53 protein-coding genes (2 of these 53 only partly in view) are annotated in these 56511 nt (G+C 68.9%); 28 read left to right on the top strand and 25 right to left on the bottom strand.

The window, feature by feature from the left end; translation table 11 throughout:
• Together KHC28_RS27715 and KHC28_RS09475 are read right to left on the bottom strand one after the other, a co-directional pair.
• Positions 1-1049, bottom strand: partial view of a M23 family metallopeptidase gene (locus KHC28_RS27715; protein WP_214008068.1) — the 5' portion only. It extends 163 nt beyond the left edge of the window; 1049 of the gene's 1212 nt are visible here — the first part of the coding sequence; the start codon lies at positions 1047-1049; the stop codon falls past the left edge of the window.
• A gap of 70 nt (positions 1050-1119) precedes the next feature.
• Positions 1120-1989, bottom strand: a complete 870-nt coding sequence (locus tag KHC28_RS09475; protein WP_312893148.1) for a ChbG/HpnK family deacetylase — start codon at positions 1987-1989, stop codon at positions 1120-1122.
• A gap of 106 nt (positions 1990-2095) precedes the next feature.
• On the opposite strand from KHC28_RS09475, the gene KHC28_RS09480 reads away from it, so the two are divergent.
• Genes KHC28_RS09480 through KHC28_RS09490 form a run of 3 tightly spaced genes read left to right on the top strand, consistent with a single transcriptional unit; the run spans position 2096 to position 5269 of the window.
• A complete protein-coding gene (locus KHC28_RS09480) occupies positions 2096-3133 on the top strand; it encodes a glycosyltransferase family 2 protein (protein WP_214008069.1) in 1038 nt (345 codons plus the stop codon).
• The gene (locus tag KHC28_RS09485; protein WP_246564538.1) at positions 3130-4857 is read left to right on the top strand and encodes an ArnT family glycosyltransferase; all 1728 of its coding nucleotides are present in this window, start codon (positions 3130-3132) and stop codon (positions 4855-4857) included. Before KHC28_RS09480 ends, KHC28_RS09485 begins: the two co-directional genes overlap by 4 nt.
• 1 nt (position 4858) lies before the next feature.
• Complete coding sequence (locus KHC28_RS09490; RefSeq protein ID WP_214008070.1) at positions 4859-5269, top strand: GtrA family protein; 411 nt, start codon at positions 4859-4861, stop codon at positions 5267-5269.
• A gap of 36 nt (positions 5270-5305) precedes the next feature.
• Here KHC28_RS09490 and KHC28_RS09495 read toward each other — a convergent pair whose 3' ends face one another.
• Both KHC28_RS09495 and KHC28_RS09500 read right to left on the bottom strand, forming a co-directional pair.
• Positions 5306-7297 (bottom strand): primary-amine oxidase, encoded by a 1992-nt coding sequence (locus KHC28_RS09495; protein WP_214008071.1) that lies wholly within the window; start codon positions 7295-7297, stop codon positions 5306-5308.
• 35 nt (positions 7298-7332) lie between these two features.
• Positions 7333-7533 (bottom strand): hypothetical protein, encoded by a 201-nt coding sequence (locus tag KHC28_RS09500; protein ID WP_214008072.1) that lies wholly within the window; start codon positions 7531-7533, stop codon positions 7333-7335.
• A gap of 136 nt (positions 7534-7669) precedes the next feature.
• On the opposite strand from KHC28_RS09500, the gene KHC28_RS09505 reads away from it, so the two are divergent.
• Both KHC28_RS09505 and mgrA read left to right on the top strand, forming a co-directional pair.
• The gene (locus tag KHC28_RS09505; RefSeq protein ID WP_214008073.1) at positions 7670-8674 is read left to right on the top strand and encodes an AraC family transcriptional regulator; all 1005 of its coding nucleotides are present in this window, start codon (positions 7670-7672) and stop codon (positions 8672-8674) included.
• Between the two features lie 109 nt (positions 8675-8783).
• Entirely contained in the window at positions 8784-9815 is a 1032-nt protein-coding gene (mgrA, locus tag KHC28_RS09510; RefSeq protein WP_214008074.1) for an L-glyceraldehyde 3-phosphate reductase, read from the top strand.
• A gap of 14 nt (positions 9816-9829) precedes the next feature.
• On the opposite strand, the gene KHC28_RS09515 is transcribed toward mgrA, so the two are convergent.
• The 3 genes from KHC28_RS09515 to KHC28_RS09525 form a co-directional block, all read right to left on the bottom strand.
• Positions 9830-11263 (bottom strand): amidase, encoded by a 1434-nt coding sequence (locus tag KHC28_RS09515; protein ID WP_214008075.1) that lies wholly within the window; start codon positions 11261-11263, stop codon positions 9830-9832.
• Between the two features lie 110 nt (positions 11264-11373).
• Positions 11374-12579 carry an MFS transporter gene (locus tag KHC28_RS09520; RefSeq protein ID WP_214008076.1) on the bottom strand — a complete coding sequence of 402 codons (1206 nt, stop codon included), beginning with the start codon at positions 12577-12579 and terminating at the stop codon, positions 11374-11376.
• A 30-nt stretch (positions 12580-12609) separates the two neighbouring features.
• Positions 12610-13434: an aldo/keto reductase gene (locus tag KHC28_RS09525; protein ID WP_214008077.1), complete on the bottom strand. Its 825-nt coding sequence runs from the start codon at positions 13432-13434 to the stop codon at positions 12610-12612.
• Between the two features lie 364 nt (positions 13435-13798).
• Between KHC28_RS09525 and KHC28_RS09530 the strand changes: the two genes are divergently transcribed.
• The 21 genes from KHC28_RS09530 to KHC28_RS09630 all read left to right on the top strand — a co-directional run bounded on the left by KHC28_RS09530 (position 13799) and on the right by KHC28_RS09630 (position 37255).
• Positions 13799-15349: an acyl CoA:acetate/3-ketoacid CoA transferase gene (locus KHC28_RS09530; RefSeq protein ID WP_214008078.1), complete on the top strand. Its 1551-nt coding sequence runs from the start codon at positions 13799-13801 to the stop codon at positions 15347-15349.
• On the top strand, positions 15346-16146 hold the full coding sequence (locus KHC28_RS09535; protein WP_214008079.1) for an SDR family NAD(P)-dependent oxidoreductase: 801 nt from the start codon (positions 15346-15348) through the stop codon (positions 16144-16146). Before KHC28_RS09530 ends, KHC28_RS09535 begins: the two co-directional genes overlap by 4 nt.
• Positions 16147-16148: 2 nt before the next feature.
• Positions 16149-17018, top strand: coding sequence for a MaoC family dehydratase (locus tag KHC28_RS09540; protein ID WP_214008080.1), 870 nt, complete (start codon positions 16149-16151; stop codon positions 17016-17018).
• Positions 17015-17776: a histidine utilization transcriptional repressor HutC gene (gene hutC, locus KHC28_RS09545; RefSeq protein ID WP_214008081.1), complete on the top strand. Its 762-nt coding sequence runs from the start codon at positions 17015-17017 to the stop codon at positions 17774-17776. The genes KHC28_RS09540 and hutC overlap by 4 nt, the downstream gene beginning before the upstream one ends.
• Positions 17773-19275, top strand: a complete 1503-nt coding sequence (locus KHC28_RS09550; protein ID WP_214008082.1) for an HAL/PAL/TAL family ammonia-lyase — start codon at positions 17773-17775, stop codon at positions 19273-19275. Before hutC ends, KHC28_RS09550 begins: the two co-directional genes overlap by 4 nt.
• A gap of 44 nt (positions 19276-19319) precedes the next feature.
• Positions 19320-20216 carry a glycine betaine ABC transporter substrate-binding protein gene (locus tag KHC28_RS09555; RefSeq protein ID WP_214008083.1) on the top strand — a complete coding sequence of 299 codons (897 nt, stop codon included), beginning with the start codon at positions 19320-19322 and terminating at the stop codon, positions 20214-20216.
• Between the two features lie 94 nt (positions 20217-20310).
• Positions 20311-21315 (top strand): ornithine cyclodeaminase family protein, encoded by a 1005-nt coding sequence (locus tag KHC28_RS09560; protein ID WP_214008084.1) that lies wholly within the window; start codon positions 20311-20313, stop codon positions 21313-21315.
• Positions 21316-21320: 5 nt separating this feature from the next.
• Entirely contained in the window at positions 21321-22139 is an 819-nt protein-coding gene (locus KHC28_RS09565; protein ID WP_246564541.1) for a phosphate/phosphite/phosphonate ABC transporter substrate-binding protein, read from the top strand.
• Between the two features lie 43 nt (positions 22140-22182).
• Positions 22183-22815: an ABC transporter permease gene (locus tag KHC28_RS09570; protein ID WP_214008085.1), complete on the top strand. Its 633-nt coding sequence runs from the start codon at positions 22183-22185 to the stop codon at positions 22813-22815.
• Positions 22812-23447: an ABC transporter permease gene (locus KHC28_RS09575; protein WP_214008086.1), complete on the top strand. Its 636-nt coding sequence runs from the start codon at positions 22812-22814 to the stop codon at positions 23445-23447. Before KHC28_RS09570 ends, KHC28_RS09575 begins: the two co-directional genes overlap by 4 nt.
• Before the next feature lie 19 nt (positions 23448-23466).
• Complete coding sequence (locus KHC28_RS09580) at positions 23467-24405, top strand: ABC transporter ATP-binding protein (RefSeq protein WP_214008087.1); 939 nt, start codon at positions 23467-23469, stop codon at positions 24403-24405.
• A 479-nt stretch (positions 24406-24884) separates the two neighbouring features.
• A complete protein-coding gene (locus KHC28_RS09585; protein WP_214008088.1) occupies positions 24885-25577 on the top strand; it encodes a TetR/AcrR family transcriptional regulator in 693 nt (230 codons plus the stop codon).
• Positions 25578-25920: 343 nt separating this feature from the next.
• Entirely contained in the window at positions 25921-27234 is a 1314-nt protein-coding gene (locus tag KHC28_RS09590; RefSeq protein ID WP_214008089.1) for an LLM class flavin-dependent oxidoreductase, read from the top strand.
• Between the two features lie 110 nt (positions 27235-27344).
• Positions 27345-28424, top strand: coding sequence for an ABC transporter substrate-binding protein (locus KHC28_RS09595; protein WP_214008090.1), 1080 nt, complete (start codon positions 27345-27347; stop codon positions 28422-28424).
• Positions 28425-28435: 11 nt separating this feature from the next.
• Positions 28436-29326: an ABC transporter permease gene (locus KHC28_RS09600; protein ID WP_214008091.1), complete on the top strand. Its 891-nt coding sequence runs from the start codon at positions 28436-28438 to the stop codon at positions 29324-29326.
• Positions 29323-30162: an ABC transporter permease gene (locus KHC28_RS09605; RefSeq protein WP_214008092.1), complete on the top strand. Its 840-nt coding sequence runs from the start codon at positions 29323-29325 to the stop codon at positions 30160-30162. The genes KHC28_RS09600 and KHC28_RS09605 overlap by 4 nt, the downstream gene beginning before the upstream one ends.
• Positions 30159-31304: an ABC transporter ATP-binding protein gene (locus KHC28_RS09610; RefSeq protein WP_214008093.1), complete on the top strand. Its 1146-nt coding sequence runs from the start codon at positions 30159-30161 to the stop codon at positions 31302-31304. The genes KHC28_RS09605 and KHC28_RS09610 overlap by 4 nt, the downstream gene beginning before the upstream one ends.
• A gap of 30 nt (positions 31305-31334) precedes the next feature.
• Positions 31335-31877 carry a flavin reductase gene (locus KHC28_RS09615; RefSeq protein WP_214008094.1) on the top strand — a complete coding sequence of 181 codons (543 nt, stop codon included), beginning with the start codon at positions 31335-31337 and terminating at the stop codon, positions 31875-31877.
• Between the two features lie 47 nt (positions 31878-31924).
• Positions 31925-32878, top strand: a complete 954-nt coding sequence (locus tag KHC28_RS09620; protein WP_246564642.1) for an aminotransferase class IV — start codon at positions 31925-31927, stop codon at positions 32876-32878.
• Positions 32879-32980: 102 nt separating this feature from the next.
• Entirely contained in the window at positions 32981-34120 is a 1140-nt protein-coding gene (locus KHC28_RS09625; RefSeq protein WP_214008096.1) for an efflux RND transporter periplasmic adaptor subunit, read from the top strand.
• A 3-nt stretch (positions 34121-34123) separates the two neighbouring features.
• On the top strand, positions 34124-37255 hold the full coding sequence (locus KHC28_RS09630; protein WP_214008097.1) for an efflux RND transporter permease subunit: 3132 nt from the start codon (positions 34124-34126) through the stop codon (positions 37253-37255).
• A gap of 69 nt (positions 37256-37324) precedes the next feature.
• Here the strand turns inward: KHC28_RS09630 and pcaDC are convergent, their stop codons facing one another.
• From pcaDC to KHC28_RS09685, 11 genes are all read right to left on the bottom strand, one after another.
• Positions 37325-38506 carry a bifunctional 3-oxoadipate enol-lactonase/4-carboxymuconolactone decarboxylase PcaDC gene (gene pcaDC / locus KHC28_RS27850; RefSeq protein WP_214008098.1) on the bottom strand — a complete coding sequence of 394 codons (1182 nt, stop codon included), beginning with the start codon at positions 38504-38506 and terminating at the stop codon, positions 37325-37327.
• Between the two features lie 4 nt (positions 38507-38510).
• Entirely contained in the window at positions 38511-39656 is a 1146-nt protein-coding gene (locus tag KHC28_RS09640) for a lyase family protein (RefSeq protein WP_214008099.1), read from the bottom strand.
• Positions 39653-40348, bottom strand: a complete 696-nt coding sequence (gene pcaG, locus KHC28_RS09645; RefSeq protein ID WP_214008100.1) for a protocatechuate 3,4-dioxygenase subunit alpha — start codon at positions 40346-40348, stop codon at positions 39653-39655. The genes KHC28_RS09640 and pcaG overlap by 4 nt, the downstream gene beginning before the upstream one ends.
• Complete coding sequence (pcaH, locus tag KHC28_RS09650) at positions 40338-41081, bottom strand: protocatechuate 3,4-dioxygenase subunit beta (RefSeq protein WP_214008101.1); 744 nt, start codon at positions 41079-41081, stop codon at positions 40338-40340. The genes pcaG and pcaH overlap by 11 nt, the downstream gene beginning before the upstream one ends.
• Positions 41082-41129: 48 nt before the next feature.
• Entirely contained in the window at positions 41130-43034 is a 1905-nt protein-coding gene (locus tag KHC28_RS09655; RefSeq protein WP_214008102.1) for a bifunctional sugar phosphate isomerase/epimerase/4-hydroxyphenylpyruvate dioxygenase family protein, read from the bottom strand.
• A 12-nt stretch (positions 43035-43046) separates the two neighbouring features.
• Positions 43047-43877, bottom strand: coding sequence for a shikimate dehydrogenase family protein (locus KHC28_RS09660; protein ID WP_214008103.1), 831 nt, complete (start codon positions 43875-43877; stop codon positions 43047-43049).
• 18 nt (positions 43878-43895) lie between these two features.
• Positions 43896-44933: a Gfo/Idh/MocA family protein gene (locus KHC28_RS09665; protein WP_214008104.1), complete on the bottom strand. Its 1038-nt coding sequence runs from the start codon at positions 44931-44933 to the stop codon at positions 43896-43898.
• A 21-nt stretch (positions 44934-44954) separates the two neighbouring features.
• The gene (locus KHC28_RS09670; protein WP_214008202.1) at positions 44955-45686 is read right to left on the bottom strand and encodes an amino acid ABC transporter ATP-binding protein; all 732 of its coding nucleotides are present in this window, start codon (positions 45684-45686) and stop codon (positions 44955-44957) included.
• 70 nt (positions 45687-45756) lie between these two features.
• Entirely contained in the window at positions 45757-46590 is an 834-nt protein-coding gene (locus KHC28_RS09675) for a transporter substrate-binding domain-containing protein (protein ID WP_214008105.1), read from the bottom strand.
• A 101-nt stretch (positions 46591-46691) separates the two neighbouring features.
• A complete protein-coding gene (locus KHC28_RS09680; protein WP_214008106.1) occupies positions 46692-47333 on the bottom strand; it encodes an amino acid ABC transporter permease in 642 nt (213 codons plus the stop codon).
• Between the two features lie 7 nt (positions 47334-47340).
• Positions 47341-48009: an amino acid ABC transporter permease gene (locus KHC28_RS09685; RefSeq protein ID WP_214008107.1), complete on the bottom strand. Its 669-nt coding sequence runs from the start codon at positions 48007-48009 to the stop codon at positions 47341-47343.
• Positions 48010-48225: 216 nt separating this feature from the next.
• Here KHC28_RS09685 and KHC28_RS09690 point away from each other — a divergent pair, with 216 nt between their 5' ends.
• Complete coding sequence (locus KHC28_RS09690; RefSeq protein WP_214008108.1) at positions 48226-48906, top strand: TetR/AcrR family transcriptional regulator; 681 nt, start codon at positions 48226-48228, stop codon at positions 48904-48906.
• A gap of 31 nt (positions 48907-48937) precedes the next feature.
• Here KHC28_RS09690 and aroQ read toward each other — a convergent pair whose 3' ends face one another.
• The 4 genes from aroQ to KHC28_RS09710 form a co-directional block, all read right to left on the bottom strand.
• Complete coding sequence (aroQ, locus tag KHC28_RS09695) at positions 48938-49381, bottom strand: type II 3-dehydroquinate dehydratase (RefSeq protein ID WP_214008109.1); 444 nt, start codon at positions 49379-49381, stop codon at positions 48938-48940.
• Between the two features lie 139 nt (positions 49382-49520).
• On the bottom strand, positions 49521-50723 hold the full coding sequence (gene pcaF, locus KHC28_RS09700; protein WP_214008110.1) for a 3-oxoadipyl-CoA thiolase: 1203 nt from the start codon (positions 50721-50723) through the stop codon (positions 49521-49523).
• A gap of 10 nt (positions 50724-50733) precedes the next feature.
• Positions 50734-51423 carry a 3-oxoacid CoA-transferase subunit B gene (locus KHC28_RS09705; RefSeq protein ID WP_214008111.1) on the bottom strand — a complete coding sequence of 230 codons (690 nt, stop codon included), beginning with the start codon at positions 51421-51423 and terminating at the stop codon, positions 50734-50736.
• The gene (locus KHC28_RS09710; protein WP_214008112.1) at positions 51420-52127 is read right to left on the bottom strand and encodes a 3-oxoacid CoA-transferase subunit A; all 708 of its coding nucleotides are present in this window, start codon (positions 52125-52127) and stop codon (positions 51420-51422) included. Before KHC28_RS09710 ends, KHC28_RS09705 begins: the two co-directional genes overlap by 4 nt.
• 164 nt (positions 52128-52291) lie before the next feature.
• Between KHC28_RS09710 and KHC28_RS09715 the strand changes: the two genes are divergently transcribed.
• Positions 52292-53047: an IclR family transcriptional regulator gene (locus KHC28_RS09715; RefSeq protein WP_214008203.1), complete on the top strand. Its 756-nt coding sequence runs from the start codon at positions 52292-52294 to the stop codon at positions 53045-53047.
• An 80-nt stretch (positions 53048-53127) separates the two neighbouring features.
• Here the strand turns inward: KHC28_RS09715 and KHC28_RS09720 are convergent, their stop codons facing one another.
• The 3 genes from KHC28_RS09720 to KHC28_RS09730 form a co-directional block, all read right to left on the bottom strand.
• The gene (locus tag KHC28_RS09720; RefSeq protein ID WP_214008113.1) at positions 53128-53547 is read right to left on the bottom strand and encodes an Rrf2 family transcriptional regulator; all 420 of its coding nucleotides are present in this window, start codon (positions 53545-53547) and stop codon (positions 53128-53130) included.
• Between the two features lie 59 nt (positions 53548-53606).
• On the bottom strand, positions 53607-54668 hold the full coding sequence (locus KHC28_RS09725; RefSeq protein WP_214008114.1) for an HPP family protein: 1062 nt from the start codon (positions 54666-54668) through the stop codon (positions 53607-53609).
• A gap of 338 nt (positions 54669-55006) precedes the next feature.
• Positions 55007-56511: the 3' portion of an autotransporter outer membrane beta-barrel domain-containing protein gene (locus tag KHC28_RS09730; RefSeq protein WP_214008115.1), read on the bottom strand. The gene runs 4951 nt beyond the window's last position; only the last 1505 of its 6456 coding nucleotides appear in the window; its start codon lies beyond the right edge, outside the window; the stop codon is at positions 55007-55009.

Genomic DNA, 56511 nt, shown 5'->3' on the forward strand with positions numbered 1-56511 from the left:
AGGCCGTTGGCGTCGAGCGGCGAGGAGCTGTCCATCACGTGGAAATGCAGGTGCGGCGCGCTTGAATTGCCGGTGTTGCCCAGCAGGCCGATGACGTCGCCTGCCTTCACCTCGTCGCCGAGCTTCAGCTTGCTGCCATTGCGCTGCAGGCTGCCGCGCTGCAGATGCGCGTAGAAGGCGAAATTGCCGCCGCCGATGTCGACCACCAGCATGTTGCCGCCGACATTGGCGGTGGTGATGCCCTTGGCGGGCTGTCCGGGCACCTGCTCCTCGGCCTCGTCATAAAGATTGACCACCGTGCCATCGGCTACCGCATGGATCGGAACGCCGTAGAAAGCGTAGCTTGCCAGCGTGCCTTGCTGGCCGGTGAACAGGCGGCCGGCATCGTCGAGCTTCACGAAGTCGATGGCGAAGCGCTCGGGCACCCGCAGCAGGCCGTTCACCGCCATCACCGCCCCGCGATGCGAGGTGATGGCGTCGCAGCAGCCATTCACCGCCACCCAACCCTTCCCCCGCAGCGGCGCCTCGACCGCCACCGCCGACTTGCCGACGGCGGCGGACGCAGTGGTGAAAACATAGTCCGACGGGAATGGCGCATCGGCCGGCATCGGCACCGGCTTGCCGTCCTTGTCGGCCGCCTGACGGGTGGCGGTGACGCGGGTCGCGATCCCCTTCGGAATCGCGGCGTCGCCCGGTAGCGCGACATCCATGAACAGCGTCGCGACCATGCCGGGTGCCAGCATGGCCCCCTCGCCGCCGAAGCGCTGCAACATCGCCGCGAGGCGATCGCCTTCCAGCGTGGCCAGCACGGCGCCATCCGGTGCCACTGCCTCGACCCTATGCAGGGTGACGAAGAGTCGGCTCGGATTGGCGACGGACAGTTCGTAGGCGAGATGGGTGTGTCCGTCGGCGCCACGCACCGGATGTGGCGGCGCGAGCGGCGTGACGGCGATCGAGCTCAACGTCTCGCCGTCGCGCAGCGATTGGGCCGTGGCCGGCATAAGAAAGGCGGCGAGAGCGAGGACGACAGCGGCAGCGGCGCGGAACATGACGGTACCTCCGGACAAGGCCGGCAGGCTCGCCCAGTCTTCGCCAGACGGCAAGCGGCGGCGTGTCGCGCTAGGCCGCGGTCAGCTCGGAGAAACGGGCCGGCCGCACGCCGGCGCGGGCGAGATCCTCGCCGCACGCGGCGGAGGCGAGATAGGCGAGCTCGCCCTCGCGCGGCGTGGTCAGCGGATCCAGCGCGACCAGTTCGGCATCGACCCGGCCGGGATGGCAGTGCACCAGCACCCGGCCGCTGCCGGCGGCGTCGACGATGCTGCCACGGAACACCTGCGCGTAGGGCACCCGGTCGGAGAAATCGTAGAAGCCCCGGAAACTGTCATTGGTCGTGAGGCCGGACCGGGCCGCCCGCGCGCGCAGCCCGGTGTTGAAGGCGTCGATCACCGCCGCCTTGGCGAAGCCGGTGCGACGCGCGGCGCGCTGCAGCTTTTCGCCGCAGGAACGCAGCCAGGGCGACGTGCCATAGCGGCCGGACAGTTCCTCGATCACCACCCGGCGTATGCCCGGCAGGATGTGGCAATGCTGGTGTCCGTCGAGAAAATCCGGTGGCGCGCCCCAGACATCCTCGAAGGCGTCGAGCTGCGCCTTTACTTCGGCGCGTACCGCCTCAAGCGGCAGGGTGCGGGTGAGCGCGGCACGCGTGAGCGTGCCGATGGAAGGCAATCGTTCATTTGCAGCAAGATCTTGCGCGCGCGAAATCGGCCGCTGGCCGGTCAGCGTAAGGTGCAGTCCGACGTCGGCGGGCGCATGCCGCACAAGGCGCGCGAGCTCGTCGCCGTGTCGGCGCCAGCCCGGTAGGCCGGTCATCGCGCCGGTGGCCGACAGACGCCGCAAGGTAATCAATTCGATGATGCCTGCGGAAACGCCACTGCTTAAACCGAAGTCATCGGCACAGATTACTATGGGTGAAGTCGCGGATCCCGTCACTTCTTGGAGCCCTAAAAATATCGCAATTGATTTATACTTAACCTTGGAATAAGCAGCAAATAAGACCGCTGCCGACTATTAGACGTTCGAGCCGGAAAGTTCCGCAATGATTCACAGTACGCCCGAAAGCACGGCGCCGAATCGCGTGCCCCGGCTGATTTCGTTCGTCATCCCCGTCTATAACGAAGCCGGCAATCTCGACGAGCTGCACCGGCGGCTTTGCCGGGTGCTTGACGCCTATCCGGGGCTCGCCCGCGAATTCGTCTTCGTCGATGATGGCAGCCGCGACGACAGTTTCGCGCGCGTGGCGGCGATCGGCGTCAACGACGCCGGCGTGCGCGGGCTGCGCTTCGCCCGCAATTTCGGCAAGGAGGCGGCGATGGCCGCCGGCTTGCGCGCGGCCACCGGCGACATCGTCGTGCTGATGGATTCCGACCTGCAGCATCCGCCGGAGGTGGTGCCGCAGCTCATCGAGGCCTGGAGCCGCGGCGCGCAGATGGTCACCGCCGTGCGGCGCTCGCGCCGCACCGACCCGCTGGCCCGGCGGCTGTTCAGCCAGGGCTTCTACCATTTCTTCCGGCTGATGTGCGAAGTGAACATCCCCGAGGGCGCCGGCGACTTCCGGCTGTTCGACCGGCGGGTGGTCAACGCCATCAACGCGCTGCCGGAGCGCAACCGCTTCATGAAGGGCATCACCAGCTGGGTCGGCTTCCAGCAGGCCGATGTCGATTTCGAGGTCGCCGAGCGCACCAGCGGGGTGAGCTCCTTCAACTTCGTGCGGCTGCTGCGCTACGCGGTGGACGGCCTGTCGTCCTTCTCGATGGTGCCGCTGCGCGTGTGGTCGCTGATCGGCGTCGGCCTTGCCGCGCTGTCGGCGCTCTACGGCGTCTATCTGATCCTCGAGGCGCTGATCTTCGGCATCAAGACCCCGGGTTTCGCCACCATCATGGTGTCGACGCTGTTCCTGTCCGGCGTCCAGCTGATCAGCCTCGGGGTGATCGGCGAATATATCGGCCGCATCTTCACGGAAGTGAAACAGCGGCCGCTGTATATCGTCGCCGACGAGGTCGGCTATGTGCCCGCGACCTCGATTTCCTCTCCTTTTGCCGCTCCCCTCTCTCCGCTGGTTGAGACGCAGCCGTGACATTCGCCGCTTCCCGGCCGACGCCGGCCACCCTCGCCGGTCGCCTCGGCGTGCTCTGCTCGCGCGCCTGGCAGTCGCAGGCGCTGACGCGCGTCGTCAGCCTCGCGCTTTTCGCCGGGCTCACCGCCTGGGTGCTGATGGTCTTCCGCGATTACGGCATCAGCAATGACGAGCCGGTGCAGCACACCTACGGCCAGCTGCTCTGGCAGTGGTACGGCAGCGGCTTCAAGGACGACCGCGCCTTCCACTACATCAACCTCTATCTCTATGGCGGGCTGTTCGACCTGATCGCCGCCGGGCTGGAGCCCTATGTCAGCCTGCCGGTCTACGACCTGCGGCACCTGATCTCGGCGGGCTTCGGCCTCGCCGGGCTGGTGGCGGTGTGGCGCTGGACCAAGCTCCTCGCCGGCGAGAAGACGGCGATCCTCGCTGTGGCGATCCTCGCCGTCACCGGCATGTATGGCGGGGCGATGTTCACCCACACCAAGGACGTGCCCTTCGCGGCGACCATGGCGTGGAGCGTCTATCTCGTCACCTGTGTGGCGGCGGCGTTGCCCGGCCTGCCGAGCTGGCGGACGGTGGCCGGCCTCGGCTTCGCGGTCGGCTGTGCGCTCGGGCTGCGGGTGGGCGGCGTGTTCGCGATCTTCTATCTCGGCCTGACGATCGTCGCGGCAGGGGTGATCCATCGCGACGTCCGGCTCGTCGCCCGCCTGGTGCTGCGCCTCGTTCCGGCCGGGCTGATCACGCTGACGGTGATGGCGCTCGCCTGGCCGTGGTCGGTGCTGCCGCCGACCAACCTCTTCGAGGCGATGGGCGCCTTCAGCCATTTCAGCTTCGACCTGAGCACGCTGATCAATGGCAAGGATGTGCCGATCGGCGAGGTGCCGGGCTTCTATATGAGCGAATATCTGCTCATCAAGCTGCCGGACGTGGCGCTGCTCGGGCTGATCGCCGCGATCCCGTTCGGCGTGCTGGCGCTGTTGCGCGCCAATGCCGAGGATCGGCGGCGGGCGCTGGTCTTCCTGCCGCTGGTGCTGGCGCTGGCGGTGCCGGTTGTGTTCACGCTGGCCGAGCATCCCCCGCTCTACAATGGCATCCGCCACTTCCTGTTTGTGATCCCGCCGGCAACGATTGCCGCTGCCCTCGGCATTGCGGCACTGTGGCGGGCGGCGCTGCGGGTGTCGCCGGGGCTCGGCTTCGCCACCGCGGCGGTCGCCGGCTCGCTGTTCGCCTTCAACGCCGCGAGCTTCGTGGCGCTGCATCCCTATGAGTATGTCGGCTACAACCAGCTCGTCGGCGGGCTGGCGGGGGCCGACGGGCGCTTCGAGGGCGACTACTGGTCGGCGACGATCCGCGAGGCGGCGACCGAGCTGCGCGAGGGCGTCGAAGCCCATCCGCCGGCCAAGCCCTACAAGGTGGCGATCTGCGCCGAGGACGGCCAGGTGCAGCCTTTCCTCGGACCGGATCTCGAGCTGACCGAAAGCTGGGACGACGCCGACTTCCTGCTCACTGCCCGCAATGTCGGCTGCGACAACCTCGTGCCCGGCCTGACCTATCGCACCATCAGCCGGCTCGGCGTGCCGCTCGCCATGGTGGTCGACCTCAGGGCGCGCCATTCGCCCATCGTCGAGCCGCTGCCCTGGGACGACGATGCCGATCCGGACACGCCGGCGGTTTCCTTCCATGGTCCCGGCTCGGCGACCGTGGCCCGCAAGGTGCCGTGACATGGACCTCGCCGCCACCCCGCTCATCGCCCGGCTGCGCCATTTCCTGCTGTTCGCGGCGCTCGGCGCGCTCGGCACGCTGGCGCAGTACGCCGTGCTGGTGGCGTTGGCCAGCGGGGCGGAGATCGATCCGGTCGCGGCCTCCACCGCCGGGTTTCTGACCGGCGGGGTGTTGAACTACCTGCTCAGCCGCCGCATCGCCTTTCGCAGCGACCGCCCGCACAGCGAGGCGGCGCCGCGCTTCTTCCTGGTGGCGGGATGCGGGCTGGTGTTCAACGCGCTGATGATGGCCGGCTTCACCCGCGGGCTCGGCCTGCCCTATCTGCCGTCACAGCTGATGGCCACCGGCCTGCTGGTGGTCTGGCACTATGCCGGCAATCTGCTCTGGACTTTCCGGCCGGCGCGTCCCTGACGGGGTGAGCGGACGGCGAACCGTCCGCCTCCGTTCTCAGCCGCAACAGGACGTGCCCGGGGAGGGGGGCGCCGGATCGTCGCGATTGTCCTTCGAATGGGCGTTCTTCTCCGCCGGCAGGTTCATGGCGATGTTGCCGGCGAAGAAGCCGTTGGGCTTCAGCATGAAGCCGGCATATTCCACCGGCATGATCGGGAAGTCCTCCGGCTTGCACACATGCGTGTGGCCGAAGGAGTGCCACAGCACGAGGTCGGCATTCTCGATGGCGCGGTTCTGCTGCACATAGGCCGGCAGGCCCTGCCCGCCGGCATTCACCTTCGGATAGTCGCCGGACGCGTATTTCTCCGCCGGATGGAACGGCGTCACCCAGACGTGCTTCTTGGCGAAGCCGCCGCGCCGGGCGACGAAGGCATCGTCCTGCGCCAGCATCACCGGGGTGGGTGTCACCACCAGCTTGTAGCCTGGCGGCTTGCCGACGCTGTTCGTCGTGTTGGGGTTGGAGACCTTCCAGTAGCGGCCGGTCGCGCCATTGGCGAGCGACGCGGCGTCGAGCTCGCGCTTCAGCACCCTGGTCGTGGTGTCGAAGACGTTGCCATAGGGATTGTCGTCGCCCCACGGGCGCGGCACGAAATCGTGCTCGGTGACAGTATTGCCGCCGCCATCGACATCCATGTGCAGCCGGGCGTTGAAGAAGTGCTGATGGGTCGGCCCGCCCAGCCCCTCGTCGACCATGCCGCCCCAGGGATAGGCCTCGCCCGGCGTCACCGCGGCGGTCTGGATGATGCCGGTGAGCTTGGCCTCCAGCTGGATGGTGCCGTCCTGGTAGAGATACCAGTAGAAGCCGTAGTCGTAATTGCCGACGGTAGCGAAGAAGGAGATCACCAGCCGGCGCGAGCGCCGCACCTCATAGATACCGTTGCGGAATTCATAGTGCTTCCAGAGGATGCCGTAATCCTCCTCATGCATGCAGATGGCGTTCTTCATCAGCACGGGTCGGCCTAGATCGTCGGCGGCCGGCACGTCGAAATAATGGATGTGACCGAGGCAGTCGCAGCCGAGTTCCAGGCAGTTGGCGAGGCGGCCGAGGCCATATTCGCCGGCATCGAAGGCGCTCTTCCAGTAGTGGTTGCTTGTGGGATCGGCATAGGGCACCACCATTTCGGTGATGCTGGCGCGGAAGATCACCGGCCGCAGCCGCTCCCCCTCGTTAATGCCGAGCTCGTGCAGCACCAGTCCCTCGCGCGGGGTGAAGCCGACGCGGAAGCTCCAGTTCTGCCACTCGACCTTCCAGCCGTCGACGGTGAAGCTCGGCCCCTCCGGCTGCACGACATGCAGCGGCTTCAGTCCCTCGCGCGTCTTGGGGAAGGCCTCGCGGCCGTAATTGTGTGGCTTCTTCGGGACCGGGACGATCTTTTCCTCGTCGATGAGGTGGATGATGCGGTTGGCGATGAGGTCGAACACCGCCACTACGCCCTCGATGGGGTGGGCATAGCCATTGTCGCGGATGTCGCCCCGCCAATAGGCGACGCAGCGCACGATGCGCTTGCCGCGTTCGCCGTCGCGGTCGAAATAGCCGGCGGAGAACGGGTCGATCTGGACGAGCGGCAGGTCCTCTTCGGTGATGCCGCGCTTGGCGACGGCGGCCCGCCAGGCGGGATCGGCCTTTACGGTCTCCTCCGCCCGCAGGAACTCCTCGATCATGATCGGCGGCTGGCCATAGGGGAATTCGTCGGTCGGCAGCCGCTCGAACGAGGCGACCCTTCCCGCCGACAGGTCGACGATGGCCTCGAAGCTGGCGCCCGAGGCGATGTCGAGCGTCAGCACGAAGGCGAGGCGGGGCGGCACCTCGCCGGCGCGGAAGCCGGCGAGGTCGGCTTTCGCCGGCTCTTCCAGCCGGACCATAGGGAAGCGGACGGTTTCGCCGAGCGCCTTCTCGGCCCGGAGGAGGGAAACCGCCGCGGCGATCTCGTCGAGGCTCAGCGGGTCGAGCGGATAGGCGGGGCGGCTGGCGGTGATCCGGGTGTCCATGGCGACTCTCGATGACGGAAAGGGTGGCGCGTCGCTCAGGGCGCGGGAGCCTGCCCGCAGATCGGGCCGGGCATGAAGGACGACACCGTCGCGTGCGTGCCGTGGAGGCACAGGAGCGGGCACAGGAGATGCGTCCCGATCGCCATCGCCGAAAAGGTCGCCAGCAAGGCGAGACCGATGGCCGTCCGGGCCCGGTGGTGGGAGGCGGCAAGCGGCAGCGCGTCGTCGAACGACATGGAAGGCCCTCGGCTGGGTCGGCATTTCTCTCCGGCAGGATAGCGACGTGCCGGAGCTTCCCTATTGCCGAAGGCGCCGAAGATTCGATAATTTGCGCCAATCGCGGGGCCCGCGCCCGGGAAGGGAGCAGATGCGTTGATCTCGAAGCGCCGCCTGCCCGAAATCGCCGCGATCCGCGCCTCGGTCCTGCGCGGTCTGGTGGAGGAACTCGACCGGCGCACCGGCAAGACCGACATGCTGCTCGCAGGGCACGGCCTGCTGCGTTCGCAGCTGGAGGATCCCTATGCACGGGTGCCGATGACGCGCTACGTCGCCCTGTTCGAGGAAGCGGCGGTGCATGTCGGCGATCCGCTGTTCGGCGCGCGGCTGGGTGCGGCCTTCCGCCCGGCCGATCTCGGGCCGATCGGCATGCTGTTCTCGCTGTCATCGACCATCCGCGCGGCGCTGGCGCGCATGGCGCGGCACATGGCGGTGGTGCAGGGGGCGACCGGCATCGGCCTCGTCGCCGAGGCGGACCGGTTGATCTGGAGCTATCACCTCGAGGATCCCGGCCTGTGGCCGCGCCGACAGGAGAGCGAATATTCGGTGGTGGCCACCTGCCAGCTGATGCGCACCTGCTTCAGTGTCGGCTGGACTCCCGTCGAGGTGCATTTCGAGCACACGCCGCCGTCGGAGCCGGGCGCCCTGCAGCGGCTGCTGCGCTGCCCGCTGCTGTTCGACCAGCCGGCCAACCGGATCGTCATCGCCAATGAAGACGCCGACCGGGTGCATCGCCGCGAGGATCGCGACCTGATCGCCATCCTCGAACGCCACGTGGCGGATATCAGCGCCCGGGAGCAGCTGGCGCCGGGCATCGTCGAGCAGGTGGGGGCGCTGATCGGCATCTATCTCGGCCACAAGCCGGTCACTCTCGTCGAGATCGCCCGCGAGATGAGGATGCCGCCGCGCAGCCTGCAGCGCCGGCTGGCGGAGGAGGGGACCTCGCTGCGCCACCTGTTGCGCGCGCACCGACAGGAGATTGCCGGCCGCCAGCTCAGCGAAGCCGCGACATCGAAGGCGCGGATCGCCGAGGCGCTCGGCTATGCCGATGCGACGGTGTTCTGGCGCGCCCGCAAGTCGTGGAGCGGCGATCTTCATTGAGTCTCATTCAATGAAGCATTGAGCTGGATGAGGGCTCGGTTCGATTGCCTCGCCGCCCGGGCGGCCTATGGTTCGGCCCCGACTGATCCGAGCCGAAGGACGCGCCATCATGACCTATACCCCCGCCGCCGCCCGCTATGCCGGGGCGATGCCCTATCGCCGCTGCGGCACCAGCGGCATCGACCTGCCGCTGGTCTCGCTGGGGCTCTGGCAGAATTTCGGCGGCACCGACGTGTTCGAGACCGGCCGGGCGATCCTGCGCCGGGCGTTCGACCGCGGCGTCACCCATTTCGACCTCGCCAATAATTACGGCCCGCCGCCCGGCTCGGCGGAGGAGATGTTCGGCCGCGTGCTGGCCAGCGACCTGCGCCCCTATCGCGACGAGCTGATCATTTCCACCAAGGCGGGATGGGACATGTGGCCCGGGCCCTATGGCGGGGTCGGCGGCAGCCGCAAATATCTCGTCGCCAGCCTCGACCAGTCGCTGAAGCGCATGGGGCTCGACTATGTCGACATCTTCTATTCGCACCGGGTCGATCCGACGACGCCGCTGGAAGAGACCATGGGCGCACTCGCCCATCTGCATCGCCAGGGCAAGGCGCTCTATGTCGGCATTTCCTCCTATTCGCCGGCGCTGACGCGCCAGGCGGCGGCGATCCTCGAGGCGGAACGGGTGCCGCTGTTCATTCACCAGCCCAACTATTCCATGCTGAGCCGCTGGATCGAGGACGAACTGCTGGACACGCTCGCCGAGCTCGGCACCGGCTGCATCGCCTTCTCGCCGCTGGCGCAGGGGCTGCTGAGCTCGAAATATCTTGCCGGCGTGCCGGACGATGCGCGCGCGGTGAAGCAGGGCTCGTTCCGAGCCTCGATGCTGAGCGAGGAGAACCTGTCGCGCATCCGGGCGCTGAACGACATCGCTCAGGCGCGCGGCCAGACGCTGGCGCAGATGGCGATCGCCTGGGTGCTGCGCGACCCGCGCGTCACCTCGGCGCTGATCGGCGCGCGCACCGTCGAGCAGCTCGACAATTCGCTCGACGCGGTGAAGCAGCTCGATTTCGCGCCGGAGGAACTCGCCGCTATCGACCGCCATGCGAAGGACGGCGGCACCGATCTGTGGCGAGTCTCCTCGACCCTCTGAGGGCGCCGCCGGCTTCAGGAGGCCGCCGTCTCGACGGCGGCCAGCAGCGGCGGCTGGTGCTCCGGCCAGCGCGTCGCCTGATGATAGTGGTGGCCGACGGCCAGCACCCGGGCGTCATCCCCGCTGCGGCCGATGATCTGCATGCCCATGGGCAGCCCCTGCGGACCGAAGCCGCAGGGGACGGCGAGGGACGGCAGCCCGATCAGGCTGACCGGCACCACGATCTCCATCCAGCGGTGATAGGTGTCCATGGCGTGGCCGTTGATCGCCTGCGGCCAGCGCCACTCCGCCGGGAACGGCCAGACCTGCGCCGAGGGCATGACCAGCACGTCATATTGCGCGAACAGCGCGGCGGCGCGCGTGTACCAGCGCGAGCGGGTGAGGCTGGCGGCATAGACCTGCGCGGCGGTGATGGCCTGCCCGGATTCGATCTCCCAGATGGTTTCCGGCTTCAGCTGGGCGCGCTTGGCGGGGTCGGCCCACAACGCACCCTTCGAGCCGTTGTTGAGGAAGCCGCGCAGATGCGTCCAGGCGGTCCACAGCTCCTCGGCCGGGAAGGGCGGGGCGAGGACATCGACGCGGGCGCCGAGATCCTCCAGCACGCCGAGCCCCTGCCGGCACAGGTCGAGGATGCCCGGCTCGCAGCGATAGGCGCCGCCCCAGTCGCCGAGCCAGCCGACCCGCAGGCCGGACATGTCGATGTCGAGCCGGGCGGCATAGGGCGCGGTGGGGCGGCCGAAGGGCACTTCGGGATTCTCGCCGGCCAGCGTTTCCAAAAGGCGGGCGAGATCCTCGACGGTGCGCGCCATCGGCCCGTCGGTCGCCAGCGTCGCCATGAAGGTGTCGCCATCGGCATCGCTGGGGACGAGGCCCCAGCTCGGCCGGAAGCCATAGACGTTGCAGAAGGCGGCGGGGTTGCGCAGGCTGCCCATCATGTCCGAGCCGTCGGCCACCGGCACCAGCCGGGCGGCGAGCGCCGCCGCCGCGCCGCCGGAGGAGCCGCCGGCGGCGCGCTGGGTATCGTAGGGATTGCGCGTCACCCCGTGGACCGGGTTGAAGCTGTGGCTGCCATGCCCCCATTCCGGGGTATTGGTCTTGCCGGTGAGGATGGCGCCGGCGGAGCGCAGCCGGGCGGCGAGCAGGTCGTCCTGCGCCGGCACGTTGTCGCGATGCAGCGGCGAGCCGAAGGTGGTGCGGATGCCGCGCACGCTCACCAGATCCTTCACCGCCAACGGCAGGCCATGCAGCCAGCCGGCCGGCGGCACATCGTCCAGCGCGGTCGCTTCCGCCATCAGCGCGTCCGGGTCGCGCGGGGCGACGATGGCGTTGATCGCCGCATTGACGGCGGGAAGGCGCGCGAGATAGGCCGCCATCACCTCCGACGGCTTCACCTGCCGGGAAGCGATCAGGTGCGACAGCTCCGTTGCCGTCCGGTCCATCAGCGACATCGATATCCCCTGCCTGCTCGACGCGCCGGCGCCTGCCGGTCGCTTGCGCCCTACAAGCGACGGGCAGGCCGGGAAATCAACCCCGATATCGGCGGGATGCTGGCCCGCCCTCAGGCGTCGCAGGTGCGGGCGACCGGGCGGGCGCGGCCGAGCCACACCAGCGCCAGCCCGCCGGCCGCCAGCAGGCCGCCGGCGACCGGCACCGCCGCGTAGCCGAGGCCGAGGCTGATCACGCTGCCGCCGAGCGCCGCGCCGAGCGCGTTGCCGAGGTTGAAGGCGCCGATATTGATGGCGGAGGCGAGGCCAGGCGCCTCGGCGGCGGCCTGCATCACCCGCATCTGCACCGGCGGGACGATGGCGAACGCGGCGGCGCCCCAGACCAGCAGGCCGATCGCCGCGCCGAGATGGCTGGTGAGCAGCAGCGGCAGCACCGCCATGATCACCGCTAGCGCGGCGAGGAAGATCTTGGTGGCGCCGTCGAGCGACCAGTCGGCCAGCCGGCCGCCGAGGCCGTTGCCGAGGGTGAAGCCGACGCCGATCAGCACCAGAGCGAGGGTGACGAAGCTGCCCGACGCGCCGGTCAACTCCGCCAGCGCCGGGGCGACATAGGTGTAGAGGGTGAACATGGCGCCGGCGCCCAGCACCGTCGTCGACATGGCGAGCAGCACGGTGGGGTGGGTGAGGACGCCGAGCTCGCGCCGCACATTCGGCACCTTGCCGGGCTCGCCGCGCGGCAGGGCCACCCACAGCGCGGCGATGGCGACGAGGCCCAGCACGGCGGTGCCGGCGAAGGCCATGCGCCAGCCGATCTGCTGGCCGATCCAGGTGGCGGCCGGCACGCCGCCGATATTGGCGATGGTCAGGCCCATGAACATGGTGGCCACCGCGCTCGCCTGCTTCTCCCTCGGCACCACGCTCGCCGCGACGATGGCGCCGAGGCCGAAGAAGGCGCCGTGGTTCAGGCTGGTGACGAGGCGGGAAGCCAGCAGCGTGTAGTAGTCCGGCGACAGCGCCGACAGCAGGTTGCCGAGGGTGAAGATGCCCATGAGCAGCATCAGCGCGGTGCGCTTGCCGAACCGGCTGAAGGCCAGCGTCATCACCGGGGCGCCGATCATCACGCCGATGGCATAGGCGCTGACCAGCAGCCCGGCGGTGGGGATCGAGACGTCGACCCCCTCGGCGATGACCGGCAGCAGCCCCATCGGGGCGAATTCGGTGGTGCCGATGCCGAAGGCGCCGATGGCGAGGGCGAGCAGCGGCCAGTTGAAGCCGTCGGTGCGCGTTCCGGGCCGGGCCTTCGAAGTTGTCGCGTCCATTTCCTGCTTCCTGCTTGTCGGTTCGTTGGCTCAGTCGTCCCAGGCGGGGGCGAGACCGGGCGGGCTGACCAACCGTCCGCCCGGCCGGGCGAGCGAGCCGATCGCCGCCATCTCCTCGTCGCTGAGGACGAAGTCGAACACGGCGATGTTCTCGGCGACCCGCTCCGGCTTCGCCGTCTTGGACAGCGCGACGAAGCCCCGCTGGATCAGCCAGCGCAGCCCGACCTGCGCGGCGGTCTTGCCGTGCCGGGCGCCGATGGCGGCCAGCTTCGGATCGCGCGGCACCTCGCCGTCGGCCATGCCGAAATAGGCGGTCAGGCTAACATTCGCCTCGGCGGCAGCTTTCATCATCGCCCGCTGGTCGAGATAGGGATGCATCTCGATCTGGTTGGTGACGATGGGGGCGGCGCTCAGCGCCACCGATTCGCGCAGCTGGGCGATGTTCTGATTGCTGACGCCGATGAAGCGGGTGAGACCGGCGGCCTGTACCTCGTTCAGCATGGCGATCTGCTCGGCGATGGCGACCTTGTCGCCCGGCCAGTGCAGCAGCAGGAGATCCACCTGGTCGACCTTCAGCTTGTCGAGGCTCTCGGCCACCGAGGCGGCGAAGCGGTCCGGGCTGTACTTGTCGACCCAGACCTTGGTGGTCAGGAACAGCTGATCGCGCCGCGCGCCGGCCGCTTGCAGGGCACGGCCAAGCGCCGCCTCGTTGCCGTAGATCTGCGCGGTGTCGAAATGGGTGAAGCCGGCCTCGAGCGCGGCGGGGACCACCTGCTCCACCTCGGCTTCCGACATGCGGAAGACGCCGAAGCCGAGCGCGGGAATCGCGGCACCCCTGACGGTGACGGTCTGCATGGATAGTCTCCTGATAACTAGACGACCTCGGCCGCCCCTCGCGCTTCCGGCGCCGGAAGCCGCTTCCACGCCAGGGCGTGGGCTGTGCGGTCGGCGGAATCGGGGACGGTACGGTCTTGCATGATCCCCACATAGTGCCGTCTTGCCGCCGTGAGAACTCGTTCGGCCTCACAGCATCTGTGAAATCGTTTCACAGGCGGCTTTTCCGGCGCCTGCCGGCCTCGGCGATGCCCCGGCCATGCCTCACTCGGCGACGGCGGATGCTCAACATTTAGCCCCAGGCAAATATTGCCTTGCCGGTACCCATCGGTCATGCCTGTATATACAGGTCGTGGCCGCCAAGCAGGGCAGCAGGAAGCAGGGCATGCAGATCGTCTCCGCCGCGGACGCGGCGCGTCTTCTGAAGGACGGCATGACCGTCGCGGCGGCCGGCTTCGGCGGCTGCTGCCATCCCGAGGCGATCTCCGCCGCCGTCGAGGCGCGCTATCTGTCCGAGGCGGCGCCACGCGGCCTGACCCTGCTGTTCGCCGCCAGCACCGGCGACCGCAAGACGCGCGGCATGGGGCATTTCGGCCATGAGGGCTTGGTGCGGCGGGTGATCGCCGGCGGCTGGCGCGGCACCCCCCGGCTGGGCGAGCTCGCCGTCGCCGACAAGATCGAGGCCTATTGCTGGCCGCAGGGCGTCATCGCCCAGCTCTACCGGGCGATCGCCGCCGGCCAGCCCGGCGTCGTCACCCATATCGGGCTCGGTTCCTTCATGGATCCGCGCCATGGCGGCGGACGGCTGAATGCCGCGACCACCGCCGAACTCGTCGAGCGGGTGACGCTGCGCGGCCGCGACTGGCTGCTCTATCCCGCCCTGCCCATCGACTGCGTGCTGCTGCGCGGCACCACCGCCGACGAGGACGGCAACGTCACGCTGGAGGACGAGGCGTTCTCGCTCGACGTGCTGGCGATGGCGCAGGCGGCGCGCAATTCCGGCGGCATCGTGCTGGTGCAGGTCAAGCGCATCGCCGAGCGCCATTCGCTGCCCGCCACCGATGTCCGCATTCCCGGGGCGCTGGTCGACTATGTCGTGGTCTGCGAGGACCCGGCCCAGCACGGCGTGAGCTTCGGCGAGACCGACAACCTTGCCTATACCGGGCGCTTCCGGGCGGCGGTCAGCCGGCTCGATCCGTTGCCGCTCTCCCTCGACAAGGTCATCCAGCGCCGTGGCTTCCTGGAGCTCACCGGGCGCCGCCATCCGACCATCAATCTGGGCATCGGCATTGCCGCCGGCATCGGCCGGATCGCCCGCGAGGAGGGCTTCGACGACTACACCGTCACCATCGAGTCCGGGGTGATCGGCGGCATTCCGGCGGAGGAGCTTTCCTTCGGCGCCGCGGTCAATCCGAGCGCGGTGATTCCGCAGGCCTCGCAGTTCGATTTCTACGACGGCGGCGGGCTCGACGTCGCCTTCCTGGGGATGGCGGAGGTCGATGTGCGCGGCGCGGTGAATGTCAGCCGCTTCGGCCGCACCATCGTCGGCGTCGGCGGCTTCACCAATATCGCGCAGAGCGCCGGCAGCGTCGCCTATCTCGGCTCCTTCTCGCGCGGCGGCGCCGATATCCGCATCGTCGAGGGCGGGCTGTCGATCGTGAAGGACGGCGATGCCTGCAAGATCGTCGAGAAGGTGGCGCAGGTCAGCTCCGATCCGGCCGCCGCGCCGGCGGGGCAGCGCCAGCTGGTCATTACCGAGCGGGCGGTGTTCGAAGTCGTCGAGAGCCGGCTGACAATGACCGAGGTGGCGCCGGGGATCGACCCGCGCGCCCATGTCATCGACCGGTTGCCGCCCGGCGTCGCCGTCGCGGAGCGGCTGGCGACGATGGATGCCCGCCTGTTCTCCTCCTCCGCCATGAAGGATGCCCGCCCGTGAAGCTCGATGAAGCCGTCGTCATCGTCACCGGCTCGGCCACCGGGGTCGGCGCCTCCTGCGCGCGGATGCTCGCGGACAAAGGCGCGCGGGTGGTGGTGAACTACACGCGCAGCCAGGCCGAGGCGGAGGAGACGGCGGCGGCCTGCGCCGCGCTCGGCGCCGAGGTGGAGCTGGTGCGGGCCGACGTCTCGGACGATGCCGACTGCCGGATGATGGTCGAGCGGGCCGTCGCGCGCTGGGGCCGCCTCGACGCGCTCATCAACAATGCGGCGGTGACGGTGAAGTCCGATCCGTTCGATCTGGAGACCCTGTCGGGCGAGGACTTCCAGAAGGTGTTCGGTGTCAACGTGGTCGGCACCTACCAGATGTGCCGGGCGGCGATCCCCGCCATGCGCGCCGCCGGCGGCGGTGCCATCGTCAACGTCTCCTCCAATGTCGCCTTCACCGGCGGCGGCACCTCGCTGGCCTACACCGCCTCCAAGGGCGCGCTCAACGCGCTGACCCTTGCGCTGGCGCGGACCTGCGGCCCGGAGATCCGCGTCAACGCGGTGTGCCCCGGCGTGATCGACACGCGCTGGATGCGCCAGACGCTGGGCGAGGACGCCTATCAGGCGCTGGCCACCCGGTTTTCCGGCACCGCGCCGCTTGGCCGCGTCGCCACCCCGGAGGACGTCGCCGAGGCGGTGGTCTGGCTGGTGGAGGGCGCCCGCTTCGTCACCGGCGAGCTCCTGTCGGTCGATGGCGGCATCCGGCTCGCCGGCGGGGTCCGCAAGCCGGCCGCCGGCAAGGGAGCCTGAGCATGCCGGTCTCCGCCCGCGATCTGATGGATTTCCCCATTCCTGAAGGCCGGGGAGTGGCGAGCACCCGCGACGCCATGCTCTACGCGCTCTCGGTCGGCTATGGCCGCGAGCCGCTCGATGCCGAGCATCTGCGGCGGACGCAGGAAAACGGCCTGGTGCCGACGCCGACCCTCGCCAACATCCTGGCGCATCCCGGCCCGTGGATGAAGGATGCCGGCGTCGACTGGCAGCGGCTGGTGCATTCCGAGCACCGGCTGACGCTGCACCGGCCGGTGCCGTTCGACACGCCGCTGGTCTCCCGTTCCCGCATGGTGTCGGTGGTTGATCGCGGTGCCGGCAAGGGCATGTTCGCCACCTTCGAGCGGACCTTAGCGGTGCTCGACGAGGATGACCGGCCGGACGCGGCGCCGGTCGCCACCATCCTACAGACCAATGCCTGCCGCGGTGATGGCGGCTGCGGCTCGGCGGGCACGCCGCTGGCGCCGCAGCCGCCGGTGCCGGAGCGGGCGCCCGATGCCGTGCTGTCGCTGGCAGTGCCGGAGGATGCCGCGCTGCTCTATCGCCTGAACGGCGATCGCAACCCGCTGCATTCCGATCCCGCCTATGCGCTTCAGGCCGGTTTTCCGCGCCCGATCCTGCACGGCCTGTGCAGCTTCGGCCTCGCCGGCTATGCGATCGGCCGGCTCATGGGAGCGCCCGGCTTCGCCGATGTGAGCGCCATCGCCGCCCGTTTCACCGGCGTGGTGTATCCCGGCGACACGCTGGAGGTGGCGGTCTGGCGGGCGGGGGACGATCTGCATTTCCGGGTGCGGGTGCCGGCGCGGGATGTCACCGTGCTCGACCATGGCACGGCGAGGCTTGCGGGATGAAGACCCGGCCGGTCGGCGAGGCGCCGCATTATCTGCGCATCAAGGAGAACATCATCGCGCTGATCGCCGAGGGCAAGCTCAGGCCCGGCGACCGCGTCTATTCCGAGAGCGAACTGGTCTCCGCCTTCGGGGTCAGCCGGATGACCGCCAACCGCGCCTTGCGCGAGCTGATGTTCGAGGGCGTGCTGACGCGCTCCGCCGGGCTCGGCACCTTCGTGTCGTCGCAGCGGCAGGATGTCGATCTCCTGCAGATCCGCAACATCGCCGAGGAGATTTCCGGCCGCGGCCACACGCACACCGCCCGGTTGGTGGTGGCCGAGCGCATCGCGGCGGATGCGGGCGTCGCCCAGTCGCTGGATATCGCGGCCGGCATCGAGGTGATGCGCACGCTGATCGTCCATCTGGAGGACGACCAGCCGATCCAGATGGAGGAGCGCTACGTCAATCCCGTCGTCGCGCCGGACTATCTCGCCAATGACTTCACCCGGATCACGCCGAACGAGTACCTCTCGCAGGTCGCGCCGATCACCGCCTTCGAGCATTTCGTCGAGGCGATCCGGCCGGATGCGACGATCCGCCGGCTGCTCGGCGTCAAGCCAGACCAGCCCTGCCTGCGAGTGTTCCGCCGCACCTGGTCGGGCGAGGCGGTGGTGACCTGCGCGCTGCTCTCCTATCCCGGCGACAAGTACCGGCTGGAGGCGCGCTCGCGCGACATTCCGGCCAAACCCGCCCGCCTGCCGCAGGAGTCCATGCCATGACCGCCGCCGGGAACGCCGTCTCGTTTTCGGGCTCCGCCCCCTCGACCGGGGACATCGCCGCCATCGCCCGGCGCGATACCCGCCTCGTCGTCTCGCCGCAGGTCGAGGCGCGGATCGCCGCCGCCCGGGCGGTGGTGGACCGTTATGTCGCCGCCGACCTGCCGGTCTACGGCCTGACGACCGGCCTCGGCGCCGGCGTCGACACCAAGCTGGCGGTGGACGACCTCGTCGCCTTCCAGCTGCGGGTGCCGCAGGCCCGCGCCGTGGGCGTCGGCGCCGCCCTGCCGCGCGAGGCGGTGCGGGCGATGATGGCGGTGCGCGTCGCCGGCATGGCCGCCGGCGGTTCCGGGGTGTCGCCGCCGGTCTTCTCTGGCCTCGTCGCGGCGCTGAATGCCGGCGTGCATCCGGTGGTGCCCTCGCTCGGCTCGATCGGCGCCGCCGATCTCGCACCGCTCGCCCATATGGGGCGGGCACTATTGGGCGACGGCGAGGCGGAATATCGCGGCACCGTCATGCCGGCCGGCGAGGCGCTGGCCGCCGCCGGCCTCAGCCCGCTGCCGCTGGCGCCCAAGGACGGCCACGCCCTCGTCGTCGCCAACAGCCTGTCGGTCGGCCTGGCGTGCCTCGCTTTGGAGGATCTCGACCGGCTGCTCGCCTGGTCGCTGGCGGCGGTGGCGCTCAATTTCGAGGCGTTCCGCGCCAATGTGACGGCCTTCGACGACCGCGCCCTTGCGGCCCGCCCCGCCTTCGGCCAGCGCGAGGCGGCCGGCCGGCTGCGCGGCCTGCTGGCGGGTGGCTCGCTGCTCGCGGAGGGCGCGGCGCGGCGGCTGCAGGATCCCCTGAGCTATCGCTGCGCGCCGCAGGTATGGGGCGCGCTGATCCATGCGCTCGCCGAGGCGCGCGAGGCGACGCGGATCGAGATCGCCAGCTCGGGCGACAATCCCGTGGTGCTCGCCGAGGAAGGCCTGATCCTGTCGCATGGCAATTTCGACATGACCGCCTTCGTGCTGGCCTGGGAGCGGCTCGGCCAGGCGCTGGCCCACTGCGCCGCCGCCATCGCCTGGCGCACGATGAAGATCACCTCGGCCGGCTTTTCCGACCTGCCGCGCTTCCTCACCCCGCTCGGGCAGAGCCGCACCGGCTTCGCGACGGTGCAGAAGACGGTCTCGCTGCTGGAGGTGGAGATCCGCAGCCTCGCCGCGCCGGTGTCGCTCTCCCCGATTCCGGTCGCCGACGGGGTGGAGGACCAGGCGTCGCTGGCCCCCAGCGTCCTCGCCAAGATCGAGGCGATGATCGAGCGGATGCGCTACCTCGTCGCCATCGAGCTCGCCGCCTCCGCCCAGGCGGTGGAGCTGCGCGGCGTGGCCGGCGAATTGGGAGCCGGCACCGGCGCGGTCTATCGCGCGATCCGTGCGCGCGTCGCGCCGCTGCACGAGGACCGCTCGCAGGCCGCCGATTTCACCGCCATCGCCGCCTTGATCGAAACGTCCGAACCCTAGCCGCCGCCATACCCATCCTCTCCACGACATCAGGGAGAACGCGCATGAAAAGACTGTCGATCCTGTCCGCTGCCGCCGCGGTGATCGCCGCCGTCGTCGCCGTCACTACCCAGCCTGCCGCCGCCGCCGAGCCGATCAAGGTCGGCAGCAAGAACTTCACCGAGCAGTACATCCTCGCCGAGATGTACGCGGCGCTCTTGGAGAACGCCGGCTTCCAGGTGGAGCGCAAGATCAATCTGGGCGGCACGCTGATCGCCCATCAGGCGCTGACCACCGGGGCGATCGACCTCTACCCCGAATATACCGGCACCGCGCTGTCGGCGGTGGTGAAGGGCACGATGTCGACCGATGCCGATGCGGTCTACAAGCAGGTGAAGGACTTCTATGCCGAGAAGTTCAACCTCGCCTGGCTGAAGCCGACCGGCATCAACAACGGCTATGTGATCGTCGTCCGCCAGGAAACCGCCGACGCCGACAAGCTGAAGACGCTGTCCGACCTCGCCAAGGTCTCCAACAAGCTGGTGTTCGGCGGCGGCGCCGAGTTCCCGGACCGCGCCGACGGGCTGCCCGGCCTGAAGCGCGTCTATGACGCCGAGTTCAAGGAATTCAAGCAGTTCGCCAAGCTGGGCCTGCGCTATGACGCGCTGGCGCAGAAGGACATCGACGTCGCCAACGGCGCCGCCACCGACTGGCAGATCAACACCCAGAACCTCGTCGCGCTCAAGGACGACAAGGGGCTGTTCCCGCCCTACTACGTCGCGCCGGTGGTGCGCCAGCAGGTGATCGACGCCAATCCGAAGCTGGTCGAGGTGCTGGAAGTGCTCGGTCCGCATCTCGACAACGAGAAGATGCGGGTGCTGAACGCCAAGGTCGAGGTCGACCACGAAGAGGCGAAGGACGTGGCGAAGGAATTCCTGAAGCAGGAAGGCCTTCTTCCCTGATGCCGGCGGCGGCGGCCGGAAGGGTTCACGTCCGGCCGCCGCCCCACTGCCCTCGATCGACCGGCGCCGGCCGTCGATCCCTTGGAGAACGGGAATGCAGGAAATCTGGATCGACTATCTGAACGCGCTGGACGCCAAGGCGCTGGCGCTGACCAATGACGAGATCCTCGGTGCGGTCGAGAAGGCGCTGGCGGCCCAGGGCCACGGCGAGACCGTCATCGAGCCGCGCGTCCATCTGGTTCCCGAAAGCTCCGACAAGGGCCATTTCAACGTGCTGCGCGGCTATGTGAAGCCGCTCGACACGGCCGGCGTCAAAGTGGTCGGCGACTTCGTCGACAACTACAAGATCGGCCTGCCCTCCGAGATGGCGATCCTCAACCTGTTCGACCCGCACACCGGCATGCCGAAGGCGGTCGTCGACGCCACCGCCATCACCGACATGCGCACCGGCGCGGTGACGGCGATTGGCGCCAAATATCTCGCCCGCAAGGACAGCAAGGTGCTCGGCCATATCGGCGCGCGCGGAACCTCCTACTGGAATGTGCGGCTGCTCGACCACCTGTTCGACTTCGAGGAAATCCGCGTCCATTCCCGCCGCCCGGAAAGCCGCGACGCCTTCGCCGCGCGGCTGGAGCAGGATCTCGGCAAGAAGATCGTCGTCACCGACAATTGGGAAGACTGCCTGAAGGGCGCCGACATCATGGTCGAGGCCAGCCGGCTGCCCGAGCCGACGCCGCTGTTCAAGACCGAATGGGTGAAGAAGGGGGCGTTCGTGGTGCCCTACGGCACGATGAGCGCGCTGGAATTCGACCTCACCGACATCATCGACAAGGTGGTGGTGGACGATTGGGGCCAGTGCGGCCCCGGCCGTCCCTATGGCGCGCTGCGCCGCCACGTCGACGCCGGCAAGGTGACCGCCGAGACGCTGCATGCCGAGATCGGCCAGATCGTCTGCGGCCTGAAGCCGGGCCGGGAGAATGACGGCGAGACCATCCTGTTCTGGCATCGCGGCCTCAGCACCACCGACGTCGCCCTCGGCGCGGCGATGGTCGACAAGGCGCATGCCATGGGCATCGGCCAGCGGCTGCGGTTCGCGTGAACGCCATGCCGGATACCGCCCCGCCCGTCGCCTGCTCGCGCATGTACAATCTCAGCCCCGCCATCCGCGCGGCATGGGACGAACTGTTCGCGTGGCTGGCCCGGCGGTCGGGTGTCCGGCTTGAGGTGATCGCCCATGCGGCGCCCGCTCCGCTGTCCGCGCTGTGGAGCCGGCCGGACATGGGCGCGGTGTTCATGTGCGGCTATCCCTTCGCGCGGCTGGCGCCATCGCTGCGGCCCGTCCCGCTCGCCGCGCCGGTGTCGCGCGCGGCATGGGCGGCCGGGCGGCCGCTCTATGCCAGCCACATCGTGACGCGGCAGGATGGCCCGCTCTCGGTCGCCGAGCTCGCCACGGTGCGCTGGGGCTGGACGGTGCGGGATTCGCAGTCCGGTTATCATGCGCCGCGGCAGTTCCTTCTCCAGCATTTCGGCGCTGCGGCCGCCGGCATCGCGGCGGACGGCCCGCTCCTCAATCCCGCGGGCGTGCTGGCGGCGCTGGATGAGGGGCGGATCGAGGCCGGGCCGGTCGACGCCTATGCGTGGCAATTGCTCGAACTCCACGAGCCGGCACTGGTGCAACCCTTCCGCGTCGTGGCGACCACGGCGTCGACGCCCTGTCCGCTGCTGGTAGCGTCCACCGGCCAGCCGGACACGGTGGTGGAAGCGCTCCGCCACGCGCTGCTCGGCGCGCAGGACGATCCGGCCGGGCGGGCGATCCTCGGTGCTCTGGGGCTGGAAGCCTTCGTCGCGCCCGACCTCGCTTCCTATGCGGCGCTGCCGCTGCGGGCCGATGCCACCGACCGGGAACTGGGAGCGACGTGGTGAGAGGAAGGCGACCGGGCCAGCGGCCGGCGAGGGGAGCCCGGCCATGAAATGGGTCCCCAAGAACATCGACCGGCTGGTCGAGGCCCTGCTGCAGCACCTTTACCTCGTCATGAGTTCGGTCGGCATCGCGCTGGCGATCTCACTGGTGGTCGGCATCTGGGCGGCGCGCCGGCCGGCGACCTTCAACGTCATCGTCATCGTCACCGGCGTGCTGTTCGCCATTCCGAGTCTGGCGCTGTTCGCGCTGTTCATTCCGGTGATGGGGATCGGCGCCGCGCCGGCGATCGTCGGCCTCGCCGCCTATTCGCTGATGATCCTCATCCGCAATATCGGCCTCGGCTTCCAGTCGATCCCGCGCGACGTGCTCGAGGCGGCGCACGGCATGGGCTATGGCAGCCTGCGCCGCATCTGGGAGGTGGAGCTGCCGCTGGCGCTGCCCTTCATCGTCAGCGGCGTGCGCATTGCGATGGTGACGGTGATCGGCATCGCCACCGTCGCGGCCTATATCAATGCCGGCGGGCTCGGGGTGATCATCTTCGAGGGCATCGACCAGCGCTTCCCTGAGAAGATCATCGCCGGCGGCCTGTTGACCTCGGCTCTGGCGCTGTTCACCGACTATCTGTTCGCGGGCCTGGAACGGGTGCTGCGGCGCCGCAGCGGGAGGGTCGGCGGATGATCCTCGTCGAGGCGTTCAACTGGATCCTCGCCAATCCCGGCACGTTCTTCTCGGCCTTCAATCGCCACGTGCTGATGTGCGTCATCTCGCTCGGCATCGCGCTGGTGATCGCGATGCCGCTCGGGCTGGTGGTGGCTCGCTCACCGCGCGCGGCTTTCGTCGCGATCAACGTCGCGGGCTCGCTGCGCTCGATCCCGAGCCTCGCCATCCTGTCGGCCGCGATGCCGTTTCTCGGCATCGGCCTCCTGCCCTCGGTGGTGGCGCTGGTCGTGCTGGCGGTGCCGCCGCTGCTGCTCAACACTGTGGTCGGCATCCGCGAGATCGATCCCTCGGTCCTCGACGCGGCGAACGGCATGGGCATGGCCCGGCGCGACATTCGCTGGCAGATCGAGATCCCGCTCGCGGTGCCCTCGATCCTTGCCGGGGTGCGCACCAGCGCCATCCAGGTGATCGGCGGCGCGGCGCTCGCCTCCTTCATCGGCGGCGGCGGGCTCGGCGACTTCATCAATGCTGGCATCGCGATCATGAACATGCCCCGCCTCCTGGTGGGGGCGGTGCCGATCGCCCTGCTCGCCATCCTGACGGAAGTGCTGTTCGGCTGGATCGAACGCTCCGTCACCACCAGACGATGATGCTTGGGAAGCGGATGCCATGATACGGCTCGATCATGTGACCAAGAACTACGAGGGCAGCGGTCGCCACGCGGTCGACAATCTCGATCTCGTCATCGAGACCGGCACGACGGTGGCGATGATCGGCCCGTCCGGCTGCGGCAAGACCACGACGATGCGGATGATCAATCGTCTGGAGACGCCGACCAGCGGCCGAGTGCTGGTGAACGGGCGCGACGTCGCCGAGACCGACCCGCAGGAGCTGCGCCGCCACATCGGCTATGTGATCCAGCAGGTGGGCCTGTTCCCGCACATGACCATCGAGCGGAACATCGCCACCGTGCCCCGGCTCCTCGGCTGGGACAAGGCGCGGACCAACCGCCGCATCGACGAATTGCTGGATCTGGTCGGCCTCGACCCGGCGGTGATGCGCCGGCGCTTCCCGCATGAATTGTCGGGCGGCCAGCGCCAGCGGGTCGGCTTCGCCCGCGCCCTGGCGGCGGACCCGGAGATCATGCTGATGGACGAGCCGTTCGGCGCCATCGACCCGATCACCCGCGTCCGCGTGCAGGACGAGTTCCGGCAGATCCTGAAAAAGGTGCGCAAGACGGTGGTGATCGTCACCCACGATCTCGACGAGGCGATCAAGATGGGCGACCGGATCGCCATCATGCGCGACGGCCGGCTGCTGCAATACGATACGCCGGCGGCGCTGCTCGCCCGGCCCGCCGACGATTTCGTCGCCAGCTTCCTCGGCCTCGACCGCGCCATCAAGCGGCTCAACCTGATCACGGTCGAGGAGATCATGGATCGGGGGCATGTGCCGGGACCGGTTCCCTCGATCGCGGCGGAGGCCAGCCTGCAGCACGCTTTGGCGCGGCTGCTGGCGGACGACCTGCCCGGCCTCGCGGTGACCGGCACGGACGGGTCCTTCGTCGGCTATGTTTCCCGCGAGGCGATCTTCTCGGCGCAGCGCTGAGCGGGACGGCGCCGAAACGGGTGTCGTCCTGCGCCATGCGGAAGATGCCGAACAGCGTTCGCATGGCGATGATCCCGCTGCGATGGCGCCGGGGATCGACCGGCCGGATGGCTTCTCCGTCGGCGCGGCGCGATGGTGGATAGTCGCTTACATCCACGCCGGGGGTCAGCTCCGGGTTCCGGTATAATCGATATCTTCCTCGTCATTGATATCGGGTCGACGCGCCCCGCTGCGGGAGCGCAATGGCTGGCCAGCCGGCAAGGCGACGATGACTGACCGTGCGCCTTGACCCGTCATCGCTCCGGGCTGCCGACGGCAGGCCGTGGGGAAGGCGCGTGGTGCCGGGCGGGAAGGATACGACTTGACCGGATCGATAATGATGAAATCATCGATTATCGATTTCTATTTGCGTGTCGGCGTCGGAGTGGCCTCGCCAGTGGCGGTATTTCGCCTGTCGCCCGGCGAGGAATGGAGTGCGGATGAACGAGAGTCCCGAAGCAGAAGTGAGCGCCGAGGCGGGGGGCGAGGCTGAGCAGGTGGCGCCGGCGACCGGCCGGGTGCGCCGGCGGCGCGGCCAGATCCGCCTCAAGGCCTTGATCGAGGCGACCGAGGCGCTGCTGGAGGATCACGATGTCGGCGATGTCGGGCTCTACCAGATCGCCGAGCGGGCCGGTGTGCCTCCCGCGTCGATCTATCATTTCTTTCCGAACAAGGAGGCGGCCCTGGTCGCCCTCGCCGAGGACTACCTGCAACGCATGGTGAGTCGCTCGATCGAAATCCTCGATCCCCGGCCGGCGAGCTGGCAGGACCTTGTGGCGCTGCGGGTGCGCGCCGCCGCGCGCTTCTACAATGACCACCGGCCGTTGATGCGGCTGTTCCTCGGCGCGAGCATCAGCACCGAGGTGCGCCAGCGCGACATGGCCGGCACGCTGGCGGTCGCGCATACGCGCGCTGAGATCCTCGAGCGCCATTTCCTCATGCCGCCGGTGCGGGACTGGACCTACAAGCTCGCCAATTCGCTCGCCATCGCCGACGGCATCTGGGCGCTCTCCTACAGCCAGCATCAGCGCATTTCCGGCGAATCCGTCGAAGAGGCGGTGCGCGCGGTGGTGGCGTATCTCCGCTGCTACCTGCCGGACTGGATCGAGCCGCGACCGTCCGATACGCTATAACGGGGAATTATCGGTTTTCTTGGTGGGAAATCGATGGGTCGCCGGAGGATATTCCGGTCGGTATCGATGCCTCTCGGACCCGATCGGCGTGGAACGATTGGTCCATGAGCCGGTTTTTGCGCAAATTTTCGAGTTCGTACCTAGGCATATGCCTATATTGAATGCATCGACCAGAAAATGCGCATGTCCGATAGGGCTGCGGACATTTTCATATTGATATTCGATTTTTCCATCATTACCGTCCCTGTCATCGAGAGTGAGCCGACAGGACATCGATGCGGACCGGCCCGTGAGGGGCCGTCCGTCAGCGAACCGTCATGTCGCTATCGCAGGGGTGACGGGCGTGCCGCGGCAAATGCATTTCATCGGTTTCTGCATCGCAGGACCCAACTGGCATCACAATGGCAGCTGGCGGCACGACGAGAGCGACGCGGTCGATGCGCTCGATCCGAAGCGCTACGAGAATATCGCCCGCATCCTCGAGGAGGGTAAGTTCGACGGCCTGTTCTTCGTCGACGTGCTCACTTTGTTCGATACCTTCGGCAAGAGCTTCGCCGCCAATTTGCGCCAGCCTGGCCAGATCTTCCTCTTGGAGCCGCTGCAGCTGCTCGCCCGCATGGCGGCGGTGACCCAGAATCTCGGCCTCGCCGCCACCATGTCGACGGCGTTCTACCATCCGTTCCACATCGCCCGCGCCTTCGCCTCGCTCGACCACATCAGCGGCGGGCGCGCGGCGTGGAACGTCGTGACCTCGGCGAATGACCGCGAGGCGCAGAATTTCGGCATGGACAAGCTGATGGAGCGCGGCCTGCGCTACGACCATGCCGAGGAGGTCATCGAGGCCTGTCAGGCGCTGTGGAACTCGTGGGACGAGGACGCCCTCATCCTCGACCGCAAGAACGGCGTCTATGCCGATCCGGACAAGGTCCACTACGTCAATTTCGAGGGCAAGTGGGTGAAGACCCGCGGCCCGCTGCAGACGCCGCGCTCGCCGCAGACCAGCCCGGTGCTGATGCAGGCCGGCTCCTCCGAGCGCGGGCGCGAATTCGCCGGCCGCTGGGCCGAGGTGCTGTTCACCCTGCAGCACGACAAGGCGGAGATGCAGGCCTTCTACGCCGACATCAAGTCGCGGCTGGAGAAGAACGGCCGCCCCGCCAACCACTGCGCGGTGCTGCCGGCCATCGACATCGTGGTCGGCGAGACCGAGTCGATCGCCAAGGAAAAGGCAGCCTATCTCAATTCGCTGGTCAGCCCCGAGCTCGGCGTCGCCGAGATCTCCAACGCCATGGGCGTCGACCTGTCCGGCTATCCGCTCGACAAGCCGCTGGTCGACATGGAGATCAACCAGGGCTCGCGCGGCGTGTTCGACAACATCCTGAAGGGCAGCGAGAAGAAGAACCTCACCCTGCGCGAGGCTGGCCAGCATTTCGGCATCAGCGAACTCACCCCGCAGCTGATCGGCACGCCGGAGATGATCGCCGACCACATGCAGGACCTGTTCGAATCCGAGGCCTGCGACGGCTTCGTCATCGTGCCCTCGCTCACCCCCGGCGGCTACCAGCAATTCGTCAAGTCGGTGGTGCCGGAGCTGCAGCGGCGCGGCATCTACCGCAAGGATTACACCGGGCGCACCTTCCGCGAGAACCTGCGCAGCTGAATGCGTACGCCGCCCGCGCCGGTGCGCGCGGCGGCGATGGACGTGCCTTGAGTTCGCCGGGCAACCGGCCGCGTGCCAATGGCCCTCATTTCGAGATCAGGATGTCCGTCATGTCCGACCGTGCCGACCGCAATTCCGCTTCGCGTGGCCTTTCCCGCCGTGCCTTCCTCGCCTCCGCCGCCGCGACCACGGCGGCGGTCGGCCTCGGCGCCCCGTCCATCGTGCGCGCGGCCAGCGACACCATGACGGTGCCCAATTCCGGCGGCGCGCTCGAAGAGGCCTACAAGGTGGCCTATTTCGACACCTTCACCGCCAAGAGCGGCGTGAAGATTCTCGGCGCGCCCTACATGGACACCGCCCGCATCAAGGCGATGGTCGAGGCCAATGCGGTCGACGTCGACGTCGCCAATATCGACTTTGCCGAGGCGGCGGTGCTGGCGAAGATGGGCCTGCTGGAACCGATCGACTACGACATCGTGCCGCGCAAGGTGCTGGAACCCTGGGCCGCCAACGAGCACTACATCGTCTCCGACGTCGCGGCTCTGGTGATGGGCTGGAACACCCAGGCCTTCACGCCGGAAAGCCGGCCAAAGGGTTGGGTCGAGTTCTTCGATGCAGCCGCCAAGTCCGGACAGCGCAGCCTGTGGAAGCTCGCGCCCCAGACGCTGGAGGTCGCCGCGCTCGGTGCCGGCATTCCCGCCGACAAGCTCTACCCGCTCAATCTCGACGCCGCCTTCTCGGCGCTCGACAAGATCAAGCCCAATCTCACCTGGTGGACGTCGGGCGCACAGAGCGCCCAGTTGCTGACGTCCGGCGAGGTGGATGTCGGCACGGCGTGGAACGGCCGACTGTTCAAGCCGAAGAACGACGGCGCGCCGGTCGACTACACGTTCGACCAGAGCATCTTCACCTGCGACGCCTTCATCGTGCCCAAGGGCGTGAAGGACAAGAAGCGGGCGATGCAGTTCCTCGCCAATCTCGTCGAGGCCAAGAACCAGGCGACCTTCGCCCAGCACATCCCCTACGGCCCGACCGTTCCCGCCGCCTTCGAGCTGCTGGACGCCAAAACCAAGGCGCTGCTGCCCAACTCGCCGGAGAACGGCAAGACCGCCGTGCTGCAGGACGTCGCCTATTGGGCCGAGCACGGCGACGAGCTGTTCGCCCGCTTCAACAAGTGGCTGGTCGGTTGAGCGACGCGGCCATGACCGGGACGGCGCCGCGTACCGCTCCTCGTGCCGCCCAGCGGCAGAGGGCGCGGGCGTGGTCGCCGTCGAAGGGCGGCCTGCTGTTGCTGGCGGCGCCGCTGGCGCTGCTGGCGCTGTTCTTCGTGGCACCGCTGCTCTGGGTGCTCGGACAGAGCTTCGCCGCCCCGGCCGGGCCGCTCGACACCTATGTGCGCATCGCCGGCGACGGCGCGCTGCGCTACTCGCTCATCTACACCTTCCAGACCGCGGCGATCGTCACCGTCGCCGCCCTGGTGCTCAGCTATCCCGTTGCCTTCCTCATCAGCCGGGCGCAGGGGCGCTGGCTGATGATCGGCATGGTGTTCGTGCTGGTGCCGTTCTGGACCAGCGCGGTCATCCGTTCCTATGCCTGGCTGGTGCTGCTGCAGCGGCGTGGGGTGGTGAACGAGATGCTGCTCGCCCTCGGCCTCATCGACCGGCCGCTGCGCCTCGCCAATACCGATCTCGGCACCCATGTGGCGATGGTGCAGATCATGCTGCCCTTCATGATCCTGCCGCTGCTCAGCGCCATGCGCGGCATCGATCTGAGCGTGCTGCGCGCCGCTGCCATCCTCGGCGCCAATCCCTGGCGGCAATTCGTCAATGTCTACCTGCCGCTGTCGATGCCGGGCGTCGGGGCGGGCTGCGTGCTGGTGTTCATCTCGACGCTGGGCTTCTACATCACCCCGGCCCTGCTTGGCGGGTCGAGCCCGATGATCGCGGTCGCCATCGAGCAGCAGGTCTCGCGGCTGCTGGACTGGCCGCTCGCCTCGGCGCTGGCCGCGGTGCTGCTGGTGCTCACCTGCGCGCTGTTCATGCTTTATGAGCGGCTGAACCGCCGCCTCGCCGGCGCGGGAGAGGCGCGATGAACCGCACCGCCGCCACGCCGTTCTGGCGCATCGCCAGCGCCGGCCTCGTCCTGTTCGCCGTGCTGGTGCTGGTCTATCTGGTGTTGCCGACGCTGGTGATCGTGCCGCTGTCCTTCTCCAGCGACACTTTCCTCAAGTTCCCGCCCTCGGGATTCTCCACCCGCTGGTATGAGAGCTTCGCCGCCAGCGCCGACTACCATTTCGCCATCCTCAACAGCCTGAAGATCGGCGTGCCGGCGGCGCTGGTGGCGACGGCGTTCGGGGTGATGGCGGCGCTCGCCGTGGTGCGTGGGGCGATCCCGTTCCGCCGCACGCTGGCGGCGCTGGTGATCGCACCGCTGATCCTGCCGCAGATCGTGCTGGCCATCGGCCTGTTTCCGCTGATGGCCAAGGTCGGCCTGGTCGGCACCTATCCCGGCATCGTGCTCGCCCATGCGGTGGTGACGATGCCGCTCGTCTTCATCACCGTCTCGGCGGCGCTGCGCAACTACGCGCCGACCTTCGAGCTGGCGGCGATGACGCTCGGCGCCGGGCCGTGGCGGACCTTCCTCTATGTGACGTTTCCGATGATCCGGCCGGGGGTGATCGTCGGCTTTATCTTCGCGCTGACCTTCTCCTTCGACGAGCTCATCCTCGCCATGTTCCTCACCAGCCCGACGACGCGCACTGTGCCGCGCCTGCTGTGGGAGCAGTTGAACTTCCAGATGACGCCGGTGATCGCCGCCGCCACCGTGGTGCTGCTCGGGGCGACCATCGCCCTGCTGTGCCTGGCGGCGCTGACCGGCGCCCGTGCCCGCCGCCGCCTGGCGGGCGAGGCCAAAGGAGCCGGCGCATGAACGACATGACAGCCTCGACGCTGCAAAGGGGATCCCTGCCGATGTCGGACCTGCCGGCCACCCGCGGCGCGCGGGTCGAGTTCGACCATATCAGCAAGGATTATGGCGACCTCACCGTGCTGCACGAGACCACGCTGACCATCGAGGCCGGGGAGTTCTTCGCCCTCATCGGTCCGTCCGGTTCGGGCAAGTCGACGCTGCTCGGCATCCTCGCCGGCTTCGTGCCGCCGAGCTATGGCGCGGTGCGGGTCGACGGCACCGACATCGTCGCCATGCCGCCCTACCGGCGCAATATCGGCATGGTGTTCCAGAACTACGCGCTGTTCCCGCACATGACGGTGGCGGAGAATATCGGCTTCCCGCTGAAGATGCGTGGCTGCTCGCGCGGCGAGATCGGCGAGCGGGTGAAGAAGGCGCTCGCCATGGTACGGCTGGAGGCCATGGGCGAGCGGCGCCCGGCCCAGCTCTCGGGCGGCCAGCAGCAGCGCGTCGCGCTGGCCCGCGCCGCCGTCTACGACCCGCGCCTGCTCCTGATGGACGAGCCGCTCGGCGCGCTCGACAAGAACCTGCGCGAGGAGATGCAGGAAGAGATCAAGCGCTTCCAGCGCGCCTTCGGCGCCACCGTGATCTACGTCACCCACGACCAGCAGGAAGCCGCCTTCCTCGCCGACCGGCTCGCGGTGATGCGCGGCGGCATGCTGGAGCAGATCGGCTCGCCCCGTCAGCTCTACGAGATGCCCGGCACGCATTTCGTCGCCAGCTTCCTCGGCGAGGCCAGCCTGCTGCCGGTGGCCGAGATCCTCTCGCGCGAAGGCCGCGAAGTGACCGTGCGCACGCCGGGCGGGCTCACCATCCGCGCGCTGGCGCCGAGCCGGGTAAGCGAGCGCCGGGCGCTGTGCCTGCGGCCGGAGAACATCGCTCTCGGCGCGGCGGCGCAGGGCCGCGACAACCGCTTTCTCGGCACTGTCGAGGAGGCCGTGTTCACCACCGGCACGCTGCGCTACCGCGTCCGCCTGCCGGGCAGCGACGGCCTCGTCACCGTACGCGTTCCCTCGCTTCCGGGCATCGAGCTGCTGGCGCCGGGCAGCAGCGTCGAGATCGGCTGGGATGCGGCGATGGCCGTCACCATCGCCGAGGACTGACATGAGCCGGCAGATCGAAGGACATTCCCGATGACGAGTCGCCTCGACCCGAAAGCCGTCGACGCCGCCGCGCCGGTGTCGTCCGTGCCGACCCCGCCCGACACCCGCAGCTTTCGCGGCGGCATGTCGAAGCTGGCGGCGGCGGTGAACGTCATCACCACCGTGCAGCATGGTGAGGCCTATGGCTTCACCGCCTCGGCGGTGTGCAGCGTCACCGACACGCCGCCGACGCTGCTGGTCTGCGTCAACCGCACCAACCGCTCGCACCCGATCATCGCCGCGACGCGGATCCTGTGCGTCAACACGCTGTGCGGCCCGCACGAACCGCTTTCCATGGCCTTCGCCGGCGGCAGCGGCGCGATGGCCGAACGTTTCGCGCAGGGCGAGTGGACGACGCTCGCCACCGGCGCGCCGGTGCTGGTCGGCGCCGCCGTGGCCTTCGACTGCCGCGTCGCGACCGTGCAGGAAATGGGCACGCATGACGTGCTGTTCTGCGAGGTGCTGGCGATGCGCGAGGGCGGTGGTGGCGACGGCCTCGTCTATTTCGACCGGCGCTTCCATCGGCTCGGCTGATCGCCCGGCCGGCATCGATCATTCAGCAGGAGCCTATCTTGAGCAGCATGGAAGCCGTGTTCGCCGGCTATGAGCAGCGCCTCGCGACGCTGAAGTCCAGCACCAATCCCTTCGCGGGCGGCATCGCCTGGGTCGAGGGCGAGCTCGTGCCGCTCGCCGAGGCGCGCATTCCGCTGATGGACCAGGGTTTCCTGCGCTCCGACCTGACCTATGACGTGCCGGCGATCTGGGACGGGCGGTTCTTCCGGCTCGACGACCATCTCGACCGGCTGGAGAAGAGCTGCGCGAAGCTGCGCCTGCGCAGCCCGCTGGACGGCGAGGCCGTGCGCGCCTCGCTCTGCGAGATGGCGGCGCGCAGCGGCATTCGCGACGCCTTCGTCTGCCTCATCGTCACCCGCGGGCTGAAGGCGGTGCGCGGCAACCGGCCGGCGGACCTCGTCAACAATCTCTACATGTTCCTCTCACCCTATGTGTGGGTGGTGCCGCCGGAGATGCAGCGGAGCGGCGCGCCGGCCATCGTGACCCGCACCGTGCGGCGCACGCCGCCGGGCGCCTTCGACCCGACGGTGAAGAACCTGCAATGGGGCGACTTCACCCGCGGTCTTCTGGAGGCACAGGACCGCGACGCCATCTACCCGATCCTGCCCGACGGCGACGGCAACATCACCGAGGGCGCCGGCTACAACATCGTGCTGGTGAAGGACGGCGTGCTGCACACGCCCGAACGCGGCGTGCTGGAAGGAGTGACCCGCAAGACGGTGATGGAGATCGCCGCCGCCCGGGGCATCGAGGTGCGCCTGGAGCATGTGCCGGTCGATCTCGCCTATCATTGCGACGAGCTGTTCTTCTGCACCACGGCGGCGGGCGTCATGCCGGTGACCACGCTCGACGGCCGGCCGGTTGGCGGCGGCCAGGTCGGTCCGGTCACAAGGCAGATCTGGGAGGCCTATTGGGACCTCCACTACGATCCGACGCTCAGCTTCCCGATCGACTACCACTGAAGGAACGGCGGACCGGGAAGGGCGGCGGCGTTCCCGAAAGAAACCGGCGCGGCAGCGGCGCAGTGAAGAGACTGGATTCACTGCCGCAAGGAGGGCCCGGCCATGCCGGTCTCCCGTCTCCGCCGGGGATTTCTCTCCTCGTCGCTGCTGCTGGTGGCGCTGGCCGCCGGCTACGCACTCTGGAAAAGTGAGGAACACTCGTCCGCACCGCCGCCCGCGCCCGCCCCGGTGCCGGTCGAGGTGAGCGCGGCGGCGCGGCGCGACGTGCCGGTGGTGCTGACCGGGATCGGTACGGTCGAACCGTTCAACACCGTCACCGTGCAATCGCGTGTCGACGGCGAGTTGCAGCAGGTGCTGTTCAAGGAGGGGCAGGACATCCGGCAGGGCGACCTGCTGGCGGTGATCGACCCGCGCACCTTCGAGGCGGCGCTGCAGAACGCGCAGGCGAAGCTGCAGCAGGACGAGGCCTCGCTCGCCAATGCGCAGCTGATCCTCGGCCGCGACGTCGCGCTCGGCAAGGACGAGTTCGCCAGCACGCAGGTGGTGGACACCCAGCGCAGCACCGTGCAGCAGCTGGAGGCGCAGATTGCGCAGGACAAGGCGGCGATCTCCAACGCGCAGACCGAGCTGTCCTATACCCGCATCACCGCGCCGATCGACGGGCGGGCGGGGCTGCGGCTGGTCGACCAGGGCAATATCGTGCATGCCAGCGACGCCGGCGGGCTGGTGGTGCTGAACCAGCTGCACCCGATCTCGGTGATCTCGACGCTGCCGCAGACCGACGTGGCGGCTGTCCGCGCCGCGCTCGCCGACGGCAGCGCGCAGGCGCAGGCGATGTCGCGCGACGACGGCCGGGTGCTGGCGACCGGCACCGTCGAGCTGATCGACAACAAGATCGACCCGCAAAGCGGCACGCTGCAGGTGAAATCGGTGTTCGCCAATGCCGACGACGCGCTATGGCCCGGCCAGTTCGTCGAAATCGGCGTGCGGGTGAGGACGCTGCCCGGCGTGGTCTCCGTGCCCGCCGACGCGGTGCAGCGCGGGCCGTCCGGCGAGTTCGTCTTCGTCGTCGGGGCGGACAAGCGGGCGACGGTGGTGCCGGTGACGGTCGGACCGATCGACCGCGGGATCGCGGTGATCGAGACCGGGCTCGAGGCCGGACAGACGGTGGTGGTGCGCGGCCAGTACCGCCTCGCGCCGGGTACCGTGGTGGCGGCGACGCCGGCCGGCAGCGGGAGCTAAGACATGTCGCTCTCATCCTGGTTCATCCGCCACCCCATCGGCACCTCGCTATTGATGGCGGGCCTCCTGATGGTCGGAGTCGTCGCGTTTCCACGCCTGCCGGTGGCGCCGCTGCCGGAGGTGGACTTCCCCACCCTCTCGGTCTCGACGCAGCTGCCCGGCGCCAGCCCTGAGATCATCGCCTCCTCGGTGACGCAGCCGCTGGAGCGGCAGTTCGGCGAGATACCCGGCCTGGCGCAGATGACCTCGATCTCGACGCTGGGCAATTCGTCGATCACGCTGCAGTTCAATCTCGACGTCGACATCAACGCGGCGGCGCAGGACGTGCAGACGGCGATCAACGCCGCCGGCGGGCAATTGCCGACCGACCTGCCGGCGCCGCCGACCTATCGCAAGGTGAATCCCGCCGATCCGCCGATCCTGGTGCTGGCGCTGACCTCGAAGACGCTGCCGATCACTGAGGTCGACGACTTCGCCGAGAACGTGCTGGAGCAGCACATCAGCCAGATCGGCGGCGTCGGGCAGGTGACGATCTACGGCCAGCAGAAGCCCTCGGTGCGCATTCAGGTCGATCCGGCCAAGGTGGCCAATCTCGGCCTGTCGCTGGAGGATCTGCGGCAGGCCATCGTCTCGCTGACCGTCAACGACCCCAAGGGGACGGTGCAGGGCAAGACACGCACCTTCACGCTGTTCGACAACGACCAGATCACCTCGGCGGCGCCGTGGCGCGACGCCATCCTCGCCTGGCGCGACGGGGCGCCGGTGCGGGTGCGCGACATCGGCAACGCCGTCGACGCGCCGGAAAACGACCAGCTGGCGGCATGGGCCAATGGCGAGCCGGCCATCCTGCTGCCGGTGTTCAAGCTGCCGGGCGCCAACGTCATCGACACGGTGGACGAGATCAAGGCGCAGCTGCCGATGCTGATGGCGACCGCGCCGGCGGGGATCAGCCTGCAACTGGTCAGCGACCGCACCGAGACCATCCGCGCCTCGGTGGCCGATGTCGAGAAGACGCTGGTGATCACCATCGTGCTGGTGGTGGCGGTGATCTTCGTGTTCCTGCGCAACCTGTGGGCGACGGTGATCCCCTCCATCGCCGTGCCGCTGGCGATCATCGGCACCTTCGCGGCGATGTATGCGCTCGGCTACAGCCTCGACAACCTGTCGCTGATGGGCCTGTCCATCGCGGTCGGCTTCGTGGTCGACGACGCCATCGTCATGCTGGAGAACATCGAGCGGCATCTGGAGATGGGTAAGGGGCCCTTGCAGGCGGCGCTCGACGGCTCGGCGGAGATCGGCTTCACCATCCTGTCGATCAGCCTGTCGCTGATCGCGGTGTTCATCCCGCTGCTGCTGATGGGCGGGCTGGTCGGGCGGCTGTTCCGCGAATTCGCGGTGACGGTGACCATCACCATCGCCATCTCCGCCTTCGTGTCGCTGACGCTGACGCCGATGCTGTGCGCGCTGTTCCTGAAGCCGAAAGGCAAGGAGGAGGCGCACGGGCGACTCTATCTGTGGTCCGAGCGCGGCTTCGAGGCGCTGCTCGCGGGCTATCGCATCACGCTCGACCTGGCGCTCGACCATCGCCGCACCACGCTCGGCGTGTTCTTCGCGGCGCTGGCGGCGACCGGGGTGCTATTCTACGAGGTGCCCAAGGGCTTCTTCCCGCTGCAGGACACCGGCCTGATCATCGGCGTGTCGGAGGCGGCGCAGGACGTGTCCTTCGCCGACATGGTGACGCACCAATTGGAGCTCGGCCGCATCGTCGCCGCCGACCCGGACGTGCTCAATGTCGGCATGGGCGTCGGTGCCGGCGCCGGGCAGACGGTGAACAACGGCCGGATGTTCATCGTGCTCAAGCCGCGCGACCAGCGTAGCGCCTCCGCCTTCCAGATCATCGACCGGCTCAACGCCAGGCTCGCCAAGGTGCAGGGCGCGGCGCTGTTCCTGCAGGCGGCGCAGGACCTCAATGTCGGCGGCCGGGTGTCGCGCACGCAGTTCCAGTACACGCTGCAGGACGGCGACATAGCCGAGTTGAACGACTGGGCGCCGAAGATGCTCGCCAAGCTGCGGACGCTGCCGCAGCTGACCAGCCTCGCCTCCGACCAGCAGACCGGCGGGGCGACGCTGACGCTGGCCATCGACCGCGACCAGGCCTCACGGCTCGGCATCAGCCCGGCCGACATCGACAACACGCTCTACGACGCGTTCGGCCAGCGGCAGGTGACGCAGTACTTCACCCAGCTGAACTCCTATCACGTCATCCTCGAGCTGGAGCCGCAGCTGCAGAACTCGCCGCATGCGCTGGACGACATCTACCTCACCGCGCCGGCGACCGGGGCGAAGGTACCGCTCTCGGTGCTGGCCAAATGGACCAGCGAGCCGACGAGCTTCCTGTCGATCAACCATCAGTCGCAATTTCCCTCGGTGACGCTGTCCTTCAACCTCGCACCCGGCGTGGCGCTGGGCGACGCGGTGGCGGCGATCCACAAGGCGGAGGTGGAGATCGGCAAGCCGCCGACGCTGACCGGTACCTTCCAGGGCAATGCCCAGGCCTTCCAGTCGTCGCTGGCGAGCGAGCCGGCGCTGGTGCTGGCGGCTCTGGTGGTGATCTATCTGATCCTCGGCGTGCTCTATGAGAGCTATGTCCACCCGATCACCATCCTCTCCACCCTGCCCTCGGCGGGGCTGGGGGCGCTGATCATGCTGTGGCTGTTCGGCTTCGACTTCACGGTCATCGCGCTGATCGGCATCATCCTCCTGATCGGCATCGTGAAGAAGAACGGCATCATGATCGTCGACTTCGCCATCGCCCGCGAGCGCGGGGAAGGCGAGGGAGGCGTGCGGATGTCGGCGCATGACGCGATCCGCGAAGCGTGTCTGTTGCGCTTCCGGCCGATCCTGATGACCACCTTCGCCGCGCTGCTGGCCGGCGTGCCGCTGATGATAGGCCACGGCACCGGATCGGAACTGCGCCAGCCGCTCGGCTACGCCATCGTCGGCGGCCTCGCGGTCAGCCAATTGCTGACGCTGTACACCACTCCGGTGATCTATCTCGCCCTGGACGGGCTGGCGGCGCGCTTCGCCCGTCGCCGGGCCGCGCGGCACGCCTCCGACACGCCGGTGGCGGGATGAGGCACCGTCTTGCGCGACCGCGCAGGCGGAGCGGGGACCTCGCCACATCCGGAGAGGCGGTGGCGGCGTTCAGCTGGTGGCACCGGTCTCGTCGATGATCCGGCCCGCTTCGGCGAAGGCGGTGTTGGCGGCGGGCACGCCGGCATAGATCGCGGTCTGCATGAGCGCCTCCTTCAGCTCGTCGCATGTGAAGCCGTCGCGCGCGAGCCCGGCGCGGACATGCAGGCGGAACTCCTCCCAACGGCCGAGGCTGGCAGTGATCGCCACCACCAGCAGCCGCCGGGTGCGTTCGTCGAGCCCCGGCCGGCCCCAGATCTCCTGCCAGGCGATGCGGGTGATCATCGCCTGGAACTCGGCGTTGAACGGGGTGCGTGCCGCCAGCGAGCGGTCGACCCAGTCGTCGCCGAGCACCCGGCGCCGATTGGCGAGCCCCGCCTCGTACAGCGTCTGCGCCGCCTGTTCGACCTCCTGCGCCGGTGCGAGGAAACGCCGGAGCGCGCTTGCCAGCGCGGCCGGCGCCTCGACGGGAGCGAGGTGGGCGCAGTCGAGGGCGAGGTGAGCGGCGCCGGGAATGCCGGCGACCAGGCGCTCGCCATGGCCGGCATGGGGGGTCGAGACATCGCGCGTGCCGGTGACGACCAGCGTCGGCACGGCGATTTCCGGCAGGCGACCGATAAGTTCCATGTCGCGGATCGCCGCGCCCGCACCGGCATAGCCCTGCGCCGGCGTCGACAGCAGGCCGCGACGCAGGCTCTCGGCGACGAAGGGGCGCTGCGCGGCGAAGGCCGGTGACAGGAACCGGCCCATGGCGAGATCGGCGATCCCCGCCATGCCCTCCGCCGCCACGCGGGCGATGCGGTCCTCCCACGCACCCCTGTCCATGGCCGGCGAGGTGCAGATCAGCGCCAGCGCCGTCACAATCTGCGGCCGGTCGAGGGCGAGCTGCATCGCCATCATGCCGCCGAGCGAGACGCCGGCCACCGCCGCCGAACCGATGCCGGCGGCGTCCATCGCTGCCGCGACGTCGTCGGCCAGCATCGCCAAGGTGTAGGGGCCGGCCGGGGCATCGGAGGCGCCGTGGCCGCGCGTGTCGATCCGCAGCAGCCGGAAGGCCGGCAGCAGATGCGGCATCGCCGCGTCCCAGAGCGTCAGGTCGGTGCCGATCGAATTGAGCAGGACAAGTGGCGGGTTGGCCTCGGCCCCGTCCAGTCTCCAGAAGATGCGCGCCCCGGCGCTGGTGACGAACGGCATGGCCCTATCCTTCGTGCGGGTCGGAAAGCAGCTGCGCGACCAGCGCCGCGCTCTCGCCGATGTCCTCGCCTAGTTCGGCCGCCGCGAGGTTGCGGGTGATGGCCGCCGTGTCGATCTCCAGCCCCTGCGCCACCTCGGCCATCGCCGCCGCACTGCCGGCCGCGAGCAGGAACAGCTCGGCCAGTACCGGCCCTTCCGCCTGCCAGCCGCCGAGGCCGCGCTCGCCCTCCGCCGGCAGGCCGAACAGCACGCCGGCGGCGAGGCCGGGGGCGCGGTGCGCGGCGGCCAGAGCGACCTGGCATCCGGTCGGATTGCGCTTATGCGCCATGGCCGAGGAGCCGCCACGGCCGGGAACCGCCGGCTCGCGCGCCTCGCCGATGGCGTTCTGCGCCAGCAGCGAGAGGTCGCGCGCCATCTTGCCGAGCGCGCCGATGAGGATGGCGAGCGCCGCCGCGATGCCGGCGAGGCCGCCGCGATTGGCGTGCCAGGGCGGCGCGGCGGGCAGGCCGAGCGCCGGCCCCAGCCGGGCGGCGACTGCCTCGCCCCTGCCGCCCAGTCCCTCCCGCGTGCCCGCCGCGCCGCCGAACTGCAGCACGGCGTGATCGGCGACTTCGGCCTCCAGCCGGCGGGCGGCCTCGCGGATGCCGGCGCGCCACTGCGCGAGGCGCAGGCCGAAGCTGATCGGCCGCGCATCCTGCAGCAGCGTGCGGCCCAGCGCCGGCCGCGTCGCGTGCCGCTGCGCCTGCATGGCGAGCGCCGCCGTGAGCGGACCAATGTCCTGCGCCAGCAGCGCCGTGGCCTCGCGGATCTGGCGGGCCAGCACCGTATCGGCGAGATCCTGGCTGGTACTGCCCTTGTGCAGGGCCGGGGCGATGGCCGGCGGCAGCGCGGCGCGCAGCCGGATGACCAGCGGGATCGCCAGCGTGCCGGCATGGGCGGCCTCGGCGGCGAGCTCCGCCGGGTCGAGGACGAGAGTACGGCAAAGCTCGGCGATGGCGAGCGCCGCCTCCGGCGCGAGCAGCCCCTCGGCCGCCTCGGCATTGGCGAGCGCCGCCTCGAAGGCGAGGGCATGGCGCAGCGTCGCGGCGTCGTCGAAGATCGCCAGCATGGCGTCGGTGGTCGAGGGCCGGGTGCGCAGCAACTGGCTCATAGGTCGAAGAACACCGTTTCGTTCTCGCCCTGCAGCACGATGTCGAGCCACCAGACGCCATCGGGCCGGCGCCGGGCGATCAGCGTATCCCGCCGCTCCGGCGGCACCAGCGCCAGGATCGGGTCGTCGCCATTGCCCTCGCCATCGGCGAAATAGAGCCGGGTAGCCAGCCGCTTGAGCAGGCCGCGCCCGAGCACGGACAGCGCGATGTGCGGCGCCTGCAGGGTATTGCCGGGTCCCGGCACCCGGCCGGGGCGAATGGTGCGGAAGCGCCATATGCCGTTCGCGTCGGTCGCCCCACGGCCGAAGCCGACGAAATGCGGATCGAGCGGCACCTCCTCGCGCCCGTCCTCGTCGCTGGCATAGCGGCCGGCGGCATTGGCGTGCCAGATCTCGACCATGACATCGTTCAACGGCGTACCCTGGCCGTCATAGATCCCGCCGGCGATCTCGATCACCTCGCCCTGCGGCGCCCCGGAGACGCCGGATGTGGCGAGCAGGAAATGCTCCGGCGGCATCAGGTCGGGCCGCGCGCCGAGATCGGAGCGGCCGACGAGGTCGGCGCCGCCCTTCCACGGCAAGCCGTAGTGAAAGAACGGCCCCACCGTCTGCGACGGCGTCTGCCCGAACAGCGTGGGATCCTGGTTGTCGAGGCGCGGCGCGGCATTCAGGGCTTCGAGGTCAGTGGTCATCATGCTCCTCCTCGAACGGGGTCTGGTCGCGGCCCTTGAGCACGATGTCGAAGCGATAGCCGAGCGCCCAGTTCGGCACGGTGGTGCCGATGTCGAAGCGGGCGACGAGGCGCTGGCGATAGGGCATCGGCACGGCATTGGCGATCGGGTCGATCTCGATCAGCGGATCGTCCGGGAAATACATCTGCGTGACCAGCCGCGTGGCGAAGGCCGGCCCCAGCAGCGAGAGATGGATATGCGCCGGGCGCCAGGCATTCTTGTGGTTGCCCCACGGATAGGCGCCGGGCCGGATGCTCACGAAGCGGTAGCGCCCCTCGGCATCGGTGATGACCCGCCCCACGCCGGTGAAGTTGGGGTCGAGCGGCGCCGGCCAGTCGTCGCGGGAATGGATGTAGCGCCCGGCGGCGTTGGCTTGCCATATCTCGATCACCGTGTCCGGCACCGGGCGCGCCTGCTCGTCGAGCACCAGGCCGGCGACGACGATGCGTTGGCCCTGCGGCTCGCCGCGATGCTGCACGGTGAGGTCCGCCATGGCGGGGCCCATCAGCCGCGCCCAGGCATGGTCGGGGCCGGTGACTTCCGTCAGCGTCGCCGGAATGGCAAGCGGCGCGAGGCGGGGCGCGCGCAGCATGGTGGAGCGGTAGTCGGCATGCAGCGAGGGCGGCGCGCCCGCATCCTCGCGGCGATAGGGAAGGATCACTCGGCTGATCAGTCGGCTGGTCACTTGGCTCATGGCACCACCTCCATCAAGCGGCCACGGGAAGGGACAGGCATTGCGCGCTCACTGGCCGGCAAAGGCCGACGCGGCAGGCATCTGCAGATTGGCCTGCGCGGTCAGGCGGATGGCGGCGTTGGCGGCGCCATAGCCGGCATAGTTGTCGCGCTGCACGATCTCGAAGAAGAAGCCGCCATTCAGCGTCGCGGTGTAGGCGTGGCGGAACTCGCCGCCGGCGTCGCGGTCGTAGAGGATGTTCAGCGCCTTGAGCGCGTCGATGTCGGCGGCGGAGAGGTCGGACCGGGCCTCGAGGTCGTCATAGTAGTTCTCCGGGATCGGCAGCATGGCGACGCCGCTCGCCACCAGCCGGCCGATGGTGGCGGCGATGTCGTGGGTGACGAAGGCGATGTGCTGCACGCCGGAGCCGAACAGCTCGTTGACGAAGCGGGCGGACAGGGTGCGGTGGCTCTGCGAGCCGTTGAGGATCAACCGCAGCCCGTGGCCGGCGCCGTCGACCGGCCCGCTCTCGACGACCTGGCTCTGTACCACGCCGCCGGGATCGATCACCGCCTGGGTCGGCGACTTCCGGGTCTCGAACAGCGAGGAATAGAATAACAGCCAGGTCAGCATCTCCTCGTACTGCATGCTCTGCGAGACATGGTCGACGCCGAGCAGCCCCGCGCCCGGAACCACCTCCCCGGTCGGCTCGAAATCCACCTCGGCCCAGCGGCCGAGCGCCGAGGCGCGGTCGAGGAAATAGACGAGGCTGCCGCCGACGCCGCGCACGGCGGGAATGTCGAGCTCGCCGGGACCGACGGCGCCGGCATGCGGCAAGTCGAGCAGCGCCCGCGCCCGTTCGATCGCCTCCCTTGCGTCCGGCACGCGCAGCGCCAGCGCGCAGACCGAGGTGCCGTGGGTGATCTGGTAGCTGTGCGCGAAGCCTTCCGCGTCGCTGTTCAGAACGAGGCGGATATCGCCCTGGCTCCACAGGTCGACATCCTTCGAGCGGTGCCGGCCGGCGCGGCCGAAGCCGAAGGCACGCAGCAGCTTTTCGAGGCCCGGCCGCTCCGCCTCGGCGATGGCGAACTCGATGAACTCCACCGCCTCGACCGGACGCGGCACCGGCATCGGCACCGCGCCGGGCACCGGCCGTCCCAGCCGGCGGGCGGTCTCGTCCAGTACCCAGATCAGCGAGCGATGGCCGTCCAGCGCCACCGAGCGCGCCGAGCCGGCGCGGAACCGGTCGTTGAAGATCTCCAGCGACAGCACGCCGTCATAGCCGGTCGCGACCAGCGCATCCATGAAACCGGCAAGGTCGAGGTCGCCCTGTCCCGGCAGGCAGCGCCAGTGGCGGCTCCAGGACAGCGGGTCGAGTTGCAGCAGCGGCGCATCGGCCATCTGCACCATGGCGATCTTGTCGCGCGGGATGGTGGCGATGGTAGCGAGGTCGAGCTTGCGGGCGAGGATGTGGAAGCTGTCGAGCACGACCCCGACTTCCGGCCGCCCGGCCCGCCGCACGATCTCCCAGGCATCGCGGTAGTCGTAGATGTGGCGTCCCCAGGCCAGCGCCTCATAGCCGACGCGCAGGCCGCGCCGGCCGGCCCGCTCGCCGAGCTCGACGAAGTCGGCCGCCAGCCGGTCGATGCCGCTCTGCGCCTCCGGCGAGACGTTGGAGCAGACGAAAAGCAACTCGCTGCCGAGTTCCTGCAACAGATCGAACTTGCGCTCGGCCCGGTCGAAGGTGCGCTGCCGGCGTCCCTCCGGCATGCCCTCGAAGTCGCGGAAGGGCTGGCAGGTGACGATGGACAGGCCGAGATCGCCGCAGATCCGGCGCACCTCGGCCGGCGAGCCGGGAAAGGCGATCAGGTCGTTCTCGAAGATCTCGACCGCCGGGAAGCCCGCCGTCGCGATGGCCTCCAGCTTCTCCACCAGGGTTCCCGAAACACAGACAGTGGCAATGGACGGGATCATGGCGTGCTCCTTTCAGCGAAGCCGCGCAATGGCGCGCAAATCGTCCGGCGTGGTGGAGGGCAGTCCAAAGAATTCGAGATAGGCGGGGATCTGCTCGAACAGCATGTCGGTGCCGATCTGGAACGCGCAGCCGCGTTCGCGCGCCGCCGCGAGGAACGGCGTGATCTCGTGCGTCAGCACCACCTCGCCGACGAAGGCGGAAGGCGAGAGCCTGGTGACGTCGACCGGCAGCGGATCACCGGGCCGCATGCCGAGCGGGGTGGCATTGACCACGATGTCGAAGCCGGCCGGGTCGTTGGAGCCGGTCGTGACCGTGAGCGCGGGATAGTGGCGTATCAGCCGCCGGCCGAGCTCGTCGGCCGCCGCCGCGTGGCGGTCGAACAAGGCGAGCTCGGCGATGCCGGCGCGGGCGAGCGAGGCGGCGATGGCCGAGCCGACGCCGCCGGCGCCGACCACCAGCCCGCGCCGGCCGGCCACCTCGCGCCCCTTGCGCAGGAGGCCGCGCACGAAGCCTTCCCCGTCGAACATCTCGCCGACCAGCCGTCCGTCCGCCTCGCGCCGCACGGCGTTGCAGGCGCCGGCGATGGCGGCGGTCGGGCGCACCTCGTCGACGATGGCGAGGGTCACGACCTTGTGCGGCATGGTGATCAGCGTGCCGAGCGCGTTGGAGAGCCGGAAGAACAGCTTGAGAAAGGCCGGGTAGTCGTCGCTGCGGCACCCCATCGGCACGACGAGCGCATCGATGCCCTCGCGCTCGAAATAGGGGTTGTAGATCATCGGCGACTTGAAGCTCTCGGTGGGAAAGCCGAGATGGCCGATCAGCTGTGTGGTTCCGGTGATCATCTCTCGTCCCGATTGCTGTCAGGCGGCGAGCGCGATCGCGCCGCCCTGCCGTGCCGCCCGCCCGATGGCGTCGACCACCCTGAGCGTCGCCAGCCCCTCGCGGCCGGAAACCAATGGCGCCTCGCTGCCGCGTATGACGGCGGCGAAATGCCGGATCTGCCGCCGCAGCGGGTCCTCGGGCGCGACGGCGAGGCGCTCGCGCTCGAGCGGCTCCCACCAGCTGCGCGGCCCCGGATAGCGCCAGACATCCAGCTGCGGCACGCTGAGAGCCCCCTGCGTGCCGGCGATCTGGCAGCAGGCCTCGTCCTCGCGCGGATAGGCCGGGTTCTCGCCGCTGGTGGTCTCCCAGCTCCACGGCGCCACCGTCGTGTCGGAGACGCTCAGCGTGCCGAGCGCGCCGCCGGCGAAGCGCAGCAGCACCGTCGCGGTGTCCTCCACCGCATGGCCGCGCACCGCGCTGGAGGTCTGCGCCTGCACGTCGACGATCTCGCCGCCGAGATGGCGGAACAGGTCGACATCGTGGATGAGGTTGATCAGCACCGGGCCGGCGCCGAGCTGGCGCCGCCACGCCACGTCGAAATAGTCGTCCGGCTTCATCATCCAGGCATGGCCGGACAGCAGCACCAGCCGGCCGAGACGTCCGGCGTCGATCACCTCCCGCGCCTTGCGGATCAGCGGGTTGTGGCGCCGGTGATGCCCGACCAGCAGCGGCACGCGCGCGGCCTCCGCCGCCTCGACCAAAAGCTGCGCCCCGGCGAGGCTGTCGGCGATCGGCTTCTCGACCAGCACCGGAATGCCGGCGGCGACCAGTTCCAGCACGTGCTCGACATGCAGCTGGTTCGGCGTGGCGACCACCACCCCATCCGGCCGCTCCGCCGCCGGCACCGCCGCGAAGCGCGGATAGCAGGGCACGCCGGCCCGTGCCGCGACCTCGCGGGCCGCCGGCGCCGGATCGATGACCGCCGACAGCTGCGTCTCCGGTTCGGCAAGGACATGCGCGATATGGCGCTGCCCGATCAGTCCGGCCCCCATCACGGCGATGCGCAACGGCTGCATGGCTCTCTCCCTTCCGCCGCTTCAGTGCGGGCGCAGGATCTCACCGAGGAATTTGCGGGTGCGCTCGTGGCGCGGCTGGGTGAAGAAGGTGTCGGGCGGGGCCTCCTCGACGATGCTGCCGTCGGCCATGAAGATCACCCGGTCGGCGACCTGCCGCGCGAAGCCCATCTCGTGGGTGACGCAGATCATCGTCATCCCCTCCTCGGCGAGGCCGATCATGGTGTCGAGCACCTCCTTGACCATTTCCGGGTCGAGAGCAGAGGTCGGCTCGTCGAACAGCATGACGCTCGGCCGCATGCACAGCGCGCGGGCGATGGCGACGCGCTGCTGCTGGCCGCCGGAGAGCTGCGCCGGATATTTGTCGGCCTGCTCCAATATGCGGACGCGGTCGAGCAGCCGCTGCGCGGTCTCCTCCGCCTCGCGGCGGCTCAGCTTCAGCGCCCGCATCGGCGCCAGCATGCAGTTCTGCAGCACGGTCATGTGCGGGAACAGGTTGAAGTGCTGGAACACCATGCCGACCTCGCGGCGCACGGCATCGATGCTGTGGCCGTCGTCGTCGAGCCGGGTGCCGCCGACGCGGATCTCGCCCTTCTGGTAGACCTCCAGGCGGTTGATGCAGCGGATCAGCGTCGACTTGCCGGAGCCCGACGGCCCGCACAGGACGATCCGCTCGCCCCGGCGGACCGACAGGTTGATGGCGGACAGCGCCTTGAAGCCGCCATACCACTTCTCGACATCGGCCATGACGATCATGGGATCCGCCGTAGCCGTGTCACGGATGGGAACATGTCTCGTCATGGCCGTGTCTCCCGCTATGCCGCGCTCAGCTGGCCGAGAAGGGGATGCCTTCGAGGCTGTCGGGGAACTGGTGCACCGGCACCTTCATCCACTTGTCGTAGATCTTCTTCAGCTCGCCATTGGCCTTGATCTTGTCGATGAAGGCGTTGAGCGAGGCGTTGATCTCCTTCTCGCCGAGGCGGGTGCAGGCGCCGTTGTAGAGCTTCTGGAATTCGAGCTTGTTCTCGAACTCTCCGGGGCGGGCCTGCTCGACGCGCTGCAGGTAGAAGATGTTGCCGCCGATCGCCTGCACCTGGCCGGAGGCCAGCGCCTGAATGCTCGGCGCGTCGCCGTCATAGCGGCGGATGGTGGTGCCGGCCGGAGCGTTCTTGGTCACCTGGGTGTCCTGCGCGGCTCCCTTGGCGACGCCGATCGAGACCTTGGCCATGTCGGCATTGGTCTTGATCTCCACCGATTTGGGGGCGATCAGCACGATGGCGTTGGCGACATAGGGCTTGCTGAACTGCACCGCCTTAGCGCGCTCGGGCAGCATCGCCATGGTGGCGAACAGCACGTCGACGCGGCCGGACGTCAGCGCCGGGATGCGGTTGCTGACCTCGAGCGGCACGAACTCCACCTCGACGCCGAGCTCCTTGGCGTAGAGCCGGGCCATGTCGGCATCGAGGCCGTCCTGCTTGCCGTCGCTGGTGACGAAGCCCCAGGGCGGGTTGTCGCCCTGGATGCCGACGATGATCTTGCCGCGCGCCTTGATCTCCTCGGGGGTGACGGCGGAGGCGGGACGGGTGGCGAGCGCCGGCAGGGCCAGCGCCGCGACGGCGGCGGCCAGCACCAGGCGGCGGGTCGGCGTGAAGCGGATCATGTTTCTCTCCCTTTGCATTGGCGTTTTTCGGTTTCTTGAGTGTTTGGCGTTGCTTGAGTGTGTTGTTTGAGTGCTTGGCGTTTTTTGCTTGGACGGCGCCGTCACCGCGAGGCGACGGCGAAGCGGCGTTCGAGATGCGAGCCGTAGAGCGACAGCGGCCAGCACATCAGGAAGTAGAGGATGCCGACGATCCCGAAGACGAGGAGCGGCTGGAAGATCTGGTTCGAGACGATGTTCCCGGCCCGCGCCAGCTCGGTGAAGCCGACGATGGAGGCGAGCGAGGTGCCCTTGATCAGCTGCACGAGGAAGCCGATGGTCGCCGGCAGCGAGATGCGGATCGCCTGCGGCAGCACCACGTCCTTCATCCGCGAGACGTATTTCAGGTTCAGCGCGCTGGCGGCCTCGCTCTGGCCGCGCGGTACCGCCTCGATGGAGCCGCGCCAGATCTCGCCGAGATAGGCGCTGGCGTGCAGGGTGAAGCCGATCGACACCGCCACCCACGCGCTGAGCCGCAGGCCGACCAGCGCCAGCCCGTAATAGACGACGAACAGCTGCATCAGCAGCGGCGTGCCCTGGAACAGCGCGATGTAGCCCGCCGCCAGCCGCTCCAGCGGCCGCATGCCGGAGGTGCGCATCAGCGCGATGGCGAGCCCGCCGATCGCACCGCATACGAAGCCGATCGCCGACAGCGCGACCGTCCATTTCAGGCCGGTGAGGAGGAACAGGAACTCGCCGAGACCCATGGTGCCCTCACTTCACCGGATAGCTGAAATAGCGGGTCGAGATGGTCGAGAAGAACGTCATCATCAGCCAGGACAGGCCGAGATAGAGCAGCGTGATGACGCCGAAGACCTCGAAGCTGCGGAAGCTCTCGGATTCGATGCGCTGCGCCACCGAGGTCAGCTCATAGGCGGAGATCGCCGAGGCCACGCTGGTGGTCAGGGTGAGCAGGATGAACTGGCTGGTCAGCGAGGGGAAAACCGCCCGCAGCGCCGGCTTCAGCACGATGAGCCGGAACACCAGCCCCTTGTGCAGCCCCAGCGCCAGCCCGGCCTCGACCTGGCCGCGACTGATCGACTGCACGCCGCCGCGGATGATCTCGATGGCATAGGCGCCGCCATTGATGCCGAGGGCGAGGATGGCGGTCGGCGTCGGGTCGAGGCGTAGGCCGGCCAGCGGCAGCGCGAAATAGATGAAGTAGATCTGCACCAGGAAGGGCGTGTTGCGGATCAGCTCGACGAAGCCCCGCACCGTCCAGCGTATCGCCTTGTGGCGGGAATCGCGCAGCACCACGCCGCCAATGCCGATGACGATGGCGATCGCCATCCCGCCCAGCGCGAGCAGCAGGGTGCCGAGGCAGCCGGCAAGCAGGTCCGGCAACCCGTCGAGGACGGGCGTGAAATCCAGCGCGTAGTTCATGGCGTTTCCTCGACAGCCGACCTTCTGCGGGTCGGTCCGCTTCATCGTCCCGGCGCCTCTGCGGGCGGCTCGGCAGGCACGGACGCGCAGCTTGCGCGATGCTTTTGGCGGATGATAAATTGTACCAACTGGTTCATTTGGTCAAGCGGAATGTACCAGACGGTACATTCCGCTTCGTGCCGCCCCCGCGCTCGCGCGCGCCCTCTCGGTGCCTCGATGGAAAAGACAGTCACGCCGGCCAAGACCGGCACGCCGCCCCGCGCCGACAGGAAGGCTCAGTCCTGGACCCAGGACCCCGAAGGCGTCCGGCGCAGCATTCTCGATGCCGCGCGCCTCGAATTCGTCGAGCACGGGCTGAGCGGCGCCCGCGTCGACGAGATCGCCGCCAAGACGGCAACCAGCAAGCGGATGATCTACTATTATTTCGGTGACAAGGAGGGGCTCTACCGCGCCGTCATCGAGGAGATGTACGACCGCATCCGCCGCTTCGAGCGCGGCCTCGATCTCGGCGCCCTGCCGCCGGACGAGGCGATGGCGAAGCTGGCCGGCTTCACCTTCGACTACCACGCCGACAATCCCGATTTCGTGCGCATGGTGATGATCGAGAACATCCACCATGCCCGCCATCTCGCCACGTCCACCAAGATCGCCACGCTCAACCTGTCGATCATCGACGTGATCCGGGAGATCTACCGGCGGGGCGTCGCCGAGGGCCTGTTCCGGCCGGGCATCGAGGCGCTGGACATCCACCTGACCATCAGCGCGCTCAGCTTCTACAACGTGTCGAACCGCGCCAGCATCCGGCAGGTGTTCGGCCACGACATGGGCGCGCCGGACATCCTGCCGCAACGCCGGCAGACGGCGATCGACACGGTGATGCGGATGCTGCGGGCCTGACCGCAGCATCCGGAAGCGGGATCGGCGGGCCTCAGGCCTTGCCGGCCATGGCCGCCATCGCCTCGATCGCCAGTTCGTAGCCGGCGGCGCCGAAGCCGAGCATTACGCCGGTGACCACCGGCGAGATCAGCGATTTATGATAGATGCTCTCCCGCGCATGCACGTTGGAGATGTGCAGCTCGATCTTCGGCCCGTCGAACATCTTCAGCGCGTCCATCAGCGCCACCGAGGTGAAGGTGTAGCCGGCCGGGTTGACGACGATGCCGCAGGCCTCGCCGCGCGCCTCATGCACGCTCTCGACCAGCTCGCCCTCGAAATTGGTCTGCCGGAACTCGACCGTGAAACCCAGAGCGCCGGCCTTGGCGGCGCTGCGCTCCGCGATCTCCTTCAGCGTCGTGGTGCCGTAGATGTGCGGCTCGCGCTGGCCGAGCAGATTGAGGTTCGGCCCGTTCAGAATGTAGATGCGGCGTCCCATTCCCGTTCCCCCGGTTGGTGCGCGTTGCCCCTGAAGCCCTTTTCGATGGGGTGGTGTCACCCGATCGGAAGGGCTTTAGATTCAACAAGTTGGAGCATCTTCTCTTCGCGAAAGTCGATCAACTTGCGCGGAAAATGCTCTAGACGCGCTCGATGGCGATGGCGATTCCCTGTCCGACGCCGATGCACATGGTGGCGAGGGCGAGGCGGCCCTTTGTCTCGCCGAGCTCCAGCGCGGCGGTGCCGGTGATGCGGGCACCGGACATGCCGAGCGGATGGCCGAGCGCGATGGCGCCGCCATTGCGGTTCACCCGCGGGTCGTCGTCGGCGATGCCGAGCTGGCGCAGCGTGGCGAGCCCCTGCGAGGCGAAGGCCTCGTTGAGCTCGACGACGTCGAGCTGGTCCGGCGTCGGGCCGAGGCGGGCGAGCAGCTTCTGGCTCGCCGGCGCCGGGCCGATGCCCATCACCCGCGGCGGCACGCCGGCGGTGGCGCCGCCGAGGATGCGGGCGAGCGGCGTGAGGCCATGCTTCCTCGCCGCCGCTTCCGAAGCGATGATCAGCGCCGCGGCGCCATCATTCACGCCGGAGGCGTTGCCGGCGGTCACGCTGCCGCCGGCGCGGAACGGCGTCGGCAGCTTGGCCAGCGTCTCCAGCGTGGTGGCGCGCGGGTGCTCGTCCTTCTCGACCATCACCGGCGCGCCCTTGCGCTGCGGGATGATGACCGGGACGATCTCCCTGGCCAGCCGGCCATTGGCCTGCGCCGCCGCCGCCTTCTGCTGGCTGCGCAGGGCGAAGGCGTCCTGGTCCTCGCGCGAAACATGGTAGTCGGCGGCGACGTTCTCGCCGGTCTCCGGCATGGAATCGACGCCGTACTGCGCCTTCATCAGCGGGTTGACGAAGCGCCAGCCGATAGTGGTGTCGTGGATCTCCGCGCTGCGCGAGAAGGCGCTCTCCGCCTTGGGCAGCACGAAGGGCGCACGGCTCATGCTCTCGACGCCGCCGGCGACGACCAGTTCCGCCTCGCCCGCCTTGATCGCGCGGGCGGCGGTGATCACCGCATCCATGCCCGAGCCGCATAGCCGGTTGATGGTGGTGCCGGGCGTCGCGACCGGCAGGCCGGCCAGCAGCAGCGACATGCGGGCGACGTTGCGGTTATCCTCGCCGGCCTGGTTGGCGCAGCCGAAGACCACCTCGTCCACCGCCTCCCAGTCGAGGGCGGCGTGGCGGGCCATCAGGGCCTTGAGCGGGACCGCGCCGAGATCGTCGGCGCGCACCGAGGACAGCGCCCCGCCGAAACGGCCGATCGGCGTGCGGACATAGTCGCAGATGAAGGCGTCGGTCATGGTGCGGTCCTCACAGCTCGGGCGCGACGAGATCGCCGACCGGCCCGTCGACATGCAGCGTCGCGCCGGTCATCGCCTGCAGCGCGTCGAAGGGCAGGTCCGGGAGCTTCTCGCGCAGCACGAAGCGGCCGCCGGCGATGTCGACCACCGCATGGCTGGTATAGACGCGGGTGACGCAGGCGACGCCGGTGAGCGGGAAGCTGCAGCGCTCCACCAGCTTGGGCTCGCCGCTCTTGGTCAGGTGCTCGGTGATGACGAAGACCTGCTTGGCGCCGTGCACGAGGTCCATGGCGCCGCCGACCGCCGGCACGCCCTTGGCCCCGACCCGCCAATTGGCGAGATCGCCAGCCTGCGACACCTGGTAGGCGCCGAGGATGGCGACGTCGAGATGGCCGCCGCGCACCATGGCGAAGCTGTCGGCATGGTGGAAGAACGCCGCGCCCGACTTCAGCGTCACCGCCTTCTTGCCGGCGTTGATCAGGTCCCAGTCCTCCGCGCCCGGCGCCGGCGGCTCGCCGAAATTGAGGATGCCGTTCTCGGTGTGGAAGATCGCCTCGCGGCCGGGCGGCTGATAGCTCGCCACCATTTCGGGGAAGCCGATGCCAAGATTGACATAGGCGCCGTCGGCGATGTCCTGCGCCGCCCGCCAGGCGATCTGGGCGTTGGAGAGCCGGGCGTTGTGAGAGACTGCGGGGGTCATGCGTACACCGCTCCGGCCCGGATGAGGTCTTCTTCCTGCTGGGGATCGGTCACCTCGACGACGCGGTCGACGAAGATGCCGGGGGTGATGACGTTCTCGGGGTCGATGCCGCCGGGCGGCACGATCCGCGAGACCTGGACGATGGTGGTGGCCGCCGCCATGCACATCAGCGGGCTGAAATTGCGCGCCGCCTGATTGTAGGTGAGGTTGCCCTGCGGGTCGCCCAGCTGCGCCTTCACCAGTGCGAAGTCGGCCTTCAGCCAGTGCTCCCGCACATAGTGACGGCCCTCGAACTCGGCGGTGGCCTTGCCCTCGGCGAGCTCGGTTCCGTAGCTGGTCGGAGTATAGAAGGCCGGGATCCCGGCTCCGCCGGCGCGGATGCGCTCGGCAAGCGTGCCCTGCGGGACTAGCTCCAGTTCGATCTCGCCGCGCAGATAGCGCTCGGTGAAGGCGCGCGGGTCGGAGGAGCGCGGGAACGAGCAGATCATCTTGGCGACCATGCCGGCATCGATCATCGCGGCGATGCCGATGCGCCCGTTGCCGGCATTGTTGTTGACCACGGTGAGGCCCTTGGGCCGCTTGTCGATCAGCGCGTGGATCAGCTCGATCGGCGCGCCGGCGCCGCCGAAGCCGCCGATCATCACGCTGGCGCCGTCGCCGATCGGCGCGACCGCCTCGGCCAGGGATCCGACCGTCTTGTCCATCCGCGTCCTCCCGCCGGCCCCTTGTCGGACGGGGCGCTTTGCAGTGCCGAGACATAGAAGTCCGCGAAAAACCGGGCAAGGAATATGTTCATTAATTGATATTTGTTCATATATCGTACAAATTCATGCCGTCAGCGATGCGGGAGAGGGTGATGCAGCCGGCCATCAAGGAGACGGATTTCATCGGCGGTTTCGCCAAGGGGCTGAAGGTGATCGAGGCCTTCGACGCCGCCAAGCCGCGGCTCTCGATCACCGACATCGCCAAGCTCACCGGGCTCGACCGGGCGACGGCGCGGCGCTGCCTGCTCACGCTCGCCGCGCTCGGCTATGCCGACTACGACGGCAAGTTCTTCAGCCTGACACCGCGCATCCTGCGCCTCGGCCACGCCTATCTGTCGGCGACGCCTCTGCCCTCGCTGCTGCAGCCGCATCTCGACCAGCTGTCGGAGGCGGTCGGCCAGAGCGCGTCCGCTTCGGTGCTGGACGGGGAAGAGATCGTCTACATCGCCCGCGCGGCGCAAAAGCGGGTGATGTCGATCAATCTGCTACCAGGCTCGCGCCTGCCGGCCTGGTGCTCCTCGATGGGGCGGGTGTTGCTTGCCGCGCTTGGCGATGAGGAGGTGCGCCAGCGCCTCGCCCGGGCGCGGCTCGAGCCCCTCACTCCCTTCACCCGCGTCGATCCGCAGGAATTGCTGGCCGAGATCGGGCGCGTCCGCGCGCAGGGTTATGCGGTGATCGACCAGGAACTCGAGATCGGTCTGTGCTCCATCGCCGTCCCGGTCCGCGACGTCACCGGCCGCGTGGTGGTGGCCATCAATATCGGCGCACCGGCCGCCGTGGTGGCGGCGGCGGACATGCCCAAGCTCTATCTTCCGGAGCTTGTAGCAATCCAGCAGCAGCTGGCGGTGACGCTGCGCTGAGCGCGGTCGTCGATCCCATTGGCGTCGGGGGGTAAGTCCATAGCCGGCTTCGTTCTTAAGGTCGGAAGCCTGAGGATGGATCAGGAGGCCTTCAGCAAGTGCCGGAAGTTGCCGCCCTTGTTCAGCACGTCGGCGAGCGAATAGCGATCCAGTGTCGCGAGAAATGCCTGCAGCGCCTCGTCGAGCACACAGGTCAGGCCGCAGGCCGGTGCGATGAGGCAGCTCGAGCATCCGACGAGATCGAAGCCGTCCTCGGTATGCCGGACCAGCGCGCCGATATTGATCTCGCCGGGAGGGCGCGCCAGCCGGATGCCGCCGGAGCGGCCACGCGCGCTCTGCAGATAGCCGGCATTCACCAGATCGTTGACCACCTTCATCAGGTGGTTCTGCGAGATGGCGTAGGCGCGGGCGATCTCGGCGATCGAGCATTGCCGTTCCGGGCGCGATCCCAGATATAGCAGCACCCGCATGGCATAGTCGGTGTAGCGCGTCAGGCGCATCTCGCCTCCGTGTCAGAACCAGCGTTGCGGGGCCACACGTCCGGCGGCGCCCCCTTGCGTCAGGCAAGACTGCGCGTGAGGACATGGAGCCAATCGGCCTCCGTGACCACGCCGACCGGCCGACGATTCCCATCGACGACGAACACCGAATGTACCCGGCCCTGGGCGTAGCGCTCCAGCAGGTCGATCGCCGGCGTGGCGGGGGTCGCCGTGGCGGCCGGCGTCATCACCTCGCCAACATGGCGCGCCGGCCGGAGGAGTTCGCGCAGGCCGACGGCGCCGACGAGCAGTCCGGCACCGTCCACCACCGCCAGCCGGCGGATGTCGCGTTTCACCAGCAGTCCGCGTGCCTGCTCGGGAGAGGCGTCGTCCTTCACGCCGATCACGCCCGTCACCATGAGATCGGCACAGGTCAGTTCGCGATAGGAGCGCGCGATCGCCCGTCGCTCCATGTGCCGTACCAGGCTTTCGAGATCGTCCGCGCCGATGTCGAAGGATTCGCCGGCTTCCTTCAACGTGGCGGCGATGTCGGCCTTGCTCACCGTCCATGGCCGGTCCGAGGCCCGCGCCGGCTGCGGCGAGGGGGCGACGTGAGGATAGCTGTGGCCGGACATGCGATGGTAGAGCCAGGCGCTTGCCACCAGCACGACGGCGTTCAGCCCGACCGGGACGAAGGGGAACAGCAGGCTCGACGAGCCCCCGATGAACAGCCCGACCAGCGCCGCCGCGCCGCCCGGCGGATGCAGGCACCGCAGCAGCGACATCGCACCGATGGCGCAGGCGACGGCCAGCCCGGCCGAGAGCGCGGTGAGCGGCATCAGGTGACCGATCGCGACGCCGATGGCGGCCGAGATGACGTTGCCGCCTATCGCCGGCCAGGGCTGTGCCATCGGGCTGGCCGGTACGGCGAACAGCAGGACCGCCGAGGCGCCCATGGGCGGAACGATCCATACGAGATGGTTCATGTCCGTCGCGGCGAGACCGCCGATCACCGCCGACAGCCCGATGCCCATGAGGGCGCCGAAACAGGCGAGGGCCCGATCCCGGAGCGTCGCTCCCGCAAGGATGGGACGGAACAGTCTTAAGCGTGCAAAGGCTGACAAGGCCCACTCCAGATGCATCGCGTGGAAGCTTGAGCGCCACGGGGGGCGAGACTGACGGGCTTGGCGGCCATGCGACCGCCCGCCGGGTCGCGAACGACGCCGCGCTTCCCGCTTAAACATTCATCTCATATACATGATTTGAGGCGCGTGTCCAACGCCGCCCAGGCCTTCGGAGCGCGGCGGGCTTCGGCCCGTGGCGCCGACGGCTTGACGTCATGGGCGACATGTCGCGGAAGCACCGTTCCGGTCGTCGTGCGCGACGCGGCTTGGTGGCGGGAACCCTGGCGCATGTGAGGCGCGGCGCGTCCTATGGCGACCGTCAGAAGCGAGATGAGAGCCCCGGGCTGCGAATGTCGTCAGAATGGCACCGACAGCCGAATGCTCGCCTCCTGGGCGAGATAGGCGTCGCCGATCTGGGCACGGTATTCGCCGCGCAGTTCGTAGCCATTGCCGGCGACGAATTGCAGGCCGGCGCCGAGATCGACCAGCGTGTCGGGCAGCTGCACTTCGGAGACGAAATCGATGCCCTGGCGGGAATCCGTGTCGAAGCTCAGCGCCTGGCTCATCCCGTCATTTGACAGGAAGGTCACGCCGGCGGTCGCGAAGGGCCGCAGCCAGCCGCCGCCGGAAAGATCGATGCGCGCGCCGACCTCCACCGCCGGGCTGACGGCGAAGCTCCATTCGCGCATGGCCTCGCTGGTCAGGCTGACGCCTTCGCCGGTGTCCGTGCCGGCGCCGGGCACGTAGGTGTAGAGGGCGTCGAGATCGACATAGGGGCGCAGATAGAAGTTCGGATTGGGCAGCACGAACTCATAGGCCGCCCGCAGCCGGAAACCGGCGGTCCAGATGTCGCTGGCGCTGGAGGCGCGCCAGGCTTCGGATTCGAAATCGAACAGGCGGCTGGTGTCGAACCGGCCGTAGCTGCCCTGCATCGCCGCCGACAGCAGCAGCGGCCCCATCTGGTGCTTGATCGCCATCGAGACGTCGCCGGCCTGGCCGTCGACGCTCGTGTAGCCGTCATTGGCGTCGAGATCGGTGGTGCTGTAGGCGCCGGACACGCCCATGAACCAGTCCTTGGCGACCTCCCACTGGGCGCCGGCGCGCATGGTGATGCCGTTCTGCGAGAAGCCGTCCGCCGCCGAGGTATCGTCCATGGTGATCCGCGACGCCGTCACCTTGCCCCATGCGCACTGGCTTTCGGTGATCATCACCCCGTCGTCGACGAAGATGGGGCAGCTCATCGCCGCGCTCAGCGAGCTGCGCGCGGCCAGGGTCTGGGTGATGGCCGGCGCCTGCTGGCCCTCGCTCGACTGGCTGTCCACCGCCTGCCGGTAGTCTTCCGCCGAGGTGAGATTGGCGATCTGAGCGAAGATCGCCGCGCTCGGCCAGGGATCGCGGTCCCAGGACTGCTGCAGGCCGTCGGCCAGCCGGCGCTCATTGTCGTTCCAGGCGTCGCTCTGGCTCTCCGGGGTGCGGAAGCGGGCCGACGGCGTCACCGACAGGGTGTGATCGGTGTTGCTCGTCGACCAGGAGATCGGGTTGCCCTCGCGGGCGAGCGTGGTGATCTGGCTCGCCGTCAGCCGTCCGGTCGAGGAGATCAGCGCGAAGGACTGCGGCACCAGCTGGTCGACGGCATAGGGCGAGATCATCAGGTCGCGGGCCGTGACCGTTCCGCTGGCACGCAGCGTGTCCTGGCGGTAGGCGGAGGCGGCGGAGCTGGTGACGTCGGCCAGCATCGCGCCGCTCAGCACCACCTTCTCGGCGGTGACGTTCAGCACGGCGACGCTGCCGCGGCCGCCAATGTCGAGCGTGCCCCGGCTCTCGAAGCTCGATCCCCTGCCGCCCATCTCGACCGCGCCGG

The sequence above is a fragment of the Ancylobacter sonchi genome (assembly GCF_018390695.1).
GTDB classification, from domain to species: Bacteria; Pseudomonadota; Alphaproteobacteria; order Rhizobiales; family Xanthobacteraceae; genus Ancylobacter; species Ancylobacter sonchi.

What these genes read in the sequence shown, in the direction of transcription:
- KHC28_RS09710 (WP_214008112.1), bottom strand. Translation starts at nt 52,127, where the DNA reads ATGGACAAGACGGTCGGATCCCTGGCCGAGGCGGTCGCGCCGATCGGC.
- KHC28_RS09525 (WP_214008077.1), bottom strand. Translation starts at nt 13,434, where the DNA reads ATGCAGACCGTCACCGTCAGGGGTGCCGCGATTCCCGCGCTCGGCTTC.
- aroQ (WP_214008109.1), bottom strand. Translation starts at nt 49,381, where the DNA reads ATGGGACGCCGCATCTACATTCTGAACGGGCCGAACCTCAATCTGCTC.
- pcaDC (WP_214008098.1), bottom strand. Translation starts at nt 38,506, where the DNA reads ATGCCGTTCGTCACCAGCGCCGGGGCGCGCATCTTCTGGAGACTGGAC.
- KHC28_RS09625 (WP_214008096.1), top strand. Translation starts at nt 32,981, where the DNA reads ATGCCGGTCTCCCGTCTCCGCCGGGGATTTCTCTCCTCGTCGCTGCTG.
- pcaF (WP_214008110.1), bottom strand. Translation starts at nt 50,723, where the DNA reads ATGACCGACGCCTTCATCTGCGACTATGTCCGCACGCCGATCGGCCGT.
- hutC (WP_214008081.1), top strand. Translation starts at nt 17,015, where the DNA reads ATGAAGACCCGGCCGGTCGGCGAGGCGCCGCATTATCTGCGCATCAAG.
- KHC28_RS09660 (WP_214008103.1), bottom strand. Translation starts at nt 43,877, where the DNA reads ATGATCACCGGAACCACACAGCTGATCGGCCATCTCGGCTTTCCCACC.
- mgrA (WP_214008074.1), top strand. Translation starts at nt 8,784, where the DNA reads ATGACCTATACCCCCGCCGCCGCCCGCTATGCCGGGGCGATGCCCTAT.
- KHC28_RS09690 (WP_214008108.1), top strand. Translation starts at nt 48,226, where the DNA reads ATGGAAAAGACAGTCACGCCGGCCAAGACCGGCACGCCGCCCCGCGCC.
- KHC28_RS09515 (WP_214008075.1), bottom strand. Translation starts at nt 11,263, where the DNA reads ATGTCGCTGATGGACCGGACGGCAACGGAGCTGTCGCACCTGATCGCT.
- KHC28_RS09680 (WP_214008106.1), bottom strand. Translation starts at nt 47,333, where the DNA reads ATGGGTCTCGGCGAGTTCCTGTTCCTCCTCACCGGCCTGAAATGGACG.
- KHC28_RS09570 (WP_214008085.1), top strand. Translation starts at nt 22,183, where the DNA reads ATGAAATGGGTCCCCAAGAACATCGACCGGCTGGTCGAGGCCCTGCTG.
- KHC28_RS09565 (WP_246564541.1), top strand. Translation starts at nt 21,321, where the DNA reads ATGCCGGATACCGCCCCGCCCGTCGCCTGCTCGCGCATGTACAATCTC.
- KHC28_RS09720 (WP_214008113.1), bottom strand. Translation starts at nt 53,547, where the DNA reads ATGCGCCTGACGCGCTACACCGACTATGCCATGCGGGTGCTGCTATAT.
- KHC28_RS09665 (WP_214008104.1), bottom strand. Translation starts at nt 44,933, where the DNA reads ATGCAGCCGTTGCGCATCGCCGTGATGGGGGCCGGACTGATCGGGCAG.
- KHC28_RS09580 (WP_214008087.1), top strand. Translation starts at nt 23,467, where the DNA reads ATGATACGGCTCGATCATGTGACCAAGAACTACGAGGGCAGCGGTCGC.
- KHC28_RS09500 (WP_214008072.1), bottom strand. Translation starts at nt 7,533, where the DNA reads ATGTCGTTCGACGACGCGCTGCCGCTTGCCGCCTCCCACCACCGGGCC.
- KHC28_RS09620 (WP_246564642.1), top strand. Translation starts at nt 31,925, where the DNA reads ATGGAAGCCGTGTTCGCCGGCTATGAGCAGCGCCTCGCGACGCTGAAG.
- KHC28_RS09685 (WP_214008107.1), bottom strand. Translation starts at nt 48,009, where the DNA reads ATGAACTACGCGCTGGATTTCACGCCCGTCCTCGACGGGTTGCCGGAC.
- KHC28_RS09675 (WP_214008105.1), bottom strand. Translation starts at nt 46,590, where the DNA reads ATGATCCGCTTCACGCCGACCCGCCGCCTGGTGCTGGCCGCCGCCGTC.
- KHC28_RS09490 (WP_214008070.1), top strand. Translation starts at nt 4,859, where the DNA reads ATGGACCTCGCCGCCACCCCGCTCATCGCCCGGCTGCGCCATTTCCTG.
- pcaG (WP_214008100.1), bottom strand. Translation starts at nt 40,348, where the DNA reads ATGACCACTGACCTCGAAGCCCTGAATGCCGCGCCGCGCCTCGACAAC.
- pcaH (WP_214008101.1), bottom strand. Translation starts at nt 41,081, where the DNA reads ATGAGCCAAGTGACCAGCCGACTGATCAGCCGAGTGATCCTTCCCTAT.
- KHC28_RS09725 (WP_214008114.1), bottom strand. Translation starts at nt 54,668, where the DNA reads ATGCATCTGGAGTGGGCCTTGTCAGCCTTTGCACGCTTAAGACTGTTC.
- KHC28_RS09540 (WP_214008080.1), top strand. Translation starts at nt 16,149, where the DNA reads ATGCCGGTCTCCGCCCGCGATCTGATGGATTTCCCCATTCCTGAAGGC.
- KHC28_RS09555 (WP_214008083.1), top strand. Translation starts at nt 19,320, where the DNA reads ATGAAAAGACTGTCGATCCTGTCCGCTGCCGCCGCGGTGATCGCCGCC.
- KHC28_RS09705 (WP_214008111.1), bottom strand. Translation starts at nt 51,423, where the DNA reads ATGACCCCCGCAGTCTCTCACAACGCCCGGCTCTCCAACGCCCAGATC.
- KHC28_RS09585 (WP_214008088.1), top strand. Translation starts at nt 24,885, where the DNA reads ATGAACGAGAGTCCCGAAGCAGAAGTGAGCGCCGAGGCGGGGGGCGAG.
- KHC28_RS09615 (WP_214008094.1), top strand. Translation starts at nt 31,335, where the DNA reads ATGACGAGTCGCCTCGACCCGAAAGCCGTCGACGCCGCCGCGCCGGTG.
- KHC28_RS09560 (WP_214008084.1), top strand. Translation starts at nt 20,311, where the DNA reads ATGCAGGAAATCTGGATCGACTATCTGAACGCGCTGGACGCCAAGGCG.
- KHC28_RS09495 (WP_214008071.1), bottom strand. Translation starts at nt 7,297, where the DNA reads ATGGACACCCGGATCACCGCCAGCCGCCCCGCCTATCCGCTCGACCCG.
- KHC28_RS09600 (WP_214008091.1), top strand. Translation starts at nt 28,436, where the DNA reads ATGACCGGGACGGCGCCGCGTACCGCTCCTCGTGCCGCCCAGCGGCAG.
- KHC28_RS09605 (WP_214008092.1), top strand. Translation starts at nt 29,323, where the DNA reads ATGAACCGCACCGCCGCCACGCCGTTCTGGCGCATCGCCAGCGCCGGC.
- KHC28_RS09655 (WP_214008102.1), bottom strand. Translation starts at nt 43,034, where the DNA reads ATGATCCCGTCCATTGCCACTGTCTGTGTTTCGGGAACCCTGGTGGAG.
- KHC28_RS09575 (WP_214008086.1), top strand. Translation starts at nt 22,812, where the DNA reads ATGATCCTCGTCGAGGCGTTCAACTGGATCCTCGCCAATCCCGGCACG.
- KHC28_RS09530 (WP_214008078.1), top strand. Translation starts at nt 13,799, where the DNA reads ATGCAGATCGTCTCCGCCGCGGACGCGGCGCGTCTTCTGAAGGACGGC.
- KHC28_RS09610 (WP_214008093.1), top strand. Translation starts at nt 30,159, where the DNA reads ATGAACGACATGACAGCCTCGACGCTGCAAAGGGGATCCCTGCCGATG.
- KHC28_RS09480 (WP_214008069.1), top strand. Translation starts at nt 2,096, where the DNA reads ATGATTCACAGTACGCCCGAAAGCACGGCGCCGAATCGCGTGCCCCGG.
- KHC28_RS09595 (WP_214008090.1), top strand. Translation starts at nt 27,345, where the DNA reads ATGTCCGACCGTGCCGACCGCAATTCCGCTTCGCGTGGCCTTTCCCGC.
- KHC28_RS09630 (WP_214008097.1), top strand. Translation starts at nt 34,124, where the DNA reads ATGTCGCTCTCATCCTGGTTCATCCGCCACCCCATCGGCACCTCGCTA.
- KHC28_RS09520 (WP_214008076.1), bottom strand. Translation starts at nt 12,579, where the DNA reads ATGGACGCGACAACTTCGAAGGCCCGGCCCGGAACGCGCACCGACGGC.
- KHC28_RS09640 (WP_214008099.1), bottom strand. Translation starts at nt 39,656, where the DNA reads ATGAGCCAGTTGCTGCGCACCCGGCCCTCGACCACCGACGCCATGCTG.
- KHC28_RS09670 (WP_214008202.1), bottom strand. Translation starts at nt 45,686, where the DNA reads ATGATCGTCATGGCCGATGTCGAGAAGTGGTATGGCGGCTTCAAGGCG.
- KHC28_RS09550 (WP_214008082.1), top strand. Translation starts at nt 17,773, where the DNA reads ATGACCGCCGCCGGGAACGCCGTCTCGTTTTCGGGCTCCGCCCCCTCG.